At 67.5% G+C, this 57671-nt stretch carries 45 protein-coding genes (1 of these 45 running past the window's edge); 22 read left to right on the top strand and 23 right to left on the bottom strand.

Features of this window, described 5'->3' with window-relative positions; all coding sequences use genetic code 11:
- Positions 1-330: the 3' end of a TolC family outer membrane protein gene (locus ACI2JH_RS16405; RefSeq protein WP_182657558.1), read on the top strand. Its footprint begins 1029 nt before the window's first position; 330 of the gene's 1359 nt are visible here — the last part of the coding sequence; its start codon lies off the left edge, out of view; it ends in the stop codon at positions 328-330.
- 136 nt (positions 331-466) lie between these two features.
- Here ACI2JH_RS16405 and ACI2JH_RS16400 read toward each other — a convergent pair whose 3' ends face one another.
- A complete protein-coding gene (locus ACI2JH_RS16400; RefSeq protein WP_404736725.1) occupies positions 467-1426 on the bottom strand; it encodes a hypothetical protein in 960 nt (319 codons plus the stop codon).
- A gap of 513 nt (positions 1427-1939) precedes the next feature.
- Here ACI2JH_RS16400 and ACI2JH_RS16395 point away from each other — a divergent pair.
- Together ACI2JH_RS16395 and mgtE are read left to right on the top strand one after the other, a co-directional pair.
- Positions 1940-2608: a hypothetical protein gene (locus ACI2JH_RS16395; protein ID WP_404736724.1), complete on the top strand. Its 669-nt coding sequence runs from the start codon at positions 1940-1942 to the stop codon at positions 2606-2608.
- A 69-nt stretch (positions 2609-2677) separates the two neighbouring features.
- Positions 2678-4063, top strand: coding sequence for a magnesium transporter (gene mgtE / locus ACI2JH_RS16390; protein ID WP_182657561.1), 1386 nt, complete (start codon positions 2678-2680; stop codon positions 4061-4063).
- A 63-nt stretch (positions 4064-4126) separates the two neighbouring features.
- Here mgtE and ACI2JH_RS16385 read toward each other — a convergent pair whose 3' ends face one another.
- Complete coding sequence (locus ACI2JH_RS16385) at positions 4127-5092, bottom strand: hypothetical protein (RefSeq protein ID WP_404736723.1); 966 nt, start codon at positions 5090-5092, stop codon at positions 4127-4129.
- Between the two features lie 129 nt (positions 5093-5221).
- The gene (gene waaA, locus ACI2JH_RS16380) at positions 5222-6541 is read right to left on the bottom strand and encodes a lipid IV(A) 3-deoxy-D-manno-octulosonic acid transferase (RefSeq protein ID WP_182657563.1); all 1320 of its coding nucleotides are present in this window, start codon (positions 6539-6541) and stop codon (positions 5222-5224) included.
- Between the two features lie 70 nt (positions 6542-6611).
- Between waaA and ACI2JH_RS16375 the strand changes: the two genes are divergently transcribed.
- Positions 6612-7529 (top strand): LpxL/LpxP family Kdo(2)-lipid IV(A) lauroyl/palmitoleoyl acyltransferase, encoded by a 918-nt coding sequence (locus tag ACI2JH_RS16375; RefSeq protein ID WP_182657564.1) that lies wholly within the window; start codon positions 6612-6614, stop codon positions 7527-7529.
- Between the two features lie 134 nt (positions 7530-7663).
- On the opposite strand, the gene ACI2JH_RS16370 is transcribed toward ACI2JH_RS16375, so the two are convergent.
- Genes ACI2JH_RS16370 through ACI2JH_RS16360 form a run of 3 tightly spaced genes read right to left on the bottom strand, consistent with a single transcriptional unit; the run spans position 7664 to position 10302 of the window.
- Positions 7664-8992, bottom strand: a complete 1329-nt coding sequence (locus ACI2JH_RS16370) for an O-antigen ligase family protein (protein ID WP_404736722.1) — start codon at positions 8990-8992, stop codon at positions 7664-7666.
- A complete protein-coding gene (locus tag ACI2JH_RS16365) occupies positions 8973-10088 on the bottom strand; it encodes a glycosyltransferase (protein WP_404736721.1) in 1116 nt (371 codons plus the stop codon). The genes ACI2JH_RS16370 and ACI2JH_RS16365 overlap by 20 nt, the downstream gene beginning before the upstream one ends.
- A 16-nt stretch (positions 10089-10104) precedes the next feature.
- The gene (locus ACI2JH_RS16360) at positions 10105-10302 is read right to left on the bottom strand and encodes a zinc-finger domain-containing protein (protein WP_042614687.1); all 198 of its coding nucleotides are present in this window, start codon (positions 10300-10302) and stop codon (positions 10105-10107) included.
- A gap of 213 nt (positions 10303-10515) precedes the next feature.
- On the opposite strand from ACI2JH_RS16360, the gene ACI2JH_RS16355 reads away from it, so the two are divergent.
- Complete coding sequence (locus ACI2JH_RS16355) at positions 10516-13860, top strand: GH92 family glycosyl hydrolase (RefSeq protein ID WP_404736720.1); 3345 nt, start codon at positions 10516-10518, stop codon at positions 13858-13860.
- Positions 13857-14555: a basic secretory protein-like protein gene (locus ACI2JH_RS16350; protein WP_404736719.1), complete on the top strand. Its 699-nt coding sequence runs from the start codon at positions 13857-13859 to the stop codon at positions 14553-14555. Before ACI2JH_RS16355 ends, ACI2JH_RS16350 begins: the two co-directional genes overlap by 4 nt.
- Before the next feature lie 115 nt (positions 14556-14670).
- Here ACI2JH_RS16350 and ACI2JH_RS16345 read toward each other — a convergent pair whose 3' ends face one another.
- Positions 14671-16962 (bottom strand): NADP-dependent malic enzyme, encoded by a 2292-nt coding sequence (locus tag ACI2JH_RS16345; protein WP_320504829.1) that lies wholly within the window; start codon positions 16960-16962, stop codon positions 14671-14673.
- Between the two features lie 238 nt (positions 16963-17200).
- Entirely contained in the window at positions 17201-18544 is a 1344-nt protein-coding gene (locus ACI2JH_RS16340) for a dicarboxylate/amino acid:cation symporter (protein WP_101098978.1), read from the bottom strand.
- Positions 18545-18779: 235 nt separating this feature from the next.
- Between ACI2JH_RS16340 and ACI2JH_RS16335 the strand changes: the two genes are divergently transcribed.
- Positions 18780-19940 (top strand): OprO/OprP family phosphate-selective porin, encoded by a 1161-nt coding sequence (locus ACI2JH_RS16335; protein WP_042614682.1) that lies wholly within the window; start codon positions 18780-18782, stop codon positions 19938-19940.
- Positions 19941-19997: 57 nt separating this feature from the next.
- Positions 19998-22646, top strand: coding sequence for a PAS-domain containing protein (locus ACI2JH_RS16330; RefSeq protein WP_404736718.1), 2649 nt, complete (start codon positions 19998-20000; stop codon positions 22644-22646).
- A 64-nt stretch (positions 22647-22710) separates the two neighbouring features.
- Here ACI2JH_RS16330 and ACI2JH_RS16325 read toward each other — a convergent pair whose 3' ends face one another.
- From ACI2JH_RS16325 to ACI2JH_RS16310, 4 genes are read right to left on the bottom strand one after another with little or no spacing between them, the layout of a single operon-like run.
- Complete coding sequence (locus ACI2JH_RS16325; RefSeq protein WP_042614680.1) at positions 22711-23358, bottom strand: response regulator transcription factor; 648 nt, start codon at positions 23356-23358, stop codon at positions 22711-22713.
- Between the two features lie 21 nt (positions 23359-23379).
- Complete coding sequence (locus ACI2JH_RS16320; protein ID WP_404736717.1) at positions 23380-24480, bottom strand: ABC transporter substrate-binding protein; 1101 nt, start codon at positions 24478-24480, stop codon at positions 23380-23382.
- Entirely contained in the window at positions 24477-25871 is a 1395-nt protein-coding gene (locus ACI2JH_RS16315) for a sensor histidine kinase N-terminal domain-containing protein (RefSeq protein ID WP_404736716.1), read from the bottom strand. Before ACI2JH_RS16315 ends, ACI2JH_RS16320 begins: the two co-directional genes overlap by 4 nt.
- On the bottom strand, positions 25858-26556 hold the full coding sequence (locus tag ACI2JH_RS16310; protein WP_182657571.1) for a response regulator transcription factor: 699 nt from the start codon (positions 26554-26556) through the stop codon (positions 25858-25860). Before ACI2JH_RS16310 ends, ACI2JH_RS16315 begins: the two co-directional genes overlap by 14 nt.
- Before the next feature lie 491 nt (positions 26557-27047).
- Here ACI2JH_RS16310 and ACI2JH_RS16305 point away from each other — a divergent pair, with 491 nt between their 5' ends.
- The 4 genes from ACI2JH_RS16305 to ACI2JH_RS16290 all read left to right on the top strand — a co-directional run bounded on the left by ACI2JH_RS16305 (position 27048) and on the right by ACI2JH_RS16290 (position 32953).
- Positions 27048-28205 carry a porin gene (locus ACI2JH_RS16305; protein WP_319278420.1) on the top strand — a complete coding sequence of 386 codons (1158 nt, stop codon included), beginning with the start codon at positions 27048-27050 and terminating at the stop codon, positions 28203-28205.
- A gap of 56 nt (positions 28206-28261) precedes the next feature.
- Positions 28262-29590: a CitMHS family transporter gene (locus tag ACI2JH_RS16300; protein ID WP_101099034.1), complete on the top strand. Its 1329-nt coding sequence runs from the start codon at positions 28262-28264 to the stop codon at positions 29588-29590.
- A gap of 31 nt (positions 29591-29621) precedes the next feature.
- Positions 29622-30362, top strand: coding sequence for an acetoacetyl-CoA reductase (phbB, locus tag ACI2JH_RS16295; protein WP_404736715.1), 741 nt, complete (start codon positions 29622-29624; stop codon positions 30360-30362).
- Between the two features lie 305 nt (positions 30363-30667).
- Entirely contained in the window at positions 30668-32953 is a 2286-nt protein-coding gene (locus tag ACI2JH_RS16290) for a TonB-dependent receptor (RefSeq protein ID WP_404736714.1), read from the top strand.
- 406 nt (positions 32954-33359) lie between these two features.
- Here the strand turns inward: ACI2JH_RS16290 and ACI2JH_RS16285 are convergent, their stop codons facing one another.
- On the bottom strand, positions 33360-34613 hold the full coding sequence (locus ACI2JH_RS16285) for a flavohemoglobin expression-modulating QEGLA motif protein (RefSeq protein WP_101098970.1): 1254 nt from the start codon (positions 34611-34613) through the stop codon (positions 33360-33362).
- A gap of 94 nt (positions 34614-34707) precedes the next feature.
- A complete protein-coding gene (gene rsgA, locus ACI2JH_RS16280; RefSeq protein WP_404736713.1) occupies positions 34708-35808 on the bottom strand; it encodes a ribosome small subunit-dependent GTPase A in 1101 nt (366 codons plus the stop codon).
- Positions 35809-35921: 113 nt separating this feature from the next.
- Here rsgA and ACI2JH_RS16275 point away from each other — a divergent pair, with 113 nt between their 5' ends.
- Genes ACI2JH_RS16275 through ACI2JH_RS16265 form a run of 3 tightly spaced genes read left to right on the top strand, consistent with a single transcriptional unit; the run spans position 35922 to position 38549 of the window.
- Positions 35922-37199: a pyridoxal phosphate-dependent aminotransferase gene (locus ACI2JH_RS16275; RefSeq protein WP_182657690.1), complete on the top strand. Its 1278-nt coding sequence runs from the start codon at positions 35922-35924 to the stop codon at positions 37197-37199.
- A gap of 5 nt (positions 37200-37204) precedes the next feature.
- On the top strand, positions 37205-37816 hold the full coding sequence (locus tag ACI2JH_RS16270; protein WP_404736712.1) for an SGNH/GDSL hydrolase family protein: 612 nt from the start codon (positions 37205-37207) through the stop codon (positions 37814-37816).
- A 4-nt stretch (positions 37817-37820) separates the two neighbouring features.
- Complete coding sequence (locus ACI2JH_RS16265; RefSeq protein WP_404736711.1) at positions 37821-38549, top strand: methyltransferase domain-containing protein; 729 nt, start codon at positions 37821-37823, stop codon at positions 38547-38549.
- Between the two features lie 9 nt (positions 38550-38558).
- On the opposite strand, the gene ACI2JH_RS16260 is transcribed toward ACI2JH_RS16265, so the two are convergent.
- Positions 38559-39341 (bottom strand): polysaccharide deacetylase family protein, encoded by a 783-nt coding sequence (locus tag ACI2JH_RS16260; protein WP_319278348.1) that lies wholly within the window; start codon positions 39339-39341, stop codon positions 38559-38561.
- 59 nt (positions 39342-39400) lie between these two features.
- Here ACI2JH_RS16260 and grxD point away from each other — a divergent pair, with 59 nt between their 5' ends.
- Entirely contained in the window at positions 39401-40327 is a 927-nt protein-coding gene (gene grxD / locus ACI2JH_RS16255; RefSeq protein ID WP_042613684.1) for a Grx4 family monothiol glutaredoxin, read from the top strand.
- Positions 40328-40399: 72 nt separating this feature from the next.
- Here grxD and ACI2JH_RS16250 read toward each other — a convergent pair whose 3' ends face one another.
- The 3 genes from ACI2JH_RS16250 to ACI2JH_RS16240 all read right to left on the bottom strand — a co-directional run bounded on the left by ACI2JH_RS16250 (position 40400) and on the right by ACI2JH_RS16240 (position 45278).
- Positions 40400-40939, bottom strand: coding sequence for a DUF924 family protein (locus tag ACI2JH_RS16250; protein WP_404736710.1), 540 nt, complete (start codon positions 40937-40939; stop codon positions 40400-40402).
- A 44-nt stretch (positions 40940-40983) separates the two neighbouring features.
- Positions 40984-41760: an AMP nucleosidase gene (locus ACI2JH_RS16245; RefSeq protein ID WP_101098963.1), complete on the bottom strand. Its 777-nt coding sequence runs from the start codon at positions 41758-41760 to the stop codon at positions 40984-40986.
- Positions 41761-41888: 128 nt separating this feature from the next.
- Complete coding sequence (locus ACI2JH_RS16240; RefSeq protein ID WP_404736709.1) at positions 41889-45278, bottom strand: autotransporter domain-containing protein; 3390 nt, start codon at positions 45276-45278, stop codon at positions 41889-41891.
- Positions 45279-45519: 241 nt separating this feature from the next.
- Between ACI2JH_RS16240 and ACI2JH_RS16235 the strand changes: the two genes are divergently transcribed.
- The 5 genes from ACI2JH_RS16235 (at position 45520) to ACI2JH_RS16215 (ending at position 50666) form a co-directional block, all read left to right on the top strand.
- Positions 45520-46923: an amidohydrolase gene (locus ACI2JH_RS16235; RefSeq protein WP_404736708.1), complete on the top strand. Its 1404-nt coding sequence runs from the start codon at positions 45520-45522 to the stop codon at positions 46921-46923.
- Positions 46923-48176, top strand: a complete 1254-nt coding sequence (locus tag ACI2JH_RS16230) for an amidohydrolase family protein (protein ID WP_404736707.1) — start codon at positions 46923-46925, stop codon at positions 48174-48176. The genes ACI2JH_RS16235 and ACI2JH_RS16230 overlap by 1 nt, the downstream gene beginning before the upstream one ends.
- Positions 48177-48332: 156 nt before the next feature.
- Positions 48333-49274: a DegV family protein gene (locus ACI2JH_RS16225; protein WP_404736706.1), complete on the top strand. Its 942-nt coding sequence runs from the start codon at positions 48333-48335 to the stop codon at positions 49272-49274.
- Positions 49275-49341: 67 nt separating this feature from the next.
- Complete coding sequence (locus ACI2JH_RS16220; RefSeq protein ID WP_182657706.1) at positions 49342-49686, top strand: hypothetical protein; 345 nt, start codon at positions 49342-49344, stop codon at positions 49684-49686.
- A gap of 119 nt (positions 49687-49805) precedes the next feature.
- Positions 49806-50666: a PA4780 family RIO1-like protein kinase gene (locus ACI2JH_RS16215; RefSeq protein ID WP_101098957.1), complete on the top strand. Its 861-nt coding sequence runs from the start codon at positions 49806-49808 to the stop codon at positions 50664-50666.
- 54 nt (positions 50667-50720) lie between these two features.
- Here the strand turns inward: ACI2JH_RS16215 and fghA are convergent, their stop codons facing one another.
- The 5 genes from fghA to ACI2JH_RS16190 form a co-directional block, all read right to left on the bottom strand.
- On the bottom strand, positions 50721-51545 hold the full coding sequence (fghA, locus tag ACI2JH_RS16210; protein ID WP_404736705.1) for an S-formylglutathione hydrolase: 825 nt from the start codon (positions 51543-51545) through the stop codon (positions 50721-50723).
- Positions 51546-51559: 14 nt separating this feature from the next.
- On the bottom strand, positions 51560-52669 hold the full coding sequence (locus ACI2JH_RS16205) for an S-(hydroxymethyl)glutathione dehydrogenase/class III alcohol dehydrogenase (protein ID WP_101098955.1): 1110 nt from the start codon (positions 52667-52669) through the stop codon (positions 51560-51562).
- Positions 52670-52759: 90 nt separating this feature from the next.
- On the bottom strand, positions 52760-53035 hold the full coding sequence (locus tag ACI2JH_RS16200) for a metal/formaldehyde-sensitive transcriptional repressor (protein WP_042613675.1): 276 nt from the start codon (positions 53033-53035) through the stop codon (positions 52760-52762).
- 79 nt (positions 53036-53114) lie between these two features.
- Positions 53115-55019 carry a pyridoxal phosphate-dependent decarboxylase family protein gene (locus tag ACI2JH_RS16195; protein ID WP_404736704.1) on the bottom strand — a complete coding sequence of 635 codons (1905 nt, stop codon included), beginning with the start codon at positions 55017-55019 and terminating at the stop codon, positions 53115-53117.
- Between the two features lie 379 nt (positions 55020-55398).
- Complete coding sequence (locus ACI2JH_RS16190; RefSeq protein ID WP_404736703.1) at positions 55399-56286, bottom strand: LysR family transcriptional regulator; 888 nt, start codon at positions 56284-56286, stop codon at positions 55399-55401.
- 105 nt (positions 56287-56391) lie between these two features.
- On the opposite strand from ACI2JH_RS16190, the gene ACI2JH_RS16185 reads away from it, so the two are divergent.
- Entirely contained in the window at positions 56392-57444 is a 1053-nt protein-coding gene (locus tag ACI2JH_RS16185) for an NAD(P)-dependent alcohol dehydrogenase (RefSeq protein ID WP_101098951.1), read from the top strand.
- Positions 57445-57671: the final 227 nt, after the last annotated feature.

Raw genomic sequence — 57671 nt, 5'->3', positions numbered from 1 at the left:
GACCGCAACACCCGCAACGCCTACCAGACGCTGGTGGCGGGCATCAGTGAAGTGGAAGCCCGCCGCCTGGCGGTGGTCTCCGCGCAGAGCGCCTACGATGCATCGCAGGTCGGCCTGGAAGTGGGTACCCGCACCGTGCTGGACGTGATCCAGAACCAGCGGATCCTGTTCTCGGCACAGCTGGATTACGCCAATGCGCGTTACACCTTCCTGCAGAACCGCCTGCTGCTGAGCCAGGCCGTCGGCGCGCTGGACATCGCCGAACTGCAGGAAATCAACCGCCTGCTGACCGTCGACGCCGGCAACCCGAGCACCACGGTCAACAACTGACCCCAGGCCGGTGTGAACAATAAAAGCCACCCGCATGCGGGTGGCTTTTTGGGTAGTGACGGCCGCTGGCCGTCAATCGGTTGGGCGGCCTGGTGGGTGAGGACCGCTGGTCGTCACATGCAACCGGCCAACGCGCTCACCATCCCATGTTCACCGCTACCCGCGGCACGAACACCTCGCTGCTGTTGCGGCCGGCCAGCGACACCTGCGCACCGGCGACGAGCGCGACATGGTCGTTCCAGTGGTACTGGATCGCCGGAACGATCGAGAACCGCCAACTGGCCGGATCGCGTCGGTACATCTCCTCGCTCCCCGTCGCCTTCGCCACCCTGCCGTGCACGCTGCCGGCGCTTTCACGCTCATGCAGCAGCTCGCCGGCCAGCACCCAGGTGGGCGACAGGCTGTACTCCGCCGCCAGCAGGCTGGTCACTGCTGCTCCCAGCCTCACCCTGCCATCGAAGCCCACCGGCGTGCCGAACGCGCTCTGGCCCCGCACGCCGGCATTGGCGCCCGGCGTGCGCCACAGCGTACTGGCGCGCATCCGCAGGTGCCCGTCAAGGAAGTAGGCCTGGCCGTGCAGGCCGAAGCTGGTGGCGCCCACGCCGGTTCCGCTGGCGACCGAGATCGGCCGCTCTTCCAGCCGGTCGTGATGCCCGGTGGCGATGCTCTGGCGGACGGCCAGGGTCAGCGTCGGCCGATGCACGCCCTGCCCCTTGTACAGCCCGAACAGCGCGGACAACGTGGTGTCACCGATATCGAAGGCACGCTCGTTGGCGTCGTCCCGGTTGTAGGACGCGTTCAAGCTGGCCGCGATGGTCACGCGCTCATGCAAGCCGTACTGGACAGGCACGGCCAGATACCACCCGTCCGGTCCACCGGCGTCGCGACGGTTGCCTTTTTCGTCATACAGGCCGCGCAGCTGGCTGTTGATCAGGTAGGGCTCGATGTTGAGCATGCCCACCGGCAGTGGCGGTGCGGGGCTGAGCAGCGGGCCGGCAAAGCGCGGCCCCTCGGCGGCGGCGTGGCCGGGCAGCGTGGATGCCAGCAGCATAACGACCACGGTCCCTGCGGAACGGCGGTTGACGCGATCGGACATGATGTTCTCTCTCCTCGACACAGGCATCTGCCTGCCCTGATGACGCTAGGCGGACTTCCGCCACGGGGACATGCGGAAAGTTGGGGAGATGAAAATTTGAAAGCTATCGAATGTTCTCAATAGAAACAGGCGGCCTATTGAAAGCAGCGCGCGCAGCGCTAAACGTCGCCTGATCAATGTCGCATCCACCTCGTCTTGAAGCGAGAACAGCACGCCCCTCCGAGGCAGAAGCGTGCTGGCACGCACGAAACGAAGCGCATGCACCGCATCCTGCTTGACGCACCGGATCGAGGCCCACACCATGCGCCCACTTCATCGCCCCGGGGGCCCCTGCTTGGACAGTCACAGTAGATCCTGCGCTTACTGAGCGGACCGGACACTGCCAGGCAGGTCGCGTCCGCCAGGATGGGGCCCGGTGCCGCCCGCCGTGGGCGGCCTGAACTTCGAACATCGCACTGTTTACCTTCGGCCCAAGTGGGAGCCGCTGGCGTATCCGTCTGCCGGAGAACGACCATGCGCTTCACCTTCCTTCGCCTTGCCCCGCTGTGGGCGACCCTCTCTGCCAGCGGCCCGCTGCATGCCGCCGCGAGCCTGCTGGTGGACGATGCCGGCACCACCCCGGAAGGGACCTGCCAGCTGGAAACGTGGACGCGCCAGCATGCCAGCCATCGGGAACTGACCGCCGTGCCGGCGTGCACGTTGTCCGGCACCGAACTGTCGCTGGGGCTGAGCCATCTGCGTGGCGAAGGGGCCATGCCCTGGGCACTGGGTGCCAAACGCGCAGTGCGTCACTGGCACGACGAACGCCTGCAGATGGCCGCATCCATCGAAACCGCGGGCGATGTCCGGCAGGGCGGCGCACGCAGCTGGTCACTGAATCTTCCACTGAGTGTTGCACTGGACCGGCAGGCCCTGACCGCCGCGCATTTCAACGCCGGATGGAGCCGATCACGCCACGAACGCGGCATCACCTTGGGCGCCGGGGTCGATATCCGGATCGCCCCGACGTGGTCGCTGCTGGCCGAACAGGCACGCGACCCGGCCCGCCATCTCAGCAGCCAGCTGGGCATCCGCCGTGACCTGCCCGGCGGGGCATCGCTGGATCTGCTGGCCGGCCGCCTGCATGGCCGAACCGGCACGTCGTGGATCACCGTCGGCCTGAACCTGCCGCTGTCGCGCTGAGCGTCTCCCCGACGCGCGTCGCCCCCCGCATTCCCCCTTCCTTCAACCAGAAAAAAAGGAATCATCACGATGAACCGTGAAGAGCTGATGTTCGCCGTGCGCCGCTTTGCCCATGCACCCGACCGCGAAGGCTTCGCGACGCTGGTCCGTGCATCGCATCCCTCCGACCTCGCCGAAGCTTTGCTGTGCACCTCCGCGCAGTCACTGTCAGCGCTGTTGCTGCTGCTCGATCCGCAGCAGCGGGCCGACCTGTTCGCCCATCTGGCCTTCTCCCAGCAGGATGAACTGATCGCCCTGCTGCCCCGGCAGACCGTCTTCGATCTGGTCGAGCGGATGCCCGCCGATGATCGGGCGGATCTGTTCAATCGTCTCGACGCGCTGTCCCGACCGGACCTGCTGGCCGGGCTGGATGGCGTGGAGCGCGAGGACATCCTCACGCTTTCCGCCTATCCCGAGCAGTCGATCGGCTCGGTCACCACCTCCGATTTCGTCGCAGTCAACAGCGCCCAGACCGTCACACAGGCGCTTGCGCATATCCGCACCCTCGCCCCCAGCAGCGAGACGATCTACTCCCTTTACGTCCTGGACGACCAGCGTCGACTGCAGGGGACCGTGTCGTTGCGCGACCTGGTGGTCGCCGCCGGTGATGCGACGGTGGCCAGCCTGGTGCGGCCGGACCCGGTCTTCGTCCAGGCCGCGTGGCCGCGCGCGCAGGCCGCCGAGCTGATCCGCCGCTATGACCTGCTGGCTGTGCCGGTGCTGGATGCCAGCCAGGCCATGATCGGCATCGTCACCGTCGACGATGCGATGGACATCGACAAACAGCAGGATGCCAACCAGCTGGCGCGCTTCGGCGGCACGGCGGTGGCGGGCGGCACGGACCTGGACATGATGGCCACCCCGCTGCGGCGGATGTTCAGCGTCCGCGTGTTCTGGCTGGCGGTGCTCACCTTCTTCGGCATCATCACCAGTACCTTCGTCGCCGCGCAGGAAGAACTGCTCAGCCAGGCGATCGTGCTTGCCGCGTTCATCGCACCGATCGTGGACATGGGGGGCAACACCGGCAGCCAGTCAGCCACGCTGGTCATCCGCAGCATGGCGCTGGGCGAACTGGGACTCAGCTGGCGGCATGTCCTGTTCGTCATCAAGCGCGAGCTGCCGGTGGCGGCGATGCTGGGCATCACCATCGCGCTGCTGGAAGCGGTGCTGGCCTGGTTCAGCAAAGGCGTGGGTGTCGACGTGCTGCTGGTGGTCGGCCTGAGCATGCTGGTGTGCACTGCACTGGGCGGCGTCATCGGCGCGCTGCTGCCGTTCCTTGCGCGTCGCATGGGCACTGACCCGGCCACCCTGTCATCGCCCCTGATCACTTCGGTGATGGACCTGGTTGGCGTGTTCGTCTACTTCGGCTTCGCCTGGGCCCTGCTGGGAGACCAGCTGGTCGGCACGGGCGCCTGAGGCAAGCACGATGCGGGCGGGGCGCAGCGCATCCCCACGATGCGCTGCACTCCACCTGACGTTTCAGAATCCCATGTTGATCGCGATCTGTGGCGCAACCAGCGCGGTCGCATTGCGCCCCATCACGCCCACCTGCAGTCCACCGATCAACCCGACCCGGTCACTGAGGTGATACTGCACGGCGGGCAGCACGGACAGCCGCCACATCGAGGGCCGTTGTCGGCGCTCGGCGCTGCCATGCCCTTGGTCGCCGCGCAGCGTCGAGCCGCCGTCCTGTTCGTAAAGCACTTCGCCCACCAGCGTCCAACGTGGGGCCACGCTGAACTCCGCCGATGCCGTGGCCCCGGATCCGTGACCCAGCCGGATGCGCCCATCGAATCCGGTGTCGGTGCCGTACACGCTGCGCCCGCGCAGGCGTGCGCGTGCCCCGGGCAGGGTCCAGTCGACGCTGGCCCGTGCGCGCAGCCGTCCCTCGAGCAGGTAGGCCTGGCCATGCAGCACCATCGTGGTGGAGGCCGCGCCGGTGCCACTACCGGGCACGTCGCGCCGCTCCAGCCGATCGTGGCGGCCGGTGGGAAGCCGCTGCCGCGCGGTCAGCGCAAGGCGCGCCCGGTGCGCCCCGCCGGCATCGATCAGCCCGAACGATGCCGCCACGGTGGTGTCGCCGGTGGCAAGCGCGCGGCTGCCGCCGGCCAGCCTGTTGTACTGCCCGCGCAATGTCCCGCCGACACTGAACCGGTCGGTCACCCCGTACTTGATCGGGATGGAGGTGCTCCACTGCATCGGCGCCGGGCTGCGCAGGCGATGGCCATCGCCATCGAAACGGGCCGCCGAGCGGCTGGAGACGACATAGGGTTCGATGTTGAGAGCACCCTTCGGCAACGGGGGCCCCGGCGTCGCCAGCGGACCGATGAAATGCGGTACATCCTGCACGCCGGCCGCCTGCGCGCAGGCAGCCATCGACGATAGCAGGGCAATGGCCCGGCGCACCCCACGGCGGCGGCGTGGCAGGCAAAGACGAAGCACCATGGCGTTCTCCACGAAAAGCAGGCAGATGCCTGTTCGTGGACGCTAGGACGCCGCTGCAGGGCGCCCTATCGGGCAAATCTGAAAAGAAGCCGTCGCGGCCGATGCGTCGCCGCGACGGCCGCGATCACGTCAGCAGTCGGCGGAAGCAGCGCTGGAGAGCGGCGGCGGCAACTGCGGTTCCACCAGGGCGATCGTGCGCTTCAAGGCACCTCTGCCATTGCTGACCAGCGCGCAGCCTGCGCGTGCCATGTCTTCACGCGCCTGCGCATCGGACAGCAGGTGCTGCAGGTGTTCGCCCACCGACTGCACGTCCTGTCCTATCAGCAGCGCATCGGCTTCGAGCATGCGCCGCGAGATTTCGGCGAAATTATGCAGGTGCGGACCGGTGACGGCCGCGGTCCCCATCGCCGCAGGCTCCAACAGGTTGTGGCCGCCTATGGCCTGCAGGCTGCCGCCCACGAACGCAACCTGGGCACACGCATAGAACGACATCAGCTCACCCAGGGTATCGATCACGAACACATCGCTGTCGGCCTGCGGCCACTGCTGCACGCGACGCGTGGCCACCTGCCAGCCCTGTTCGCGGGCGAGCGCATCGACCCGGGCGAAGCGTTCCGGATGGCGCGGTGCCCACAGCAGCAACAGCTGCGGATGCTGCACGCGCAGGCGCCGGTGCAGGTCGATGATCGCCTGCTCTTCGCCCTCGTGCGTGCTGGCGGCGATCCACACCGGTCGCTTCGGCGGCACGCTGCGATGGAACTGCTCGACGAAAGCCTGCACGTTGGGCGCGGCGATGTCGAACTTCAGGTTGCCCAGGGCCTGCACCTGCGCCGGATCGGCACCCAGCTGGACGAAGCGCGCGGCATCGTCATCGGACTGCGCTGCTACCAAGGTGACGGTGCGCAGTGCACGCCGGATCAGCGCGGCCAGCAAGCGGTAGCCGCGCAGCGAGCGCGCCGACAGCCGGGCATTGAGGATATACACCGGGATCGCGCGGCTGCGGCAACCGAACAGCATGTTCGGCCACAGCTCGGTCTCCAGGATCAAGGCCAGGCTGGGCTGGAAATGGTTGAGGAAACGCCCGACGCTGCCGGGCACGTCGTACGGTAGATAGACGTGGTCCACGGCATCGCCCCAGATCGCGCGCACGCGCTCCGAGCCGGTCGGGGTGATGGTGGTGACCACCCAGCGGATGTCCGGTCGCAGCGCACGCAGTGCATTGACCAGCGGGGCAGCGGCGTTCACCTCTCCGACCGATACCGCGTGCAGCCAGACACGTGGCTGGCAGCTCGAATCCGGGTAGGAAGCGTAGCGCTCGTCCCAGCGCTGGAAGTACTCCCGCACCCGGAAACCGCGCCAGACCAGGTGGTACACCGTGATGGGCAGCAGCAGGTAGAGCACGGCCGAATAGAGGCCGCGCAGGATCCATTCGACGGGGTCTTTGCGCATGCGGGAAGGATACGGGAGGGCCCGGTGAAAGACACGCGGCCCGCCCATGGGGCCTTGGTAGAATGGGGGCATGTCCGATGCCACCACCGCCCCCCGTCCTTCGCTGCGCGATCCGCGCAACTGGCCCATGTTCGCCGTGATGCTCGGCGCCTTCGCCATCGCCCGGCTGCCGTGGATGCTGCAGCGCGCGCTGGGGCGCGGCGTCGGCTGGGTCAGCTGGCGGCTGGCGGGCAGCCGACGCAAGGCGGCGGAGGTCAACCTCAAGCTGTGTTTCCCGGAGAAGGATGATGCATGGCGCCAACGCCTGCTGCGCGACAGCTTCGATGCACTCGGCGTGGGCATTTTCGAGTTCGCCCGCGCCTGGTGGGGAAGCATCGCCACCATCCGCCCGCGCGTGCACGTGGAAGGCGTGGAGCACCTCCACAAACTGAAGGCCGAAGGTCGTGGCGTGCTGCTGGTTTCAGGCCATTTCATGACCCTGGAGATGTGCGGGCGCCTGCTGTGCGACCACGTCGAGCTGGCCGGCATGTACCGCAAGCACCGCAATCCAGTTTACGAATGGGCAGTGAAGTTCGGCCGGCTGCGCTATGCCACGGCGATGTTCGCCAACGAAGACATCCGCGCCAGCGTGCGGCACCTGAAGAAAGGCGGGTTCCTGTGGTATGCGCCGGACCAGGACATGCGCGGCAAGGACACCGTGTTCGTGCCCTTCTTCGGACACACCGCCGCCACCATCACCGCCACCCACCAGCTGGCCCGCATGACCGGCTGCGCGGTCGTGCCGTACTTCCATCGCCGCGAAGGCGGCGACTACTACCTGAAGGTCGGCGCACCGCTGGACAACTTCCCGACCCAGGACGTGGAAGCCGATACCGCGCGGGTCAACCAGGCCATCGAACAGATGGTGCGCGAGGCCCCGGACCAGTACCTCTGGATCCACCGCCGCTTCAAGCGCCAACCCGGCGGCCGCAGTTCCTATTACGAGTAGAAACAATCCGCGTCCTGCTTCGGGTAGCGCCGACCCATGGTCGGCGGATGGCGCAAAAACGCGACCCGAGGCTTTCCGCCGACCATGGGTCGGCGTTACCGACAGCCGACATGCGCTGAGCATGTGGAGCGGGTCTAGCCGCTGGAACCCGGCTCGTCACGCGCCAGCAGGCTGCCCGCGAACAACGCCGCCAGCAGTACCGTGACCCCACCCCAGAACGTGGAATGGAACGCCAGGTGGGTATTCAACGGAAACACCGTGACCGCCAGTGCCAGCATCGCCGGCCGCGCCCGCTCACGTGCCGAGGGCGGCGCAAACCGCCATGCCCGCCACGCCTGCGCGGCCGCCGCCAGCCACAACAGCAGGCCGATCACCCCGGTTTCGGCGAGGATTTCCAGCACGATCTGATGGGCGTGCAGCGCCGGTCCCGCACCCCAGACACCGGTGCTTCCGGCCGCCGGATCGCAGCCTGGATAGGCATCGCGGAAGCCACGCGCGCCCACGCCATTGATCGGATGCGCCTGGATCATGCAGCCCGCCGCAGACCATATCCGGCCACGGCCGGACAGCGCCTGCTCGATGCCGTCGTCATCGCCTTCCCAGGCCTGCGCGGTGCGGTCCACGCGCTCACGCAGCTGCGGAACGGTGTAGGTCAGCCCCGCTGCCACCATCACCGCGAACGCGGCCAGCAGCAGCAGCCGGCGCCCGCCCATCACGCGCCAGCCGCTGTACGCCGCCACCAGCGCGAACGTCACCCAGGACGCACGCGAGCCGGCCAACAGCAGCACCACGCCCACGGCAAGGGTGGCCAGCAGCCAGCCGAAACGGCCGAAACGGGCCGCCACGGGCAGCAGCAGGAAGGCCGACAGGCTGGCCAGCACCTGGCCGAATTTGAGGTTGCACGGTCCCAGCGCGCCGCTCAGGCGGTCGGCAAGGGCGGCCTCTTCCGGGCTGCACAGCGGCCGCTGGCTGGCCAGCTGCTTGAGCTGGTCCAGCGACCAGAACCATGGACTCGTGCCGGTAGTCGCCTGCACCAGGGCATCCAGCGTCCACGCTGCGGTGATCACGGCCAGCCCGCCCAGCGTCAACGCGCGCCGGGCTGGCGTGGCCACCGCAATGGCGACCAGCCACATGAAAGGCAGGTAGCGCAGCCCGGCTGCGGTCTTGGTCCAGGCCGCTGAAGGGTCCACTGCATCCAGCGCGGACAGCGCCTGCGGCAGCCAGTAGCCGAGGAACAGGATGCTGGTCAGCGCCCAGGCGGCCGGGCTGAGCAGGCGCGGCTGGCCCTGCAGGCGGCGGGTGACCATGCGCACCGCCGCATAGATCGCGCCCAGCGCCAGCACCCCTTCGGCGATGCCGGGCAACGGCCACAGCGCGACGAACGCCAGCACCACCCACGGCGCCCAGCGGCCGGCGCGATCATCGATCACGGCGGGCAGCGGGTCAGCCGGCAAGGTCGGCATACAGGCGGAGGGTGTCGCGTTGCATGGCCTGCAGGGTAAACGGGATGCGTGCCGGCAGCGACGGGGGCGCCGCCAGCAGGGCCAGCGCGCGTTCACCCAGTGCCTGCATGTCGCCCAGGGCGACGGCGCCGCCGGGCTGCAGCTGGCGCAGCAGTTCGCCCACGCCGCCGTGGCCCCAGCCCAGCACCGGCCGGCCCACGGAAAGGGCCTCCACCACGGTTCGACCAAAGGCTTCGGGCTTGTCGGACAACTGCAGGACCAGGTCGCTGGCGGCGTAGGCCTGGGCGATCTTCGAGGTCGGAGCGCTGATGTGCACGGCATCGCCGACCGCCAGTGCCTGCGCCTGCCGGCGCAGTTCCTGTACGTAGGCCTCGCGCCCGGGTTCGTCCGTGCCCAGCATCCACAGCTGCGCCATCACCCCGGCCGCATGCAGGCGTGCCAGCAGCTGCAGGGCGTGGATGTGGCCTTTCAACCGGGTCCCGCGGCCGGGCAGCAGCAGCACCGGCGCCGTCACTTCCGCCAGCCAGGGGTGGTCCTTTGCCAGCGCCAGCCTGGGGCGTTTGTCGTGGCTGCCGACACGCGGGAACTGCGCGGTGTCCACGCCGCGCGGAATCACCTGCAGGCGCGCGGACGGCACCGTTGGGTAGTGCTGCTGGACGAAGCCGCGCACGGTTTCGGACACGCAGATCACCCGCTCGCCGGTGGTCATGACCGCGCTGTAGCGTCCCGGTGAGTTCAGTCCGTGCACGGTGGTCACCCAGTGCGGGCGCTGCGCGGCAGGCAGCGCGCGTACGGCATGCAGGCCCAGCCAGGCCGGTAGCCGCGAGCGCGCATGCACGATGTCCGCGCCGACCTCGGCGAACAGGCGGCGCAGGGTGGGCATGTGGCGCAGGGTCAGCAGCGATTTACGGCCGATATCCAGGGTGAGATGCTCGGCACCGCTGGCCAGCAACGGCTCGACCAGCCGCCCGCCGGCAGACACCACCAACGCACGGTGGCCGGCCTGGACCAGCGCGGCGGCGATTTCCAGCGTAGAGCGCTCGACACCGCCGGAGTGCAGCGCCGGCAGCAACTGCACCACGGTCAGTCGGCGCATCAGCCCGGCCGCCCGATCAGTCGGCCAGCACGAAGACTGCACCGCAATAGGCGCACTTCGCTTCGCCGTTGGGTTCGTCTTCGATCGGCAGGTACACGCGCGGGTGCGAGTTCCACAGCGCCATCTCCGGCGTCGGGCAGCTCAGCGGCAGGTCGCCGCGGTGCACGGTGTAACGCTTTTCAGCGTTGGCGGGAGCGGTGGCGGTATGGCTCATGGCGGGCATCGTGAATGGGATTGGCAGGCCTGCGATTCTAGCACCCGGCGCGACGCACGTTCGGCGACGCCGGCGGCCCTGGCCGTGGCCGGATGCGAATATTTGGATCGTTCCATATGGCGCGATGCACCAATTTGGATCGAACCAAATGCACTTGTCAGCGCCAACATGCCTGTTGCAGGATGGTCCGCGTTGCTCTGGGAGGAGACCGCAATGCCCCGTAATGCGTCTGACCGTGCGCGCCGCGCGCCGCTGTGCCTCGCGCTGGCTTTAGCCATGCTTCCCGCCGCCCATGCGGCCGCGCTTTCCACCTCGTTCGAGGCCGGTCAAGCGATGCCTGCGGCGTCGGCCAGCGGCGCGCTGAGCCTGCGCGTGGGGGCCGGCCCGGCAGACCCTTACGCGGCCAAGGCCGGCGTGGGCTACAGCGGCCAGCGCGCACTGCAGTACCGCAGCACCGGTGGCACCGCCCGCCAGGTGCTGCTGGCGACCGACCAGCAGATCGACGCCGACACCACCCTGAGCTGGATGGTGCTGCCCGAAATCGTGGGCGGCGATACCGTCGCTTCCACGTATGTTTCGCTGGACCTGCTGCTTGACGACGGCCAGCGCGTGTCGGCCAGCGCCGTGCGTGACCAGCACGGGTTCGCGCTGGGTGCCACCGCCCAGGGCGATTCAAAGACGTTGTATCCGCAGCAGTGGGCGCACAAGACCGTGCGCCTGGGCGATGTGCCCGCGTTGCGCGGCCGCCGCGTGGTGGCGGTGGAGCTGGAAGTGGCCAGCGCAGCGGGCAAGCCGGTGTCCGGCTGGATCGACGATGTGCAGCTCGGTGCAGCGCCTTCGGCGGCCCCGTTGCGGCCCTCCGACCGGGTGCTCACCACGCGGGGCACGCAATCCAACGGGCGCTTCTCGCGCGGCAACAACTACCCCGCCACGGCGGTGCCGCATGGCTTCAATTTCTGGACACCGGTGACCGACGCCGGCGTGCTGAACTGGCTGTACCGCTGGAACGAGCACAACGACGCCGACAACCGCCCGCGCCTGCAGGCGCTGTCGCTCAGCCACCAGCCCAGCCCCTGGATGGGCGACCGGCAGACCTTCCAGGTGATGCCATCGTCCAGCCGCGGCGTGCCCGAAGCGGACCGTGCCAAGCGCGCGCTGGCGTTCTCGCATGACCAGGAAAACGCGCGTCCGCATCGTTACGACGTGCGCTTCGACAACGGCATCGCCGCCTCGATCGCACCGACCGACCACGCCGCGCTGTTCCGCTTTGAATTCCCGGCCACCGGCGATGCCAACCTGCTGTTCGACAATGTCGATGCACGCGGCGGGCTGACCCTGGACGCTGCCAGCCAGACCCTGTCCGGCTACACCGATACCCGCAGCGGCCTGTCCAACGGCGCCACGCGCATGTACGTGGTGGCGAGTTTCGACCGTCCGTGGCGCAGCAGTGGCACGCTGCAGACCGGGCGCCCGACCGGCTACATCAAGTTCGACACAGGCAGCGATCGCAAGGTCAACATGCGCATCGCCACCTCGCTGATTTCGGTGGAGCAGGCGCGCCACAACCTGGCCCTGGAACTGAGCGCCGACGACGACCTGGAACGTGTCGCCGCCCGCGCGCAGGATGCGTGGGATGCGCGACTGGGTGCCTTCGACATCGGCGATGCCAGCGAGGACCAGAAGACCACGCTGTACTCCAACCTCTACCGGCTCTACCTGTTCCCCAATTCCGGCCATGAGAACGTCGGCACCGCACAGGCGCCGGAGTGGCGCTACGCCAGCCAGGCCAGCGCAGCGGAGGACTCCGATGGCAGCGCGGTGCGCAGTTTCGCACCGATCCGCGATGGCAAGGTCTACGTCAACAACGGCTTCTGGGACACCTTCCGCACCACCTGGCCCGCCTATGCGCTGTTCCGCGCCGAGGATGCCGGCACGCTGGTGCAGGGCTTCCTGGAACAGTACAAGGCCGGCGGCTGGGTCGCGCGCTGGTCATCGCCGGGCTACGCCGACCTGATGGTCGGTACCAGTTCGGACGTTGCCTTCGCAGATGCCTGGCTGAAGGGCGTGCGCGGCTTCGAGATCGATACCGCGTATGCCGCGGCGCTGCGCAATGCCACCGTGGTGCCGCCGGATCGGCATGTCGGCCGCAAGGGCATGGAGCGTTCCCTCTTCACCGGCTTTGCCAGCGCCGACGTGCACGAGGGCATGTCGTGGACGATGGAAGGGGCGCTCAACGATTTCGGCATCGCCAACATGGCGACCCGGCTCGCCGGCGACGCCCGCTCGGCGGCTGAGCGCGAGCGTTACGCCACCGAAGCGGACTACTTCGGCCACCGGGCAGCGGCCTACTCCACCATGTTCGATCCGGCCGCCGGTTTCTTCCAGGGTCGCCGCGAAGATGGCAGCTGGCGCGTGGCTGCCAAGGACTACGACGCACGCGTCTGGGGCCATGACTACACCGAATCCAATGGCTGGACGTTCGCCTTCACCGCCGCCCACGATGGCGAAGGGCTGGCGGCGCTGTACGGTGGGCGCGAGGCGCTGGCGGCCAAGCTGGATACGTTCTTCGCCACGCCGGAAACCGCTGATCCCGCTTTTGCCGGTTCCTACGGCGGGCTGATCCATGAAATGACCGAAGCCCGCGATGTGCGCATGGGCATGTACGCCCACAGCAACCAACCTTCGCACCATATCCCGTGGATGTACCTGTACACCGGCCAGCCGTGGAAGACCCAGAAGCATGTGCGCGAGATCCTGGCGCGCCTGTACGTGGGCAGCGAGATCGGCCAGGGCTACCCGGGTGACGAAGACAACGGCGAGACGTCGGCCTGGTATGTCTTCGCTTCGCTGGGGCTGTATCCGCTACGGATGGGCGCACCGGAGTATGCGATCGGCTCGCCGTTGTTCCGGCACGCCAAGGTCACCCTGCAGGACGGCGCGGTGCTGACCGTCAATGCGGCGGACAACTCCCCGGCCAACGTCTACGTGCAGTCGTTGAAGGTCAACGGCAAACCATGGACGAAGACCTGGCTGCCGCATGACATCGTCGCCGCCGGCGCCACGCTGGACTTCCAGATGGGTCCGCAGCCGTCGCGCTGGGGCACCGGCGAAGGCGATGTACTGCCGTCGCTGACCGCACGCGGCCAGCGCCCTGCCCTGCTGCATGACCTGCTGGCCAAGGGCGCGCAGGCGCGGCTGGAAGACGGTCGTGCACTGGACGCGCTGGTCGATGACAACGCCACGACGGCTGCGCCGCTGGGCGCGAAGGCCACGGTGATGTTCAGCGGCATCGCCGATGGTGCGGCGTCGATGTATACCCTGACCAGTGGCGAGAACAGCATCCGTGGAGGAGCCTGGACGCTGGAAGCACGCACTCCCGGCGGTCGCTGGACCACGCTGGATGCACGCACCGCCGAAGACTTCGCCTGGGCCCGGCAGACCCGTCCGTTCCGCATCGCCAAGCCGGGCCGCTATGCCCAGTACCGCCTGCGCATCGGTGCGCCCGGACGGATGCAACTGGCGGAAGTAGAGCTGCTGGCCGCGGGGACGACACCATGAACCGTGCTTCGCTTTGCCTGCTGCCGGGCGCACTGGCTGCGCTGTGCCTGCTCGCTTCCCCTGCCGCGCGTGCCTTCGAAGCGACGCAGCAGCGCGGCAGCGTGACCCTGCGCTACCAGGACGCACACGATGCGCTGCCTGAGGCCATGCGCCAGCGGATCATCGACACGTTCTTCAAGGCCTACCTGCCGCAGCGCGCCGACTTCCATCCGATGGCACCGACGCAGGCCGCGATCGTGATCGATCCGGCATACGACGGCATTGCCTTTGTCGGCGAGAAGGCCACGGCGGCGACGATCACGATCAATCCGGCGTGGCTGTCCAAGCACCCTGGCGATACCGACCTGGTGACCCATGAAGCCATGCACATCGTGCAGGGCTACCCGGAGTACGCCAACGAGCGGGTACCGGGCTGGCTGGTGGAAGGCATCGCCGACTATGCGCGCGACCGCTACGGCGTGGACAACGCCGCCGCCGGCTGGGCGCTGCCGCTGGCGGTGAAGGACGGGCAGAATTTCGACACCGGCTACCGGGTAACCGGCGCATTCCTGAAATGGAGCGAGGCGGCCCATCCGGGCCTGGTGAAGGCACTGGATGACGCGCTGCGCAGCGGTCGTTACACCCCGGCACTGTGGCGGGAGCAGACCGGCCACGCCCTGCCGGCCCTGTGGGCGGCGTACGTAAAAGCACGATAAGAACCCACACGCCCGCACCCCATCCGAAGCAGAGCCCCCTTGTTGTTCAAGGGGGCGCGCCGAAGGCGCGGGGATAAGGTGGAATGCGTGGGCAGCGGAAGTTGAAAAGAAGGCCTCAGGCCTTCTTTTCAGCCTCCAGCTGCTTGCGGATCTGCGCATCCACCGCAGCGATCGCGGTCATGTTCAGGATCCGGCGCGAGGTCGCGCTGCTGGTCAGGATGTGCGCCGGCTTGGCCACGCCCATCAGGATCGGGCCGATCGCCACGCCGTCGGTGAACACGCGCACCAGGTTGTAGGCGATGTTGGCCGCTTCCAGGTTCGGCAGCACGAACAGATTGGCGCGGCCGCTAAGGGTCGAGCCCGGCAGCAGCTTCTGTCGCAGTGCTTCATCCCACGCGGTATCACCCTGCATCTCGCCGTCCACGTTCAAGCGCGGATTACGCTTGAGCAGCATCTCTCGCACCTGGCGCATCTTCAGCGCGTCCTTCGAATCGTGGCTGCCGAAGTTGGAGTGCGACAGCAGTGCCACGTTCGGCTCGATGCCGAACAGCTTCATGCGGTAAGCCGCCTGCAGCGTGGCTTCGGTCAGCTGTTCGGCAGTGGGATCTTCCTGCACGTGGGTGTCCACGAAGAAGAACACGCCCTGCTGGTTGATCACACCGGTCATCGCCGAGGTCGAGGTGACCTTCGATTCCAGCGGCAGCACGCTGCGCACGTAACCGAGCTTCTTGTGGAAGCGGCCGACCACGCCGGTCAGCAGCGCATCGGCTTCACCGCGCGCCACCATCACCGCGGCGATCAGGGTCGGACGCGAGCGCATCAGGTTCTTCGCAGCGGCCACGGTGACGCCACGGCGGCCGGTCAGCGCGTGGTAGTACTGCCAGTATTCGTTGAAGCGCGGGTCATCGTTGATGTTGGTGACCTGGATGTTCTCGCCGATCTTCAGGCGCAGGCCCAAACGTTCGATGCGCGCCTCGATGACGTCCGGGCGGCCGATCAGGATCGGATGCGCCAGGTCCTCGTCGACCACGTTCTGCACCGCCTGCAGCACCACTTCTTCCTCGCCTTCGGCGTACACCACGCGCTGCTTGTCGGTGCGCGCGCGGTCGTACACCGGCTTCATCATCAAGCTGGTGCGGTAAACGAACTCGGAGAGCTTCTGGCGGTAGGCGGCCATGTCGGCGATCGGCCGGGTGGCCACGCCGGAATCCATCGCCGCCTGTGCCACGGCGGCGGACAACTCGACCAGCAGGCGCCGGTCGAAGGGGCGCGGAATCAGGTATTCGCGGCCGAAGCTGGGGGTGTCACCGCCGTAGGCCGAGCCCATGTCGGTGGCTGCACGCCGTGCCAGCGCGGCGATGGCACGCACGCAGGCGATCTTCATGTCTTCGTTGATCGCGGTGGCGCCCACGTCCAGCGCGCCGCGGAACAGGTACGGGAAGCACAGGACGTTGTTGACCTGGTTCGGGTAGTCCGAACGACCGGTGCCGATGATCGCGTCGGTACGGACCGCGCGCACGTCTTCGGGCATGATTTCCGGCGTGGGGTTGGCCAGCGCGAAGATCACCGGATCCGGCGCCATGGTCTTGACCATGTCGGCAGTCAGGATGCCCGGCGCCGACAGACCCAGGAAGATGTCCGCGCCGTCGACGATCTCGGCCAGGGTGCGCTTGTCGGTATCGCGCGCGTAGCGCGCCTTTTCCGGATCCAGGTCGGTGCGGCCGGTGTGGATCACGCCGTCGCGGTCGAAGGCCAGGATGTTTTCCGGCTTCAGGCCCAGCTGCACCAGCATGTTGACGCAGGAGATGCCGGCCGCGCCCATGCCCGTGGTCGCCAGCTTCACTTCTTCGATCTTTTTGCCGGTAATCGCCATGGCGTTCAGCACTGCCGCACCGACGATGATCGCCGTGCCGTGCTGGTCATCATGGAACACCGGGATCTTCATCCGCTCGCGCAGCTTGCGCTCGACGATGAAGCACTCCGGCGCCTTGATGTCTTCCAGGTTGATGCCACCGAAGGTCGGCTCCAGCGAGGCGATGATGTCGACCAGTTTGTCCGGGTCCAGCTCGTCGATTTCGATGTCGAACACATCGATGCCGGCGAACTTCTGGAACAGCACGCCCTTGCCTTCCATCACCGGCTTGCCGGCCAGCGGGCCGATGTTGCCCAGGCCCAGCACCGCGGTGCCATTGGAAATCACCGCCACCAGGTTGCCGCGGGCGGTGAGCTCGCTGGCCTGCTGCGGGTCGGCCATGATCGCTTCACAGGCGTAGGCAACGCCGGGCGAATAGGCCAACGACAGATCACGCTGGGTCAGCATCGGCTTGGTCGCCGTGACCTTGATCTTGCCCGGCGGCGACATGCGGTGGTAATCGAGGGCGGCCTGTTTGAAATCTTCTTTGGACATCGACGTTGGGCACATGAATGGGCAAGGGGGACAGGGGATCATACCCCCGTTGTGCGAGCTGGACCTGTCGCGGGGCTGTCGCGCGCGTGCTGCAGCGCACCAACCCTGCCGGTTCCAGCGTGCTGCCAAGCATCGCGCTGCGCCCCCTACGTGGGTGTGACAACGACTGCCTGGCAGCGCGGAAAAAGCTGCGGGGCCACGTCATTGCTGACGGGCCCCGCATCCTGACGTGGAAGGGTCAGATCTTGGCAGAGGCGAGCGGCAGGGACGCATCGACCGGCGGCGGCAGCTCGCTTTCGCGGCCATCCAGCGCCAGCTTCAGGCGGTCGCGGTCCAGTGCGCCTTCCCAGCGCGAGACCACCACGGTGGCCACCGCGTTGCCGATGAAGTTGGTCAGCGAGCGGCACTCGCTCATGAAGCGGTCCACGCCGAGGATCAGCGCCATGCCGGCCACCGGTACTTCCGGCACCACGGCCAGGGTCGCGGCCAGGGTGATGAAGCCGGCACCGGTGACGCCGGCGGCGCCCTTGGAGCTCAGCATCGCCACCAGCAGCAGGGCGATCTGGTGTCCCAGGCTCAGCTCGGTATTGGTGGCCTGGGCGATGAACAGCGCCGCCAGGGTCATGTAGATGTTGGTGCCGTCCAGGTTGAACGAATAGCCGGTCGGGACCACCAGGCCGACCACCGACTTGCTGCAGCCGGCGCGCTCCATCTTTTCCATCAGCGAGGGCAGCGCGGACTCGGAAGAGGACGTGCCCAGCACCAGCAGCAGTTCGGCCTTCAGGTAGCGCGCCAGCTTGAACACAGAGAAGCCGCAGAGGCGGGCCACCGCGCCCAGGATCACCACCACGAACAGGAAGGCGGTCAGGTAGAACGAGCCGACCAGCCAGGCAAGGTTGATCAGCGAGCCGACGCCGTATTTGCCGATGGTGAAGGCGATGGCGCCGAAGGCACCGATCGGGGCGGCGCGCATCAGGATATGCACCAGCTTGAACACCGGGGCGACCAGCGCCTCCAGGAAGTTCAGCACCGGCTTGCCCTTCTCGCCCACCAGCGCCAGCGCGATGCCGAACAGCACCGCCACGAACAGCACCTGCAGGATGTTGCCATCCACGAACGCGCTGACCAGCGTCTTGGGGATGATGTCCATCGCGAAGCCGACCAGGGTGAGCTCGTGCGACTTCTGCACGTAGCTGTTGACCGCGGTCTGGTCCAGATCGGCCGGGTTGATGTTCATGCCCGCGCCCGGCTGCACCACGTGCGCCACGATCATGCCCACCACCAGTGCCAGCGTGGAGAAGAACATGAAGTAGGCCATCGCCTTGGCGAAGACCCGGCCCACGGTGCGCAGGTGGGTCATGCCGGCGATGCCGGTGACGATGGTCAGGAAGATGACCGGGGCGATGATCATCTTCACCAGGTTGATGAATGCATCACCCAGCGGCTTCATCTTTTCGCCGACCAGCGGCTCGTAGTGGCCAAGGACGGCACCCAGGATGATGGCGACCACCACCTGGAAATACAGCTGGCGATAGAACGGCAGCGGCTTGGTCGGCACCGGGGAAGCGGCGGGAACGTGCATGGCGGGCTCCGGAAGGGACTGATGACGGCAACGCCACGAAGAACAGGTGACGCGGCGTCGGATGGCGCCCTTTGTACGCCGCGCGGACGCATCAGCAGATAACCTATTGGTACTACCCCCCCGGTTCAGGCTGCCCGGAGGGCGTTTCTGCCCCTACACTGCGCCGGTCGCAACGACCCCGCCCCGCCGGGTGATCGTGTAGTTCCACCTTTCCCGAATAGAGATCCGCCGTCCCATGCGAATGACCCCGACCCTGCTTGCCCTGTCCCTGGCCGCCAGCCCGCTGCTGGCCAACGCCGCCGGTTTTGACAACTGGCCGACCAAGGTGTCGTTCGCTGATGGCACCGAGCTGGCCGCCACCGGCAACATCGCCTACGACTGGAACAACTTCTCCGGCGACATCGAAAACGCCGATGCCGTGCGCCGCAAGGAATTCGGCGCCACGCTGAAGAAGAAGGGCGTGTATGACGCCATGGTGTACTACGACTTCCAGTCCGATACCTGGCTGGACGTGTACCTGCGCCTGGAAAGCAAGGCGTTCGTCGGCCAGGACATCGGCAAGTTCCGCTTCGGTTACATGAAGACCCCGGTCGGCCTGGATGCGGTGACCAGCTCGCGCGCCGGCAGCTTCATGGAATTCGCGATGCCGGTGCAGGCCTTCTACGCCGGTCGTCGTACCGGCGTGGACTGGATGCTGGAGCGCCCGGCCTACCTGCTGCAGGCCGGCCTGTACGGTGGCAAGGACCTGCAGGGCGACAACCCCGGCACCATGCAGGCGGTGCGTGCGGTGTGGACCCCGGTCAAGGCCGAAGCCAACGTGCTGCACCTGGGCCTGGCGCTGTCGCAGGAAAACCCGCGTGGCTGGCGTGATGGCCGCGACGTGCACCACGAAGCGACCGCGCGTTTCCGCGCGCGTCCGGAGGCCGGCCTGACCGACCTTCGGCTGGTCGATTCCGGTGCGCTGGTCACCGCCGACAAGGTCAACCGCGCCGGTCTGGAAGGCATTTTCATCCGCGGCCCGTTCTCGGTCCAGGCCGAAGCGTTGCAGGCCACCATCACCCGCGAAGGCAAGCCGGATTACACCGGCAACGGCCAGTACGTGATGGGCAGCTGGGTGCTGACCGGCGAATCGCGCGGCTACAGCAGCGGCAGCGTGTCCAACGTCAAGCCGGCGCGTGACTACGGCGCGGTGGAAGTGCTGGCGCGCTACAGCCGGCTGGACCTGGACGACGCCGACGTGCTCGGTGGCCGTGAACACAACTGGACCCTGGGTGCCAACTGGTACCTGACCAGCCACTTCAAGTTCCAGGCCAACTACATCAAGGCCGATGCCAGCCGTCGCGGCGTGCATACCAAGCCGGAAATCTTCGAAGTCCGCGCCCAGATGCATTTCTGAGCCGGGCCGGGTGAGTGAGCGGGTCACCGACCCGCTCTGCCCTTAGACTCTGTCCGCATGTACCGGCTCGGCCGCTACCGCAAGCTGGCCATGACCCTGCTGGTGATGATCGGCGGGACCGCACTGTGCGCGGTATCGGCCGGGCATTTCGCCGGCCAGCGCGCGTTGGCCGGTGAGAGCGCGCAGGTGCGGCGCCAGTTGCAGCTCTACGGACAGGGGCTGCAGCAGCGGATCGACCGCTTCGGCACCCTGCCGCAGGTGATGGCACTGGATCCGGACCTGCTGGCCGCGCTGCGCAGCGCGCCCGATCCCGCCGACCGCCAGCGATTGAACCTGAAGCTGTCCCAGGCCAACCAGGTGACCCGTGCGTCCACCCTGACCCTGGTCGGGCGCGATGGCGTGGCGGTGGCGGCCAGCAACTGGGACCAGCCCTCCACCAACGTCGGCGAAGACTACAGCTACCGGCCGTATTACCTGCAGGCGATGGCGGCCGGCCACGGCCGTTTCTACGGCATCGGCATGACCACCGGCGTGCCCGGTTATTTCCTGTCCCACGCCATCGACGCTGCCGACGGCACCCGCCTGGGCGTGGTGGTGATCAAGATCGAACTGTCCGCGCTGGAACAGGAATGGGTGGCCAGCCCGGACATCGTGCTGGCCAGCGACAACCACGACGTGGTGTTCCTGTCCAACCAGGATCCCTGGCGTTACCGCCTGTTGCGGACGCTGGGCAGGGAAGAGCGCAGCGAGATGCTGGCCAGCCGCCAGTACGCAGACCGCGCGCTGCAGCCGCTGCGCGCGCGCACCGAGCGGGTGCTGGATGACGGTGGCCGGATCGTGCGCATGGCCGATCCGGCAATGCCCCGCGCGCTGCTGTGGCAGACCATCGACCTGCCCGAAGAAAACTGGCACCTGCACCTGCTGCACGATGCCAGCGCGGCCGGCGCGGTGGCCCGCAGTGCAGCCATTGGCGGCGGTGCGGCATGGTTGGCGCTGGGTTTCCTGGTGCTGTTCGTGCAGCAGCGGCGACGCCTTTCGGCGCATCGCCAGCGCAGCCGGCGCGAACTGGAAATTCTGCTCAAGCAGCATGCCCAGGAACTGCGCAGCGCGCAGGATGGCCTGCTGCAGGCCGCCCAGGATGCCGACCGCGGGCTGAGCCGCAGCCTGGAACACCTGCCGCAGGGCGTGGTGATCATCGACAGCCAGCAGCAGCTGGTCGCCTGGAATTCGCGCTACCTGGAGCTGTTCCGCTTCCCGCCGGGACTGGTGCAGGTGGGACGGCCGATCGAGGAGATTTTCCGCTTCAACGCGCGTCGCGGCCTGCTCGGGCCAGGGCCCGTCGACGAAGCCATCGAACGCCGCCTCAACCACCTGCGCAGCGGCCGCCCGCACATGCGCGAAAGCGAGAAAGACGACGGCACCGTGCTGGAGATCCGCGGCAACCCGCTGCCCGACGGCGGCTTCGTCACCAGCTATGCCGATATCACCAGCTACAAGAACGCCGCGCGCGAGCTGCGTTCGCTGGCCGATGCGCTGGAACACCGCGTGGCCGAGCGCACCCACGACCTGGACGAGGCGCGGCGCGAGGCCGAGCAGGCCAACCGCTACAAGACCCGCTTCGTCGCCTCGGCCGTGCATGACCTGCTGCAGCCGCTGAATGCCGCGCGCATGTTCGTTTCGGTACTGCGCGGCAAGCTGGCCGATGGCGAACAGCAACAGACCGCCGACCACATCGAAGCGGCGCTGTCGGCGCAGGATGCGATCCTGGTCAGCCTGCTGGACATCTCCCGGCTGGAATCGGGCAGCCTGCAGACGCGGGTGCGGGCTTTCGCGCTGAACCCGCTGCTGGAGACGCTGGCCCGCGAGTTCGGCATCGCCGCCGAAGGCCGTGGACTGCAGTTGCACTGGGTCGCCACCGGCGCCGTAGTGGTCAGCGACGAGGCCCTGCTGCGGCGCATCCTGCAGAATTTCCTGTCCAATGCGCTGCGCTATACCCAGCGTGGCCGCGTGCTGCTGGGCTGCCGCCGCGAAGGCAGCCGCCTGTGGATCCAGGTCCACGACCAGGGCCCGGGCATCCCGGAAAGCCTGCACAAGGAAATCTTCGAAGAATTCCGCCGCCTGCATGATGGCCAGGAACGCGGCACCGGACTGGGCCTGGCGATCGTCGAACGCATCGGGCGCCTGCTGGGGCATCCGATCCGGCTGCGCTCGGTGCTGGGCAGCGGCACGATGTTTGAAGTGGCCGTGCCACTGGGCCGGGCAGATGAGGTGGTGGCCTCGGTGATGGTGCACGCGCCGGTGGTGGTGGAGACCACGGCAGACAGTCCACTGCGTGGACGCCGGGTATGGGCCATCGATGACGATGCGCATGTCAGCGCTGCCACGCGTGCCCTGCTGGAAAAATGGGGTTGCGATGTCGAGCAGTCCGAAGGCCCCCAGGCCGCGCTGGATGCTGCCCACGCCGGGCACGCACCGGAGCTGTTGCTGCTGGACGTACGCATGGGCGAGTTCCATGGGCCGACGCTGTATGAGGCGCTGTGCGAACGCTGGCAGGCGCGGCCGCCGGTGGTGCTGGTCACCGCCGAAGGCGATGACGCGCTCAGGGCGCTGGCCGCTGACAACGGCTGGGGCTTCCTGGCCAAACCGGTGCGCCCGCCCGCGCTGCGTGCGCTGATGACCCAGTTGCTGCTGCGCCACCGCGGGTAGCACCCGTCAAAGGGGTAGCGCCGACCCAGGGTCGGCGAGCGCAGCGGCGCAGCCCTGTCCTGCCTTACACCAGTCCGGCGTCCCCTTCCGGCTCAAGCGCCTTCACCAGCACCGCGGCCTGCGTGCGGCTGTGGCATTCCAGCTTTTTCAGGATGGCGGTGACATGCACCTTCACCGTGTTCTCGGCAAGCCCCAGCGTGTAGGCAATCTGTTTGTTCAGCAGCCCATCGGCCAGGCACAGCAGCACGCGGAACTGCTGCGGCGTGAGCTGCGCAAGGCGGCTGGCCAGCAGTGCATCGGCGTCGGATCGCTCGGCCGCCATCGCAGGGAACCACAGCCCCCCATCGAGCACGGCCGCCACCGCCTCGCCGATGGTCTCCGGCGGCACCGATTTGGGGATGAAACCGGCGGCGCCGAACTGCTGCGCGCGGCGGATGACGCGCGGGTGGTCATTGGAAGAAAGGATCACCACCGGGATGTCCGGATGCGCGCCACGCACGTGCAGCAGCGCTGAAAACCCGTGCGCGCCGGGCATGGTCAGGTCCAGCAGCACCAGGTCCACGTCGGGGTGCTGGTCCAGCGCCTGCTCCAGCGCTTCGGCGCTGGCGACTTCGCGCACGTTGACCTGCGGCAGGCCCTGCCGCAGCGAATGGACCACGGCAGCGCGCAGCAGGGGATGGTCGTCGGCAACCAGCAGGTTCAGCTCGCTCATGCGCGCATTGTAGAGCCGACTTCAGTCGGCTGCGGCTGCCGGGCCACGCTGCCCTTGCATCGATGCCGGCTGGCGCGCCGGACGCATGCTGCTGTTCCATGCGTCCAGGAATTGCCGCCGCTTCAATGCATCGAGGTAGACCAGCAATCCAGGCCCGAGCTGGATCGGCCGCAGGTTGCGCTCCGGGCTGCCGTTGCGGCCCGCGCCCCCCCGCACGATGGGCATCAGCCGGGCTTCGCGGGACAGCACCTGCTGGCCGCGCGGGGACAGCAGATAGTCCAGGAAGCGCCGTGCCTCGGCACTGTTGCGCGCGTTGCGCGGAATCAGCGCGGTACGCAGCATCACCAGGGTGTAATCCTGCGGTTCGACGATGCCCAGCGGCTCGCCGTCATCGATGCGCGCCTGCGCGTAGGAGCCGAGCACGTTGTAGACCAGCGACAGCTCGCCGCTGCTGACCTTGTCCAGCAGCACGCCGGTACGCTCTTCCAGCAGCACCTGGTTGTCGCCGAGCGCGCCCAGCAGCGCGCCGGCCATGCTGCCGCGCTGCGCATCCTGCGTGGCCAGCACGTAGCCCACGCTGCTGCGGTTGATGTCATAGGTGCCGACCCGCCCACGCAGCGGCGCATCCGGCGCGCGCAACAGGTCCAGCAGTTGTCGCCGCGTCCGCGGCACGCGCGCGGCAGGCAGCGTGCGGGTGTTGTAGACCATCGCCACCGGCTCGTAGCTGATGCCGAAGGCCTCGCTGCGCCATTGCGCCCACGCCGGCAGCGCCTCGGTCTGTGGCGAGCGGTGCGCCAATGCATGCCCGTCGTTGACCAGCTTGGCCTGCAGGTCCATGCCACTGGAAATCAGCAGGTCGGCCGAGGCGGCCCCCTTCCGTTGGCGAAGGAAGCGCGCATGCAGGTCCTGGGTGATGATGTCTTCGTACACCACTTCCGTTCCTGGATGCAGGCGCTGGTAGTCGGCGATCACCACGGCGAATACTTCGATGTCGGTCGAGCCATGGATGCGCAGGTGCGCGTTGGCCGGGCCGGTGGCGGCGAAACGCTGCACGTCGCCGGGTGCGGCAGCGGCGTCCTGCATGGACAGCAGCAGGGCGAAAAGGGCAGACAGTCGGATCATGCAGGACTCCGGGGCAGCACGATGGTGGCCACCAGGCCCCCTTCGCGACGGTTGGAAAGATCGATCCGCCCACCGTGCGCATCCACCACGCGCTTGACGATGGCAAGCCCCAGCCCGGCCCCGCCGGCAGCGGCACCTTCGCCACGCGCGAAGCGCTCGAATACCCGTTCGGCATCGCCCGGGGCGATGCCCGGACCGTGGTCGGCGACGGTCAGCACGGCATTGTCGCCATCAATGGTCAACGCCACCTGCAACGGGGCCGCCGCGCTGTACTTGATGGCGTTGTCGATCAGGTTCTTGATCGCTTCGCGCAGCAGCAGCGCGTCGCCCTGCACCCACACCGGCCCGGCGCTCATTGCAAGGTGCACGCGTGGGATCGGCTCGACCTGCGGCACGGCCTCGTGCAGCGCCTGGTGGACCGCTTCGGCAAGGTCGACCGGTGCATAGCGCTGCAGGTTGGCGCGATGGATCACGCTGGCGTCGCTGAGCAGCTGGTTGAGCAGCCGGCTCATGTGGCTGGCGTTGCGTTCGATCGCCAGCAGGCTGCGCCGCATGTCCTCGGGCTCTTCGTCATCCAGCGCCAGCTGCGCCTGCGCGCGCAGCGCCGCCAGCGGCGTGCGCATCTGGTGCGCGGCCTCGGCCATGAACGAACGCAGGGTTTCGTTGCTGGTCGACAGCCGGCCCATGAAGCGGTTGAGCGCGGCGACCATCTGGTCCATCTCACGAGGCACGTGCGCGTCCAGCGGACGCAGGTCCGATGGTTCTCGCCGCGACAGCTCGCGTTCCACCCGCACCAGCGGACGGAAGGCACGGTGTACGCCGACACCGACCAGCGCCAGCGACAACAAAGACAGCACGGTGATGGCCAGCAGCGCGCGGTTCACCATCTCCTGCGCGAGCGCTTCGCGCGCAAGCCGGGTCTGCCCGACCTGCACCTGTACCTCGCCCTGCGCCGAGGGCGATGACAGGTTGCGCGCCACGACCACGAAACGCACGGTTTCCCCGCTGTAGGATGCATCGAACAAAGCCGGGGCGTCGCCGGATGGCTTCGCACTGCGCGGCGCGGACGGCAGGTCCCCATAGCCGGTGATCAGCATGCCGCGGCTGTCGGCCACGCGGTAGAACACCCGGTCCTGCGGTGCCATCGCCAGCAGGTCCAGCGCGGCATAGGGCAGGTCGACCTGCCACTGTCCGTCGACCAGCGCCACCGAATCGGCGATGGACAGCGCCGAAGACACCAGGAGGTGGTCGTAGGAACGGTTCGCCGCGCGTTGGCCGTAATCCCGTGCGGCGAACAACAGCGCCACGGCGAACACCGCCAGCAGCGCGCCCAGGTACAGGGTCAGGGTCCGCCGCAGCGACGCCGGCCGCTGCCGCTCACGCGGGCGCATCGCTACCCCCGTCGGTCGCGTCCACCGCTTCCAGCATGTACCCCACGCCGCGTACGGTGACGATGCGCAGCGGCGCGGAAGCCAGCTTGCGGCGCAGCCGACCGACATACAGTTCGATGGCATTCGGCCCGGCTTCGTCGTCGAAACCGAACAGCCCATTGCCGATTTCGTCCTTGCCGACCACCTGTCCCAGCCGGCCGACCAATATCTCCAGCAGGCGGAATTCGCGGTTGGGCAGTTCGATCAGTTCGCCGTCCACGCTGACGCGGTGTGCGGCGTTGTCGAACTGGAACCCGCCGATCTGCACCAGTTCGCTGGCCTGGCCGCGCGCGCGTCGCAGCAGCACGCGGCAGCGCGCTTCGAATTCGCGGAAATCAAACGGCTTGCCGAGGTAGTCATCGGCGCCCACGTCCAGCGCCTGCACGCGGTCTTCGATGCCGTCGCGAGCGGTGAGCATCAGTACCGGGGTGCTGTCACCGCGTTCGCGCATGCCAGCCAGCACGCGCAGGCCGTCCAGCTTGGGCAGGCCGATGTCCAGCACCACCAGGTCGAACCTCTGGTAGCGCAGGACGCTGGCGGCGGCCAGCCCATCGGACTGCCAGTCCACGGCGTGGCCGTTGCGGCGCATGCGGCGGATGATGGCATCGGCGAGGTCCGGGTTGTCTTCGACCAGCAGCAGGCGCATGCGGTTGTCGGGTACGGGGGAATGGAGATGCTAACGCACGGGGGGTGGGTCGAACGGGTGATACCCCCTCGCGGCTGGCTTTGGAGCTGAGGCCATGGGTGTGCGACGGGTGGGTGGGGTTGGCAGGACACGCCGTGAACCCGTCCTTGGGGGCTCGCTGTTGCCCTCCATGGCAACAGACGGTCCTGCCAACCCCACCCACCCGTCGCCCTGACAGGTTCCGGTGGCCGGCAGCCGCGTTGAAAAAAGAAGAGCGGTAGCGACGGCCCGCAGGGTGCCGGGCAGGATGCCCGGCATCGCCATGCTCGGCGGGCGGATCGGCTGGCGGAATCGCGGGGGTTTCGCTGCGCTGCACAAACCGCTGACAGGTGAATGACAGCTTGCTGGGTCGAGACTGCGGCCTCGCATCCGTTCCGGGTGCCCACGTTGGCCGCGCGCCGGGCGCGCACCTGGGAGGGTTTGTGGAAGTATTTTCTGTTCGTTGGTCGAACATGGGGTCGTGCGCGGTGGCTGCCTGTGCCGTGTTTGCTGCTGCGCCGGTCTTTGCCGCCGACGATGACCGGCCGGTCACCGCCGAGATCGGTGGCCGCCTGCACCTGGATTTCGCCAGCTTCGACAACGACGGACGCGGCACGCCGAACAAGGATGACACCGAGGTGCGGCGTGCGTGGCTTGACGTATCCGGCAAGCTTTTCGTGGTCGACTACAAGATGGAAGCCGACTTCTCCGGCGACCGCGTTGAAGCCAAGGATGTGTACCTGAGCCGCAGCTTCGGCGATGCCGGCCGGCTCACCGTCGGTCAATTCAAGCAGTACTTCTCATTGGATGACCGCACCGGTTCCAACTACGGCAGCTTCCTGGAACGCGGCAACGCGGGCACCTCGCTGGCGCCGCTGTACCGGCTGGGCGCTTCCTGGCAGGCCAATCCGGGCGACTTCACCTGGGCGGCCAGCCTGTACAGCCTGGAAAGCATCGATGCCTGGCAGGTCAAGGGTCGCGCCGCCGGTGGCCGTGCCACGTGGGCGCCGAGTCCCGCTGCCGGCGACGTGCTGCACCTTGGCATCTCGGCGGCACGCGAGCTGTATGACAACCCCGGCGCCAGCGGTGCCCCGGGGTTGCGCATCCGTCCGCGCCCCGCCGGCCACCTGTCCGATGAGAGCCGCCTGACCCTGGTCGATTTCTCCGCAGGCCGCGATACCGACGTGGACAAGTGGTCGCTGGAGTACGCGCAGGTGCGTGGGCCGTGGTCCTGGCAGGGCGAGTTCAGCGGCGCCACGTTCGACGATGGCCTGCAGCGCGGCAAGGTGCTGGCCGGCTACGGCATGCTGAGCTGGTTCGTGACCGGTGAATCGCGCGGCTACGATCGCAGGACCGGTCGCTTCGCCCGCATCAAGGACATCCACCACAGGGCCGGCGCCGTCGAACTGGCGCTGCGCTACGACCAGATGCGCGGTGACCAGCACCTGGTCGGCCTGCCGGACCTGCGCGAGGGCAGCACCGAGGCCTGGACACTTGCTGGCAACTGGTACCTGCGCGACAACCTGCGCTTCATGCTCAACCTGATCGAAAGCCGCAACCGCGACCGCCTGGCCGACGTCACCGTCGACCGCACGCGCGCGGTCACCGGCCGTCTCCAGTTCGATTTCTGACGCTCCCCCGCTCTCCCCTCCCCCTTCCGCACTAACCCGCAAGGAGTCCGCAGATGATGCTCAGCATCCTCGGCTTTGGCATGGTCATTACGTTCATGTACTTGATCATGAGCAAGCGACTGTCGCCGCTGGTCGCCCTGATCACCATCCCGATCATCTTCGCGCTGCTGGGCGGCTTCGGCGCCGGCATCGATGAAATGATGCTCGACGGCATCAAGAAGATCGCGCCCACCGGCGTCATGCTGATGTTCGCCATCCTGTACTTCGGGGTGATGATCGATGCCGGCCTCTTCGATCCGCTGGTGCGGATCATCCTCAACGTGGTCAAGGGCGATCCGCTGAAGATCGTCATGGGCACCGCCGTGCTGGCGATGCTGATCTCGCTGGATGGCGATGGCTCCACGACGTACATGATCACGGTCTCAGCGATGCTGCCGCTCTACCGGCGGCTGGGCATGAATGCCTTGAACATGACCTGCGTGACCATCCTGGCGGGCGGTGTCATGAACCTCACCCCGTGGGGCGGACCGACCGCGCGTGCGGCCACCGCGTTGCACGTCGACCCGGCCGACGTGTTCGTGCCACTGATTCCCTCCATGGTGATCGCCTGCGCCGGCATCCTGCTGCTGGCGTGGTACCTGGGCATGAAGGAGCGCCGTCGCCTGGGCGTGGTCACCCTGCCGCAGGGCGGCTCGTGGATGGACTCCAGCGTGTCCGACGACGGCGATGCGCTGCCGACCGTCGAAGATGCCGAAGACATCAAGCGTCCCAAGCTGCTGTGGGTCAACTTCGGCCTGACCGCTGCGTTGATGGCCGCGCTGATCATGGGCCTGCTGCCGATGCCGATCCTGTTCATGGTGGGCTTCGCCATTGCGCTGGTGATCAACTACCCGAACCTTGCCGAGCAGCGCCGTCGCGTGGTCAACCATGCCGGCAACGTGCTGTCGGTGGTCTCGCTGATCTTCGCCGCTGGCATCTTCACCGGCATCCTCAACAACACCGGCATGGTCGAAGCGATGTCGCACAGCTTCCTGGCGATCATCCCGGAAAGCTGGGGCCCGTACCTGGCGGTGATCACCGCGCTGGCCTCGATGCCGTTCACCTTCTTCATGTCCAACGATGCCTTCTACTTCGGCGTGCTGCCGATCCTGTCCGAGGCCGCCGGCAACTACGGCATCACGCCGGTGGAAATGGCCCGCGCTTCGCTGGCAGGCCAGCCGGTGCACCTGCTCAGCCCGCTGGTGCCCTCGACCTACCTGCTGGTCGGACTGGCCAAGGTGGAGTTCGCCGACCACCAGAAGTTCACCCTGAAATGGGCGGTGATGATCTCCCTGCTGCTGATGGCCGGCAGCCTGCTGTTCGCGCTGTACCCGCTGGCCGCCTGATGCGGCCCTGCTACATCACCAGGAGAACCCGATGACCCTTCGCATCGCATACGTAACCAGTGGCATGGGCAGTGTCGGCACTGCGATCTGCCAGACCCTGGCGCGCTCGGGCCACACGGTGGTGGCCGGCTGTGCGCCGAACTCACCGCGCAAGGCCGGCTGGCTGCGCGAGCAGCGTGACCTCGGCTTCGACTTCATCGCCTCCGAAGGCAACGCAACCGATTGGAGCTCCACCGCGTCCGCCTTCACCAAGGTGCGCGCCGAAGTCGGCGAGGTCGATGTACTGGTCAACAATTCCGGCGGCAGCCGCGATGTGCTGTTCCGCCAGATGAGCGCCGATGACTGGAATGCGGTGATGGCGTCCAACCTCAACTCGCTGTTCAACATCACCAAGCAAGTGGTCGACGGCATGGCCACGCGCGGCTGGGGACGCATCATCAACATCGGTTCGGTCAGCGCGCACAAGGGCCAGATCGGCCAGGTCAACTTCGCCACGGCGAAGGCGGCGATGCACGGTTTCAGCCGCGCGCTGGCCGCGGAGGTCGCCGCCCGTGGGGTCACGGTCAACACCATCTCACCGGGCTACATCGCCAGCCAGGCGATCAGCAGCTTCCCGCCGGACGTGCTGGACCGGCTGGCCGCCTCGGTGCCTATCCGTCGTCTCGGCAAGCCGGAAGAAGTGGCCGCGCTGTGCGGCTGGCTGGCATCGGATGAAGCGGCGTACGTGACCGGTGCGGACCATGCGGTCAACGGCGGTCTGTACATGGGGTGATGCAGCCGGGCGGATCCGATGGCTGGCGCTGGGCTCGCCGTCCCTCGGTGGTGACGGCCGCTGGCTGTCTGCTCCTGCTGTCGGTGGGTGACGACCGTTGGTCGTCACGACCTTGCCCTGCCGCTGCGCTCGCCGAGCATGGCTCGGCGCTACTCTTGCGTGCGGCGGGGTCCTTCAGCATAAAGCGAACGCCGTCGCAGTTGCACGCATTCTACGCTTCACCGTCAAAAAGCCGTCATTTCCGCTTCGCATAGTGGTTGGTGACCTGCAGCCCGCAGGCCTTTCCCCTCATGCAACGGAACGACATGCAGACCCGACACCTGACGATTGCCGTGGCGATCGCGCTTTGCGCCGCCAACGCCCACGCCGCCGGCGAATCCAACGCCGATACCGCTGTCACCGCGCAGACGCTGGATGCCGTGTCGGTGATCGGCCAGGGTGAAACCCGCCAAGTGCAGCGCATCACCACCGTGGACAAGCAGGTCCTGCCGCCCGGCACCAGCGGGCAGAAGATCCTCGATCGCCTGCCCGGCGTTTCCGTGCAATCCAATGATGCCTTCGGTGCCAACGAGGAATCGCAGACCATCAGCCTGCGCGGCTTCGACAAGAGTCGCCTCGGCTATACGCTCGACGGCATCCCGCTGGGTGACAACAGCTACGGCAACTACAACGGACTGAGCATTGCGCGCGCCTTGATCGCCGAGAACCTGGCCGGTGCCGAGCTGTCGCAGGGCATCGGGTCGCTGGGCGTGGCGTCCACCAGCAACCTTGGTGGTGCGATCCAGTACTTCTCGATGGACCCGTCCACTGAATTCGGCGGGCGTGCCAGCATTACCGCAGGCGATGACAACCAGCGCCGTGGCTACCTGCGCGTAGACACCGGGGACATCAACGGGTTTTCCGCCTATGTGTCCGGCGTGCACCAGGACGCGGACATGTGGGCGGCGCCGTATCAGAACCAGACGACGCGACAGTTCAACGCCAAGGCCGTCTGGCATGTGGGGGACAACCGTTTCGGTGCGTTCGCCGCGACCTCGCGCGCCAGCCAGGCGAACTATGCCTACCTGTCCAAGAGCATGCTCGAACGCGGCCTGGGCTACGACTGGAACATCTATGCACCCGACTGGGAGCGTGCCGTCGCTGCGGCCTACTGCGCGCCGGCTACGCGTGATCCGGCACGCTGTGCGTTCAGCGGTGGCGTCAACAGCATCGACGATGCGTACTACCAGAGCCGCGCGCTTCGCGATGACAACCTGTATTCGCTGGACGCCGATCTGAAGCTCGGCGAACGCGCAGGGCTGAAACTGCTGGCCTACCATCACGACAACCGCGGCCAGGGCCACTGGTGGGCACCGGGTCAGCCCTCTCATCCGGGCACCGACCGCGAGATTCCGATCTCCATCCGCAGCACCAACTACACCATCAACCGCCAGGGCCTGACCGCGGCGCTGACCTGGAACCTGGGTATCCACGAACTGGAAGCCGGGCTCTGGTACGAGAAGAACGACCATAACGTAGAGCGCAATTTCTATTACATCGACGGCCCGTTCCTGGACGACACCTACCTCAACCATCCGGACCGCCGCCTGTTCGACCAGGACTTCGATATCCGTACCCGTCAGTTCTATGTGCAGGACCGCGTGCGCTTCATGGACGACCGGATGACAGTGGACGTGGGCATCAAGAGCCCCAACACCCGGATGACCGCCAACGCCAGGCCGGGCACCGAATCGAGCTATGCCTCCGGCACGTTGACCGCCAAGGAATCGGTGCTGCCGCAGGCCGGCATCAGCTTCAAGCTGAGTTCCCGCCAGGAAGTGTTCGCCTCGTATGCCGAAAACATCGCCGCCTTCGTCGGCGGCGGCAGTGGCGGCCCCCTGCAGGTATCGCCGGAGTCCTTCGCTGCCAGCGTGGATGACCTGGAGCCGGAAAAGTCGCGCACGTTCGAAGCCGGTTTCCGTCGCTTCGGCGACAAGTACCAGGCCTCGCTGGCGGCCTACCACGTGATGTTCGACAACCGCCTGCTGTCGCTCAACCCCTGCACCAGCATCGAAGTGGGCACGCGGCCGGAATGCATCACCCGCTTCATCAATGTGGGCTCGGTGAAGAGCCAGGGCGCCGAACTGACCTTCATCCTCAAGCCGGTCGACGGCCTGCAGTGGTACAACGCGCTGTCGTGGAACAAGACCACCTACGAGGACGACTACACCTCCGGTGGTGCGATCGTACCGGTGGCGGGAAAGATCACCGTCGATACGCCGCAGCGCATGGCGTCCAGCGAACTGAGCTGGAACCGCGACGGCTTCTTCGCCAGCGTGCGCGCCAAGTACACCGGCAAGCGCTATTACACCTATACCAATGACCAATCGGTACCGGGCGTGACCACTTTCGATGCAGGCCTCGGCTATTCCTTCGGCCCGGGCATGGGCCTGCGCGACATCAAGGTATCGCTCAACGCCACCAACCTGACCAACAAGCGCTACGCAGGGCAGTTGAGTTCGTTCGCGCCGACCGATCCGACCGGGACCCGTTATGCGATCCACGCCAGCGCACCGCGGCAGGTGTTCATGACGGTGGGGGTTGATTTCTAGTCTTCGGCGGGGCGCATTGGGTCATGGGTTGAGGCGAGGGAGGGTAATGCGCGGGACACACCGCAAGTACATCCGTGTAGGCTGCGTCGCCGCATCCATGCGGCTCAGCGTCCCACGCATCACCCTCCCCCGCCTCCGGACAGTGCGCTGCCGCCGCCGGGTTTGGGGAGGAGAAGAGCAGAAGCAGAAGCAGAAGCCGCCGAGCATGGCGTGGCGGGCGGCCACCGGAATCTGTCCGGGCGCCGGGCGGTGGGGCTGGGCGGGGGCGTTGAGCGCCATGGATGGCGCGAAACGAGGCCCGCAGGATGCGGCTTCTGCCGTCCCCCGACCAGCCCCACCGCCCGTCGCCAACACGCAGCCTGCTGTCAAACGCCCGCCACGAGAGGGTCCCACCCGTTCGACCCGGTCACTCCGGTGACAACTGATCCATCCGTATCCGATTGGCGAACAACGAAAACGCCAGCATCCCCGCCAGCCCATTGGCCCGGCTCACCCAGTGCGGCAGCCAGCGCGGCGGCTGCAGTATCCCCGCCTCGAACAACGGCGCGAAGGTGATCGCATCGGTCAGCGTCATCTTGCCGGCGAACAACCAACGGCATACCTGCAGGCGGTCTTCGGCCAACATGTGGCGGAAGAACGTATGCACCGATACCAGTCCACGCAGGTAAACCGTGTCCTTGGTGAAAGCCATGCCGCCGCTGGGCGGAACGCCGCGAAACACGCGCTGGGCTGAAGCGAAGCTCTCCTCGAGGTTCTGCCCGGCATCGCAGAAATAGCGGAACACCTCGATGAAGTCCGCCCCCTCGCGGGCCATCGCAATGGCTTCGGTGCGCAGGCTGATGCGTTTCAGCCGCTCGATGTCGATGCTGCCGGTGATCTGCTCGGCGAAGGTGGCCAAGCCTTCCTGGGTGGCGGTGACGCGCGGGGATGACAATGCCAGGCTCGGCAGGACATGCTGCTCCCGGCCGTTCAACGCCGTCAGCGAGTGCACCAGCGCTTCGTGGTGGAACAGCTGTGCGCGATCGTACGCACTGAAGCGGGCGCTGGTGCGCAGGCGGATGCGGGTCGGCCCGGCGGCGGCCTTGGACACCAGCCCGGGGTCCAGTTGCACCTGGATGATGCGGGATTCGAAGAACGCGTCCAGGTCACTCTGCAACTGCAGCTGCAGCGCGGTAGCCGAGACCGGGACCTGCTCTTCCGGGGCCAGCAGCTCGTGGTCCAGTTCGGCGGCGATCTGGATGAAATGACGCGCGGCGTCACGCGTGCTGGGCCCGTTGCCGGGCAGCGGCTGCTCGGGCGAACCGAACAACTGCACTGAACACGCATCCACTGCGGCGGTGCCCAACCCTTCCAGCAACTGCGCGGCCAGGTCCCAGCTCTGCGCGGACTGCTGCACGTAACGGCCCAGCGGATGGTCGGCATCGCATTCGGCGGTCAGCGCCGCCAACGCGCGCCGCGCATCGCTGAAATCCAGCTTGGGGTAATCCACCTGGGGCAGCCGCGGCTGGCCACTGGCCACGCTGGCCAGGAACGGGGACTGCAGGGCCGCCGGCCAACTGGTCAGTCCCAGCAGCCGGATGCCGCCTACGGCCTCGACCAGCCGCGCATCCAGCGCGGCATGGTGGGCCACTTCATGGTCTAGCGTCGCGCCTGGATCCATGGGTGAACTATAGCCTGAGGCGGTAACGGCGTGACGACCAACGGTCGTCACCCACAAGATGGTCGTCACCCACAACGACGGCCAGCGGCCGTCACTACCGGCGGCGCGGCGCCTTGCCTGCGCCACGACGGGCCGCGGTGCGGCGTTCCTGCGCCGTCTCAGCCTGGCGTACCGCCAGCTTTGCCGCTGCGGCAGCGACTTCTTCCTTCAGCTTGAAGTAGTTCAACACGCGGGTTTCTTCGATGTCGCCCTCTTCGATCGCCGCACGGACCGCACACCCCGGTTCCTGCTGGTGCAGGCAATTGCGGAACCGGCACTGTGCCGCCAGCGCTTCGATATCGGCGAAGCCGCCTTCGGCCAGCGTCTCTTCGCCGGTCGGCTTCAGCTCGCGCATGCCGGGCGTGTCGATCAGGCAGGCGCCCATCGGCAACGGCATCAGCGCGCGATGCGTGGTGGTGTGGCGGCCGCGCGAATCGTTGGAGCGCACCGTGTTGGTCTTCATCCGCTGCTCGCCGAGCAGGGTATTGGTCAGGGTCGACTTGCCCGCACCCGAAGAGCCCACCAGCACCACCGTATGCCCCGCGCCCAGCCACGGATGCAGGGTCGCCACGCTGGCCGGATCCAGCCCGTTGACCGCCCGCAGCGCGATGCCCTGCGCCTTCAATTCTTCCAGCACCGCCAGCGCGTCTTCGGTGTACTCGGTCTGGTCGGCCTTGGTCAGCACCACCACCGGCTCGGCGCCGCCCACCAGCAGCAGGTAACGCTCGATCCGCCGCGGATTGAAATCGGCATCCAGGCCGCAGACGATGAACACCGTATCGACGTTGGCCGCGATCACCTGCTGGTGGTAATGCTCCCCCGCCGCGCCACGCTTGATCGCGGTGCGCCGCGGCAGCAGCGCGACGATGCGCACGCCCTCCAGCAGCACCCAATCGCCCACCGCGGGGCGCTCATGGCTGGGAAAGCGCGGACGCTGCCATTCCGGCAGGGATTCGGCCTTGATCGACGCGTCCGGGCCATCGGCGACCACGTAATGGGTGCGATGCTGCTCGATCACCCGCGCAGGCCGCGCCTGTGGATGGGTCGCCATCGCGGCCTGCCAGTCCGCCTGGTCGGCGTTGGCGGGCGGGCCGGGCCAAGGCCAGCCAATGGTCTGCAGTGCGGGGTAATCAGGGGTATCGGTCATCGTCCGCATTCTACCGGCAGCGCGCCTTGCGGGCGTGGGCGCTGGCCGGCGGAGACCCTTGCCATGCATCGCAGCAATTCAGCTAGTATGGGTCTTCCACGCCCATCGACGGCCCGTCTGCCATGTCCACCCCCACGCCCAAGCCCCTGGCCATCCGTGAGCGCCTTTCCGAAGTGCGCTACGAGATCCGAGGAGAGCTGGCGCGGCGAGCGCGGGAACTGGAAGCGCAGGGCCGCACGCTGATCAAGCTGAACATCGGCAACCCCGGCAACTTCGGCTTCCGCGCGCCGGAGCACCTGCAGCGCGCCATCGCCGATGACATGGGCCGCACCGATCCCTACACCCACCAGCAGGGCCTGCCGGAAGCACGCGAGGCCATCGCGGCCGCCTACGCGCGTCGCGGCGCCCCCGACGCGCACCCGGACCGGGTATTCATCGGCAACGGCGTCAGCGAACTGATCGACCTGTCGTTGCGGGCGCTGCTCAATCCCGGTGACGAAGTGCTGGTGCCCTCGCCCGATTACCCGCTGTGGTCGGCCGCGACCATCCTCAACGACGGCCGCCCGGTGTATTACCGCTGCGCCCCGGAAAACGGCTTCCAGCCGGACCCGAGCGAGATCGAAGCACTGGTGTCCTCGCGTACCCGCGCCATCGTGCTGATCAACCCGAACAATCCCAGTGGTGCCAGTTACTCGCGCGAACTGCTCGAACGCATCGTCGCCATCGCGCGCAAGCACAACCTGCTGCTGATGGTCGATGAAATCTACGACCAGATCCTGTACGACGACGCCGTCTTCCAGCCCGTGGCACCGCTGGCGGGTGACCAGCCGTGCATCACCTTCAGCGGCCTGAGCAAGGTGCACCGTGCCTGCGGCTGGCGCGTGGGCTGGGCGATGCTGTCCGGCGAAGCCGAGCGGCTGGGCGAGTTCCGCGCCGCGATGGACCTGCTCAGCGCGCTGCGCCTGTGCGCCAACGTGCCTGGCCAGTACGCCATCGATGCGGCGGTCAACGGTCCCGATACGATCACCCCGCTGTGCAGCCCCGGTGGCCGCCTGTATGAGACCCGCCGCGCGGTGATCGAAGCCTGCGCGGCCAGCGAACACCTTTCGCTGGTGGCGCCAGCCGGGGCGCTGTATGCCTTCCCGGCCGTGGTCGGCGATGCGGCCCGTGGCCTGGACGACCACGATTTCGCGTTGGAACTGATGAACGACGAGGGCGTGCTGGTGGTACCCGGCTCCAGTTTCAACGTGCCCTACCGACATCATTTCCGCGTCACCCTGTTGCCCGAAGCGGCGGTGATGCGCGAGGTGTTCTCGCGGATCGACCGCGCACTGGCACGCCGCGCCGAAGCCAACCGCAAAGTGGTAACGCTGAAGCCGCGCCGCTCGGCCGTCGCCTGACTCCGATGGCACTCACCTGGCTGGCCTTGGGCGATTCCTACACGATTGGCGAAGGCGTTCCGGCAGACGGCCGCTGGCCGCATCAGCTGGCGGCGTTGCTGCGCGCACGCGGCATCGCGCTGCAGGAACCACGGACCATCGCCACCACCGGCTGGACCACCGATGAGCTGGACGCTGGCATCGATGCCGTTGCACCGGACGGTCCGTTCGATTTCGTCAGCCTGCTGATCGGGGTCAACAACCAATACCGCAGTCGGTCACTGCAGGAGTACCAGCAGCAGTTCAGCGCCCTGCTGCAGCGCGCGCTGGCGTTTGCCGGCGGCAGGCCGTCGCGGGTGCTGGTGCTGTCCATCCCGGACTGGGGCGTCACCCCGTTCGCGCACGATCGCGACCGCGCCGCCATTGCCGACGCGCTGGATGGCTACAACCATGCCGCGCAGGCGATCTGCAACGCGCTCGGAATCGCCTACGTGGACATCACCGATCTCTCGCGCCAGCACGGCGCGGAAGCGGCGATGCTCGCAGACGACGGCCTGCATCCTTCGGCGCGGATGTATGCGTTGTGGGCGCAGCGGGCCCTGCCGCTGGCCGAGCGCCTGCTCGCCTCCGCCGGCTGAACCGGTGACCGGCGCGCTGCCCACGGCGCATCCGCCGGCCTCTTCGCTGGACACCGCCGAGGCAACGGCCATCGCCCGCGCTTTCCTGCCGGAACGCAGCTGGGGCAACCGCAGCACCTACTACTACGTGCGCGCCAAGCTCGGCAGCGACCCGCTCTACAACGGCGTGCTGCAGGCCCTGCCGGACGATCACCTGCCGCTGCTCGACCTGGGCTGCGGGCTGGGCCTGCTGGGCCACGTCGCGCGCCTGCGCGGCCGAATGCAGCCCTACCTGGGCGTGGACCTGGACGCCGGCAAGATCGATCGCGGTGCGCGTGCGGTCCGCCGCGCGGCACTTCACGCACTGGACCTGCGCCACCTGGACATCCAGCAGCCGCTGCCACGCCACAGCGGCCATGTAGCTGTGCTGGACGTGCTGCACTACCTGGATGCACACGCCCAGGCCAGCCTGCTGCAGGCGGCGGCCGCGCGCGTGGCGCCCGGCGGGACACTGGTACTGCGCAGTCCGCTGGATACCGGCGATGGCCGCGACCGCGCCACGCGCCTGACCGACCGGCTGGGCTGGCTGTCCGGCTGGATGCGTACCCGCCCACGCCACTATCCAACCGCCGGTGCGCTGCAACGCCTGCTCGACAAGGCCGGCCTGGTCGCCGAAGCGCCGCGCGCACTGCACGGGCGCACTCCCTTCAACAGTTGGCTGCTGGTGGCCAGGCGCCCACCCGTGGCGCGCTGACCTGCCGCGTCAGGGGCCTGCCGGCAACCGCGCCTGCAGCCTGCGCTCGTGCAGTGCCTGCAGCACCCCTTCGATGATCTGCAGGTTGTGGCCGTGTCCACTGCCTTCGTGCAGCAGCACGATCGCGCCGGGCTTCAGGTCCGGCAGCAGCCGCGCCAGCACCTGCGCGGGTGTGCAGTCCACCCCATCGAAACCGCGCGCACTCCAGCCCACCCGGGTCAGCCCCAGATGCTGCACCACCGGCCCCACGAACGGATTGGTCATGCCCACCACCGAGCGGTACCAGCGCGTGGGCCGCCCGGTGATCGCCTGCAGCGCCTGCTGGCAGTGGCCGATCTCGCGGGCCATGGCCACCGGTCCCAGCCGCCAGAAGCGGGCCTGCGGGTGGCTGTGGCTGTGATTGCCCACGTCATGGCCGCGGCGGATCAGCTCGCGCACCAGCTCCGGATGGGCCAGCGCGCGCTCGCCCACCAGGAAGAAGGTCGCCTTGGCCTGGTAGCGGTCAAGCAGGTCAAGCACGGCGGGCGTATCCCTTCCGGGGCCGTCATCGATGGTCAGCCAGACCGCCTCGCCGGCCTCGGCCAGGCGGCTGGTGACCGGGGTGTAGAAGCGGCAGTTGGGCAGGAATACCGGCAGCAGGAACAGCGCATGGCTGGCCAGCAGCAGGGCCAGTCCCCAGCCCCAGCCGGCAAGGATCCACACCGCCAGGGCAAGCAGCTGGGACAGCGCGAAGCCCAGCAGCGCGCGCCAGGGCCAGCGGGGGGGGCAATGCAGCGTTTCTACCGTGGTCATGCCCCATGATGCCACGGGGGGTAGAATCAGCGGTTCGATATCACCGGATTTCCACCGCCATGTCCCTCGATCCCGCCCTGCGTTCGCGCATCGAAACCCTCCTCGCCAACGACCGCGTCGTGCTGTTCATGAAGGGCCAGCCGTCCATGCCGCAGTGTGGCTTCTCGGCCAAGGCCGTCGGCGCACTACAGGACCTGGGCGTGGAGTTCGGCCACGTCAACGTGCTGGCCGATCAGGAGATCCGCGAAGGCATCAAGCAGTACGGCGACTGGCCGACCATCCCGCAGCTGTACATCGACGGCGAGCTGGTCGGTGGCAGCGACATCATCCTGCAGATGGCCTCCAGCGGTGAGCTGAGCAGCGTGCTCGGCCTGGCCGCCCCGGACCGCACGCCGCCGTCCATCACCGTGACCCCGGCCGCCGTGGAAATGCTCAAGGGTGCCCTGGCTGACTCGCCCGGTGCGGCCCTGCAGCTGGGCATCGATGCCCGCTTCCAGCCGAACTTCCAGCTGGCCCCGTTCGACGAGGGCGCGATCGCGGCCGAATCCAATGGCCTGCGCGTGCAGTTCGACCTGGCCAGCGCGCGGCGCGCCGACGGCATCACCATCGACTGGGTGGATGACATCCGCGGCAAGGGCCTGGCGATCGACAACCCGAACGCCCCCAAGGCCATCACCGAACTGTCGGTGCGCGACGCCGACGACCTGGTGCGTGCCGGCACCGTGCTGCTGGTGGACGTACGTCCGTCCGAAGAGCGTTCGATCGCCGCCGTCGGCGTGCCGTTCAAGGTCTTCGATGGCAATGGCCGTGCCGAGCTGGAAGCCCTGCCCAAGGACACTGCGCTGGCCTTCCTGTGCCACCACGGCGGTCGCAGCGCGCAGGCGGCCGAACAGTTCCGTGCACTGGGGTTCACCAAGGTGCACAACGTGACCGGCGGCATCGATGCCTGGTCCGACGAGGTCGACAACGGCGTGCCGAAGTACTGATCCGGCGTTTCACGCAGTCCCGTAACGATCTGGAAAACGCCGGCATCCGCCGGCGTTTTCCGTTGCAGCGCCTCAACCCGCGAAGCCGCCCTCGGCCAGGAAATCCATTTCTTCCATCGTGGTCATCCGCCCCAGCACCGCATTGCGGTGCGGGAAGCGCCCGAAGCGCCGGATGATGTCGCGGTGCAGCTCGGCGAACTGCAGGTATTGCTTGTCGCCGAGCACGTCGAACATCGCCACCGAACGGTCCTGGTCCTGCAGCTCTTCGGAGTGTTCGAACGGCAGGTAGACGAACGCCCGCAGCTTGGGCAGCAGCTCCAGGTCCAGGCCCTCTTCCACCGCGCGCATCGCGTAATGCCGGGCCAGCCCATCGGTGGCATACGAATGGGCGGTGCCGCGGAAGCAGTTGCGCGGGAACTGGTCCAGCAGCAGCATCAGCGCCAGCGCCCCTTCGGCGCTGGACAGCCAGTGCTCGCGGGCCCGCGAGGCGGCCGCATGGTGTTCCTCCAGGAACAGCGCACGGAAGCGCGCGTCGAAGGCGTCGTCGCGCGCGAACCATTTCGCCGGCCCTGCCTCGTTCCAGAACGCCACTACCTGCGCTGCGGTCTGCATATCCTGCTCCACGGGCTGCATCGGGGCGCCCTGCCCATTGCCGATCATTCGTCGAACCGCAGGTGGCGGACCGATTTGCCATTGCGCCGGATCAGCCTCAAGGCCTCGATGCCGATCTGGATATGGTTGTCCACGAACTGCGAACTCACCTTGGCATCGGAGGCTTCGGTCTTCACCCCATCGGGGATCATCGGCTGGTCGGAGACCAGCAGCAAGGCCCCCGTCGGGATGTGGTTGGCGAAGCCCGCCGCGAACACGGTGGCGGTCTCCATGTCGATGGCCATGCAGCGCATGCTGCGCAGACGCTCCTTGAAGGCTTCATCGTGCTCCCATACGCGCCGGTTGGTGGTGAACACGGTGCCGGTCCAGTAGTCGTGGCCGAGGTCACGGATCATCGTGCTGACCGCCCGCTGCAGCGCGAACGCCGGCAATGCCGGCACTTCCGGCGGCAGGTAATCACTGGAGGTGCCTTCACCGCGGATCGCCGCGATGGGCAGCACCAGGTCGCCCAGCTGGTTCTTGCGCTTGAGCCCACCGCACTTGCCCAGGAACAACACCGCCTTGGGCATCACCGCGGAAAGAAGATCCATGATGATGGCCGCGTTCGGGCTGCCCATGCCGAAGTTGATCATGCTGATGCCATCGGCGGTGACGCTGGCCATCGGCCGGTCCAGGCCCACCACTGGTGCGCCGGTCAGCTGCGCGAAGGCATGCAGGTAGCCGCTGAAGTTGGTCAGCAGGATGTGCTGGCCGAACTGGTCCAATGGCACGCCGGTGTAGCGCGGCAGCCAGTTGTCGACGATGTCCTGCTTGGTCTTCATGTGGCGGTCTTGGCGAACGTCAGGGCACGATTCTGCGAGAGGCGCGCCACAGAGTCGAGCATCGCCGGTGCGGAAACAGAAAGGGCGGCCCGTGGGCCGCCCTCGATCACGCATGGATCAGGCGTAGATCAGAACCGCACCGACCAGCGTGCATTGACCCCATGGTCGCGGCTTTCATCGCCGAACTGGCCGTTGTAGCCCAGTTCCAGCTGCTGGCGCGGGCTCAACCACGCCGACAGGCCCAGCTCCGCCACCACCGCGCTGTCGGCGATCGGCGCGCCGCTGACGGCAAAGCTGCTGCCGCCCTCGAAGGCCAGCTGCGCCAGTCCATCGCGGTCACCAGAGGCGCGGCGATAGCCCACCCCGCCCACCAGATGCAGCCACGCGTCCTGCTGGAACGCTGCCTTGAGCCCCTTGTCGAAACGCACGCCGGCGGTGGCCACGGTGGTCGCGGTGTCGGCCACCCGGCCGGTCAATGCGGCTGCACCGCCCTGCTCGCGCACATCGTCCACGTCTACTTCGACACGGGCGAGCTGCAGGTACGGCTCCAGTCCGCCCTGGGTGCCGCCGAAACGGTAACCGGCTTCGATGAAGGCCTGCTTCGTCTTCGCCTCGTAGCTGGCAACCAGCGCGTCGCCGTAGCCGGCGAAGGCCACCTGGCGGCTGCTGTCGATGTCATGCCGGCTGTAACCGAGGCCACCACGCAGACCGAACGCGCCCCAGCTGTGGCCGGCGTACAGGCCCACGTGGGTGTTGTCGATGCGCGCCTTGGCCGAGCGCCCCTGCGCCTGCTTGGTGTCGGTGCGGCCGTTGCCCAGCAGCAGGCCGAGCTGCCAGCCGCCGATGTCACGATCGATGCCGACCAGCAAGCCGCTGGTGTTGGACCGGGTACGTGCCGTGTTGGCATCGCCATCCAGATTGCCGCTGCCGCCGATGGCCTGCACCCACGCACCGGTGGCCTGGCTGCCGTCGTCCTGCGGCGAACGTGCGCCTACCGCACGGCTCAGTGCCGCATCGCGTATGTAACGGCTGCTTTCCACCAGCGCCAGCGGCGTGGCGGCATGCAGTTCACCGCTCAGGCCATCCAACGCCGCACCGACCTGCTGTGGGAACAGCAGGGTCAACGGCTTCGGCAGGCCTTGGTCCACGCCAAGCGCATCAGCCGAACCGGCCACCGCGCGCTGGTTGGCGGTGGTCGCCGCACTGGCCAGCAATTGGCCACGGGTGACCTCGATGTTGATGCCATTGCTGCCGTAGCCCACGCCGAACTGCAGGAACGGCGAGAACGCGCTGAAGTCGGTGGTGGCGAACCGGCCCTGCACCCCGCCATCGGCCTGGATGACGTTGAACTGCTCGCCCAGGTAGTAGATGCCCGCTTCCGGCAGCGCCTTCAGCGTGCCATCCAGCGAGGCGGTACCGCTGACGCGCAGCAGGTCGCTGCTGCCATCCGGCGACAGTTCGGCCAGGTAGACGCCGCTGGCGGTCTGCACGTAATCGCCATCGATGGTCAGCGTGCCGATCGAGTTGCCCGGCGCGATGATGCCGGCCACGCGCGTATCGCCCAGCGTACCGATGCCCTGCAGCAGGCCATTGGCCCCCACCACGGTGGAACCGCCGGTCTGCGTGCCGTTGAATGACAGCATGCCGCCGTTGATCGACAGCGATGCCCCCTCCAGCAGCGCGCCTGCGGCGACCAGCCCGCTGCCGCCGCGAACATCCAGGTCGGTATCCACCAGGCTGCCGTTCAAACGCAGCTGGCCACCCTGCACCACCACCGCATCGGTCAGCGTGTTGACGCCGTCCAGCTCCAGGATGCCTTCGCGCAGCACCACGCCATTGAAGCTGTTGTCACCGCTCAGGCGCAGCCAGCCGCTGCCGGACTTGGTCAGCGCACCGGGGCCGCCGATGTCGTTGGTCCAGTCGTCCCACGCATCGCCTTCCCACACCTTCAGGCCGCCGGCCGCGGTGTTCATGACCACGTGGGTGTCCACCCGCAGCTGGCCATAGCCCTCGATGGCCTTTTCCAGGTTCACCAGGCCCCAGCCGTAGACATCGTCCACGCCTTCGGTGCCCAGGTCGGTGGCGGTGGTCAGCAGCACGTCGCGCACCTGCGCGTTGTCCAGGTACGGGAAACGTTCGAACAGCAGGCCCAGCGCGCCGGTGACGTGCGGGGCCGCCATCGAGGTGCCGCTCATCTGTTCGTAGGTGTAGCTGGGCACGCGCTGCAGTACGTCCAGCAGCACGTTCTGGTTGTCATCGGTGGCCAGCTGGCCTTCCAGTCCTTCCGAACCGTACGAGGTGGAAATGATGTCGCTGCCCGGCGCGGCCAGGCACCAGTTCGCCGCCAGCCCGCAGCGGTGCGACAGGTCGCTCAGCTGCAGGTTCTGGTCGAGGTTCACCACGGCAAGCCAGTACGGTTCGATGTCCGCGAAGGCGCGCGGCAGCGTGGCATACACGCCGGCCAGCGGAGCCTCTTCCGGGCTGGGGTTGTAGGCGGCGGAGTTGCCGGCTGCCCACACCTGGATCATGCCGGCCTGGCGCGAGCCTTCGGCGAAGATATCCAGATAGGCGCGGTCGCCTTCGTGGTTGTAGATCTCATCGAACTGCTCGACGGTCTCCGGCTCGCTGCCCAGGCCCCAGCTGTGGTTGATCGCGCGCACGCCCTGGGCGTTCATCTGCGAATACATGCTGGCGAAGGCATGTTCGCTCGGTCCGACCTGCGGGAACACAGCGCCTTGGCGGTAGTAATTGTCCGATCCCAGGTACCACTCGACATAGCTGTCGAAGAACAGCTTGGCCGCGGCCAGGTCCGCGCCGAAGGCGACGCCATGCATGCCGCTGCCATCGCGGTTGGCGGCGATGGTGCCCGATACATGCGTGCCATGGGTGTTGAAGGTCAGGCCGTACGGCGCACCGGCACCGATCAGGAAGGCGATGTCTTCCTCGGTCAGGCCGTAATCGAAGCCGATGGCCTCCAGCGCCACCACATCACCGTCACTGGCGAAGCAGGCATCCGGCCCCCACAACGCGTTGACGTTGGTGCACGAGGTGCCATCGGGCAGCAGGTCGGCGATGCGGATGCTGCTGTGGTTCTTGCCGGCGAACTCATCGTGCGCCAGGCCACTGCCACTGTCGAACACGCCCAGCCGGATCCCCTGGCCGGTCAAGCCGCGCGCATAGGCGGCATCGGCGTTCATCGCAGCCAGGCCCCAATCCACCTGGAACTCGTCGGTCTGCCAGCTTTCGCGGTTGCCAGCGGTGCCCATTACCGGAGCGGTTTCGGTGGCCGCTGCCAGTGCGGTCGCAGCCGAACGCGCAACGCTGGCCGAAGGCACCGATGCGGCAGCTGCCTGCACGCTGCGCAGCTGCTGGTACCGGTCAAGCTGCGCATCCTGCGGCTGCGCCAGTGCAGGCATCGCGGCAGCCACCAGCAAGGATCCGGCGATGGCCGACGCAAGCAACGAAGGAAGGGGGCGTCGCGACGAAGAAGAAGTACGGAACAACGTGGTACGGATCATGGTTGGATCTATTCCTTGATTACGTGGTTCATCCTGGGTGCGCGCGGCCATTGCAGCTCGCGGCGACCCACACGGCGGACAGCGCTTGGGGCCATCGCTGCCCGAGATTACCGCAAATATGCAGGCGCGCTTTCACCGTCCCGCCGCATACGTTGGCAACGCCAGGCCGAAGGTCACTTGGCAAGCAGGGCGATAGTCCGTTAGCGTCAGCGGCCTGCACCACCATGCTCACGGGGACTCCATGTACAACCTGCGGCGCGCCGGCATCGGCCTGGCGCTGCTGTCGCTGGCCGCTGCGCCGGCCACCGGCGCTTCGCGCTTCATCCAGGATCCGTATCCCAGCACCTACCAGCCGCGCAGCAGCGAGGCCGTGCTGATCCACAACGCCACCGTGCTGACCGGCACCGGGCAGCGCCTGGACGATGCGGACGTGCTGCTGCGCGACGGAAAAGTGGTGGAGGTCGGCCGTGCCCTGCAGGCGGGCAGCGAGGTGCGCCGCATCGACGCGCACGGGCGCTGGGTGACCCCCGGCCTGATCGACGTGCACTCGCACCTGGGCGTGTATCCCAGCCCCGGCGTCAGCGCGCACAGCGATGGCAACGAGATGACCGCGCCGGTGACCGCCAACGTCTGGGCCGAACATTCGGTGTGGCCACAGGATCCCGGTTTCGCCGAGGCGTTGGCCGGCGGGGTGACCAGCATGCAGGTGCTGCCCGGTTCGGCCAACCTGGTCGGCGGCCGCGGCGTGGTGCTCAAGAACGTACCCACCACCACCTACCAGGCGATGAAATTCCCCGGTGCGCCGTGGGGGCTGAAGATGGCCTGCGGCGAGAATCCCAAGCGCGTGTACGGCGGCAAGGGCACCGCACCGGGCACCCGGATGGGCAACGTGGCCGGCTACCGCGCCGCCTTCATCGATGCCAGCGACTACATCGCCAAGAACACCGCCAAGCCGGCCAAGCGCAAGCGCTGGTTCGGCGGCGACAAGGAAGACAGCAGCGGCGACAGCGGCGGCAAGCGCGACCTGAAACTGGACACGCTGGCCGGCGCGATCCAGGGCGACATCCGCGTGCACATCCACTGCTACCGCGCCGACGAGATGGCCACCATGCTCGACCTGGCCGATGAGTTCGGGTTCAGGATCGCCGCGTTCCACCACGGCGTGGAAGCCTACAAGCTGGCCGACCGACTGGCCCAGGAAGGCGTCTGCGGCGCGCTGTGGGCTGACTGGTGGGGCTTCAAGATGGAAGCTTTCGACGGCATCCAGGAGAACATCGCGCTCGTCGATCGCCCTGCCAACAGCTGCGCCATCGTGCATTCGGACTCCCCTGAAGGCATCCAGCGCCTGAACCAGGAAGCGGCCAAGGTGATCGCCGCCGCGCGCCGCGCCGACATGCCGGCGATCGCGCCAGAACGCGCCATCACCTGGATGACCGCCAATGCGGCCAAGGCGCTCGGCATCGAAGGCAAGACCGGCACCCTGGAAGCGGGCAAGAACGCCGACGTGGTGGTGTGGAACGGCAACCCCTTCAGTTCCTATGCGCTGGCCGACCAGGTCTTCATCGACGGTCATCAGTACTACGATCGGGCCGATCCGCGCAGCAAACCGGTGTCTGATTTCCGTCTCGGCCAGGAGGTGCGCTGATGATCGGTGCACGCATCAAGACCGCGCACGCCCTCGCCCTGCTGCTGGGCCTGGCCGCGCTGCCCGCCACCGCGCAGGACCTGTTGATCCGCAACGCGACCGTGCATACCGCCAGCGCGCGCGGCAGCCTGTCCAATGCCGATGTGCTGGTGCGCGGCGGTGTCATCCAGGCGGTAGGCAGCGGCCTTGCCGCACCGGCCGGCGTGGCGGTGGTGGAGGCCCAGGGCCGTCCGCTGACGCCCGCGCTGTTCGGTGGCATCACCGAAATCGGCATCGAGGAAGTATCCGGCGAAGAGAGCACGGTGGACAGCACCCTGACCCTCGGCGAGCAGCCGTTGCGGCCGGAGTTCGACGTCACCCTGGCCTACAACCCGGCCTCGATCCTGGTTCCGGTGGCACGCGTGGAAGGCATCGGCTTCACCGCGCTGGGCGCGCACACCGGCGGCGGCTTCATCGCCGGCCAGGGCGGCGTGATCCGGCTGGATGGCAGTGCCGATCCGATCGGTCCGCGCGCCCTGTACCTGCGGCTGGGATCGGCCGCGGCAGAGCTGACCGGCAAGTCCCGCGCAGCCCAGTGGATGCTGCTGCAGCAGGCCGTCGACGAGGCCCGTGGCCGCCTCGGCAGTGATTCCCCGCATGCCCTGCTGACCCCCGCCGGCCGGCGCACGCTGGCCGATTACCTGGGCGGCAAGGGCCGCATCATCATCGAAGTGGACCGTGCCTCGGACATCCGCCAGCTGCTGCGCTGGTCGGCACGCGAGAAGGTCAAGATCGCCATCGCCGGCGGCGCCGAGGCCTGGCAATTGGCACCCGAACTGGCCCAGGCCCGCGTGCCGGTCTTCGTCGATGCGCTGGGCAACCTGCCGACCACCTTCGACCAGATCGGCGCGACCCTGGAAAATGCCGCCCGCCTGCGCAAGGCCGGAGTGGAGGTCAGCTTCACCCAGGGCGGCGATGCCTCGCACAACGCGCGCAAGGTGCGCCAGCTGGCGGGCAACGCGGTGGCGCATGGCTTGCCGTGGGCCGACGGACTGGCCGGCCTGACCCGGGTACCGGCGCAGGCGCTGGGTGTGGGCGACCGCATCGGCAGCATCGAGCCGGGCAAGCTGGCCGACCTGGTGCTGTGGGGAGGCGATCCACTGGACGTGGCGCATTATGCCGAGCAGGTGTGGCTGGGCGGACGCGCGATGCCGATGCGTTCGCGCCAGACCGAACTGCGCGACCGTTACCTGCCGCGCACGGCGCAGCCCTGACCTGCCCCGGGCCCGGGCCCCAAGGACACCACCCGGCCGGCTGCGGTGCACCGCAGCCGCTGGACACCCGGACGCCGATGGCACGCGCGGAATGGCCAAAAGTGCGATACGTTTCACGCTTATGAAGCGGTAAACGCGCCTGGAGGGGGCCTGCGAATGCGCATCGGAATCGTCGTTGACTCGGCCTGCGACCTGCCGCAGGACTTCATCACCCAGCACAACATCGTCCTGCTGCCGATCACGGTGCGGATCGGCGAAGCCATTCTCGCCGACCATCGCGACGAACAGGCCACGCTCAGCTTCCTGCATGCCCACGTGGCCGAGAACGGCGCGGAGGCGGAGACCATCCCCTTCAGCGTCCAGCAGATCCGCGACCTGTTCCTGCAGCGCCTGGTGATCGATTACGACCATGTGTTCTGCATGACCATCACCAAGACCCGCAGCCCGATCCACGACAACGCGCTGCAGGCCAGCTTCGCCATCCTCAACGACTACAAACCGGTGCGCCAGGCGGCAGGTTTCAATTCGCCGTTCGCGCTGCGGGTGATCGACACCCAGAACCTGTTCGCCGCCCAGGCCGTGACCGCCGTCGAAGCGGTGCGGCTGCGCGACAGCGGCGCCAGCGTGCAGCAGATCCGCGAGCGGCTGGAAGAACTGGCCGGCAACGTGCATGGCTACATGATCACCCGCGACCTGTACTACATGCGCGCCCGCGCCCGCCACAAAGGGGATCGCAGCGTCGGCCTGATCAGCGCCGCGCTGGGCAGTGCACTGGACATCAAGCCGGTGCTGCACGGCTACCGCGGCGAGACCGGCCCGGTGGCCAAGATCAAGGGCTTCGACAACGCGGTGACCAAGCTGTTCGAGGTGGTCGGCCAGCGCGTACGCGCCGGGTTGATGACCCCGGCGGTATGCCTGAGCTACGGCGGCGAACTGGACGAACTGCGCGACCTGCCCGGCTACGATGCGCTGCGCCAGGTCTGCAGCGACCACGGCGTGGCGGTGCTGGAAACGGTGATGAGCCTGACCGGCATGGTCAACGTGGGCAAGGGGGCATTGACGGTCGGTTTCGCCGATGGACCGCACCGCTTCGAATGAGTAGCCTGCGGCGGTCCTGCACGCACCGTGCACCGGCCGCCTGCAACGCTTGCACCCTTGAACGGAGATGCCAATGACCACGTACTACATCAGCCTGCCGGACCCGGCCAAGGCCCGCGGCAGCGATGCCGAACTTGCTTTCACCGCCCATGGTGCCGAGGGCTTCGCCGAGCAACTCCAGGCTGCCCTGGCCAACCCGACGCTGTTCGAGAAGTGGAAGGCCAAGCAGTCCGATCCGGACGCGGTGCCCGAACAGTGGGGCGTCACCGACCCTGCCGCCAGCGTGACCGGCAGCCAGGACGACCTGCAGATCAAGCTTGAAGCCCGCACCACGATCAAGGGCGAGATCCTGAAGGAACGCCTGCGCCTGCTCGCCGGCCCGCACTGGACCCTGCACGACGTCCGCTCGTAACGCCGCGCCAGGCCCGGCGTCTTCCGCAGGAAGGGGCAGGTGGCCGCCGGGTCAGGAAGGTGCGAAAATCACCCCCCTTTCAGGCCCGCCGTTGGCGCCGGCCGTCCCACCGAGGTTATGTGAAGACCCCCCAAGGCCTGCAGGCGCTGATCGACGACGGCGTGATCGATGAAGTGCTGCGCCCACTGAAGAGTGGCAAGGAAGCGGCTGTGTACGTGGTACGCAGCGGTGACGATGTGCGTTGCGCGAAGGTTTACAAGGACATGGCACAGCGCAGCTTCCAGCAGCGCGTGCAGTACCAGGAAGGCCGCAAGGTGCGTGGCAGCCGCGAAGCCCGTGCCGTGGGCAAGGCCAGCAAGTACGGCCGCAAGCAGCAGGAAACCGCCTGGAAGAACACCGAAGTGGACGCGCTGTACCAGCTGCGCGACGCCGGTGTCCGCGTCCCCGAGCCGCATGGCTACTATCACGGCGTGCTGGTGATGGAACTGGTCACCGATGCCGAGGGCTTCTCCGCCCCGCGCTTGGGCGAAGTGGAACTGGCGCCGGACCAGGCACGCGATTACCACCAGGTGCTGGTACGCCAGGTCGTGCGCATGCTGTGCTGCGGCCTGATCCACGGCGATCTGTCACCGTACAACGTGCTGGTGGACCCGCAGGGCCCGGTGGTGATCGATTTCCCGCAGGTGGTCAGTGCCGCAGGCAACAATGCCGCGCGCAGCATGCTGCTGCGCGACGTCAACAATCTCACCGCCTACCTGGGGCGCTTTGCCCCGGAGCTGCTCGACACCTGGTACGGCGAAGAGATGTGGGCGCTGTTCGAAGCCGGTGACCTGCTGCCCGATTCGCCGCTGACCGGCACCTTCGTCCACGATGAAACCACCATCGACCTGGACAGTGTCCGCCACGCCATCAACGATGCACGCGAAGAAGCGCTGATCCGCCAGCAGGGTCGTGAAGCCGCCGAAGAAAACGACGACTGACCAGGAAGCTCATACTCTGTCCCGTAGCGCCGAGCCATGCCCGGCGCTACCCGATCACAGCGCCTTGGCGTGGTGCGCGATGTGATCACCGATGAAGCTGGCGATGAAGTAATAACTGTGGTCGTAACCGGGTTGCAGGCGCAGCTGCAGCGGATGGTCGGCCGCTTCGCAGGCCGCCTGCAGGCGCTGCGGCTGCAATTGCCCGCCGAGGAACTCATCGGCGTCGCCCTGGTCCACCAGCAGCGGCAGACGCTCGGTCGCGGTGGCCACCAGTTCGGTGGCATCCCACTGCGCCCACGCGCTGCGATCGGTGCCCAGGTAGGCGCTGAACGCCTTCTCGCCCCATGGCACCTGGCTGGGCGCCACGATCGGTGAGAACGCCGATACGCTGCGGTAGCGGCCAGGATTGCGCAGTGCCAGCACCAGCGCGCCGTGACCGCCCATCGAATGGCCGCTGATGCCGCGCACATCGCTTGCCGGGAAATGCGCTTCGATCAGCGCCGGCAGCTCCTCCACGATGTAGTCGTGCATGCGGTAGTGGCGCGCCCACGGTTCCTGCGTGGCATTGAGGTAGAACCCCGCGCCCTTGCCCAGGTCGTAGCCTTCCGCATCGGCCACCTCATCGCCGCGCGGACTGGTGTCCGGCGCGACCAGGATGATGCCGTGCTCGGCGGCGTAGCGCTGTGCACCGGCCTTGGTGATGAAGTTCTGCTCGTTGCAGGTCAGCCCACTCAGCCAGTACAGCACCGGCAGCTTCTGCGTGGCGGCCTGCGGTGGCAGGTAGACCGCGAATTTCATCTCGCAGTCCAGCACCTCCGAACGGTGCTGGTAGACGTCCTGCCAGCCGCCGGAACAGGCGCGGTGTTCAATGCGTTGCATGCTGTGGCCCCCGATCAGAAGTGCACGACCGAACGGATCGACTTGCCTTCATGCATCAGGTCGAAGGCTTCGTTGATCTTTTCCAGTTCCATGGTGTGGGTGACGAACGGCGCCAGTTCGATATCGCCCTTCATCGCATCTTCGACCATGCCCGGCAGCTGGCTGCGTCCCTTCACCCCGCCGAACGCGCTGCCCTTCCAGGTACGGCCGGTGACCAGCTGGAACGGACGGGTCGAGATCTCCTTGCCGGCGCCGGCCACGCCGATCACCACCGACTGGCCCCAGCCACGGTGCGCGCATTCCAGTGCAGCGCGCATCACGTTGACGTTGCCGATGCACTCGAAGCTGTGGTCCACGCCCCAGCCGGTCATTTCCACGACCACCTGCTGGATCGGCGCCTCGTGCTCGCTCGGGTTGACGCAGTCGGTGGCACCGAACTCACGCGCCAGTTCGAACTTGGACGGGTTGGTGTCGATGGCGATGATGCGCCCGGCCTTGGCCTGGCGTGCGCCCTGGATCACCGCCAGGCCGATGCCGCCCAGCCCGAATACCGCCACGCTGTCGCCTTCCTGCACTTTGGCGGTGTTGTGTACCGCGCCGATGCCGGTGGTGACGCCGCAGCCGAGCAGGCAGACGTGTTCCGGATTGGCATCCGGGTTGATCCTGGCCAGCGATACTTCGGCCACTACGGTGTATTCGCTGAAGGTCGAGCAGCCCATGTAGTGGTAGATCGGCTCGCCGTTGTAGCTGAAGCGGGTGGTGCCATCGGGCATCACGCCCTTGCCCTGCGTGGCCCGCACGGCCACGCACAGGTTGGTCTTGCCACTCTTGCAGAACAGGCATTCACCGCACTCGGCGGTGTACAGCGGGATCACGTGGTCGCCCGGCTGCACGCTGGTCACGCCCTCGCCCACTTCCACCACGATGCCGGCGCCTTCATGGCCCAGCACGGCCGGGAACAAGCCTTCCGGGTCATCACCGGACAGGGTGAACGCATCGGTGTGGCAGACGCCGGTGTGGGTGATCTTGACCAGCACCTCGCCCTTCTTCGGCGGGGCGACGTCGATCTCGACGATCTTCAGTGGCTGGCCAGGACCAAAGGCTACGGCGGCGCGGGACTTCATGGTGGGTTCTCCAGGGGACGGGCAAGGACAAGGGTAGGCAGGCGCGTGTTGCGCGCGTGTTGACGAGCGCCCGCACGCGGCGGGCACGGTTCATTTCAGGTAGGAACGGATCAGCGCGCCCATGTCGCGCACGCGCTCGGCACGCTGCGCGTCGGACGCTGCAGGCTGGCCGAATTCCTCGCGCAGGTGCGCTTCCATGACCTCGGACATCAGCCCGTTCACCGCACCGCGGATGGCCGCGATCTGCTGCAGCACCGGGCCGCAGTCCGCGCCGGATTCCAGCGCGCGGTCCAGTGCATCGCACTGGCCGCGAATGCGCCGCACGCGGGCCAGGACCTTCTTCTTTTCTTCAGCGGAATGCGGCATCGGGCAGCGGCCATGGAACTATACTGGGGGACAGTATACGGGTGACCGCCGTGGCGGTCCAGCCCACGTCATGGCGGGATCACCGCAGACCCGCCGCCAGTTCCCGCACCAGCACCTCCAGGTGCACGAAATACTGCGTGATGGGGTTGTTCGCCTCCCCTGCAGCCTCGGCACGCAGCAGGAAGGGATTCATCAGCGAGTGGCGCAGGATGGACAGGCTGCCAAAGCTGCCGGCCTCGCCCCCGTCCAGGCCGAGCTGGCGCAGGATGCGCCGCATGTCCCGCCTGCCCACTGCCTGCTCGCGCAGACTGGTGCTGGAAGCGAGGAAGGCCGGACAGCGGCCATTTCCCAACGGATCAGGCCTGAGCCGATCATGCAGCTGCTGCACGAATCGGCTGGCCGCATCGATGCAGCGATTGCCCTGCGGGTTCAACGCAAGGCACACCAGGTTGCTGTCCGGCTCGCACGGCACCAGCACTTCGGCCACGTCGCGAACGCGTTCGGCGAAGTCCGTCACCTGGTCCGTGAAAAATTCGGGGGCCAGCAGGGTGCGACGGGCCAGCACGCCGAAATGGGCATGGTCCAGCGGCAGTACGCGCTGGCTGACGTAGGCCGCCGCAGCCATCGCGCCCGGTCGCGAGCCCTCCGGGGTGAACTGCCCCACGCGCGCGTACTGACCGATGTAGCCGGCCGCGGGATCGCCGGCGAACACGTAGTCGGCCTGTTCGGCCAGCAAGGGCATCGCGCGGTTGTCACGGCAGACGAAGGCGCCTGCGCCGCATGCCAGGTACCCCAGTTTGTGCGGATCCACGGTGGCCGAATCTGCCCGGGCCAGGCCCTCGAACGCGCGGTAGACATAGGGCTGCGGGAAGTCGCGATACTCTGCGCGCATTTCCTGCAACGACCGCAACGCCCCGCTTTCATGGCGGAATACGCTGGCAAGATAGCCGCCCCATGCCGCATCCACGTGCACGCTGAGGCCCAGCCCTGCCCGGGTCGAGCGATCACGGGCATCGCATATCGCCTCCACCGGGTCGATGCTGCCGTACTCGGTGCTGCCCAGCACGGCCACGACCATCAACACCGGCTGGCGCGTACGCGCGCAGTCGCGCAGCGCTTCGTCCAGGGCCTCGATGTCCAGTCGCATGCCCTGGGTGCGCAGCAGCCGCAGTTGTGCCTTGCCCAGGCCGACCAGCTTCATGCCCTTGTTCCAGGAATAATGCACGGTCGACGATGCCAGCACCTGCGGAACGCGAAGCGTGGGATGGCGGGCGAAGAATTCGTTCAGGCCCAGTGTTTCGACCTGCTGCCCAGTGACCCGGGCACGCCACCGCTGGCGGTCAGCGGGCGGAAGCGCGGCAATCCACGCCTGCCATTGCTGGAACAGCGCGATGCCGGCGTCGGGACCGCAGTTGAACGCCGCGTCGTCATCCTCCGGCAGGGGAATGTCCGGCACCTTGGCAGCACGCAGCGCCACCGGCCAGGCCTTCAGTGACATGGCCAGGCGCAGCGCCTGGTAGTTGGCGGTGGTGCCGCCGGAGGTCAGGTGGCCGAAGGCACAATCCGGCTGCCTGACATCGTCGGGCCAGCCGAGCATGCGGGCCAGTTGCAGGCCAACCTCCATTTCCATGCGCATGGTGACCGCGCCGGAGTCGGTGTTGATGTTGTTGGGGTCGTAGGGCAGCGTCAGCATCTGCGCCAACAGGCCGGGCAGCAGCAGGTCCGATGACATGTGGCCGATGTAGCGTGGGCTGTGGAAAGGCACTGAATCCTTCAGTGCATGGGACAGTGCGCTGAGTTCTTCCAACATGCGCTGCTGCAGCTGACGGTATTTCGGCGAGGCCGCGCGCGGGGCCGGCACGGGCCCGTCGCCCTGCGGGTGCAGGCTTCGACGCCACTCGACATGATCGCGGAAGAAGTCGTAGAGCAGCTCCTGGATGAACCCGTCGTTGTCGGCGAAGGGCCCGAGAAAGCACGCAGCCATGGGATCCTGCAACGACTGCAGCGCTGAGCAGGTGGGAAGATCAGGGGCGGGAGCGGGCCACGCCTGGGTAAGGACGGCGGGATTGGAAGCGCGTGATTGCATGCGGGTATACACCTTGGCCATGGCAGGAAAGTGCTGCCGCGGCAACGTCGGCGGTTGGCGCCTGCTTCATGGCGGGTGCGCGTGCAGCAGCCCGATCCTGCGTTGCCCGGTCCATGGCGATTGCAGGGAATCTGCCCGATAGGGCATCGGGTTTTCCGACAATGGGCCGTTTGCGGTTGTACCCGTCATCGGGTGCGCGGCAGTGCCCCGCGCGTGCCCGTCATGCAGATGACCGGCGCAGGCTCGGATCCGGATGCAGACGGCGCGCAGGCGCCATTCACGCCACGCGCAGCAGGTCCACGAACGCGCGCAGCGCCGAGGTCATCTGCCGCTGCCGCGGGTAATACAGCACGAACCCCGGGAACGGCGGACTCCAGTCTTCCAGCATGCTGACCAGCTGCCCGGACGCCAGCCACGGACGCGCGGCGTCTTCCAGCACGTAGGCAATGCCCAACCCGTCCAGCACGGCGCGCACGATGGTGGTCTGCTCGCTCAAGGTGATCCGGCCCTGGACGTCGATCTCCAGCGTTTCATCGCCGCGTTCGAACTGCCATTTGTACAGATGACCGCTGGCGAAGCGGAAGCGGACGCACTGGTGGCGCAGCAGGTCCCGCGGGTGCTGCGGGGTTTCGTGGCGGGCCAGGTAGGCGGGCGAGGCCACGATCATGCCGCGCAGGGCCGGCCCCAGCGGAACGGCCACCATGTCTTCGGGCACGAACTCGTGCAGGCGCACGCCCGCATCGAAACCCTCGGCGACGATGTCCACCAGCCCGTCGTTTTCGGTCACCTCGATGCGCACGTCCGGGTGCGCGCGCAGGAAATCGACCAGCCGCGGACTGAGCTGGGTCGGCACGGCGGCGCGGGCCGCGTTGATGCGCAGCAACCCTGCCGGCGTGGCGCGGAACTGGTTCATTTCCTCCAGTGCGTCGCTTACCTGCCCCAGTGCCGGCTGCAGCCGCTCCATCAGCCGCTGGCCGGCCTCGGTCAGCGAGACGCTGCGCGTGGTGCGGTGGAACAGGCCTACCCCCAGCCGTTCTTCCAGCGCACGGATGGCATAGCTGACCGCCGACGTGGACAGCGCCAGTTCGGCAGCGGCGCGGCGGAAGCTGCGATGACGCGCCACGGCGGCAAACGCCGCGAGATGGGTGAGGTTATCGGTCGCCATTATCCTGTCCGCCTTGATGAATCATCCCGATCAACGGCCTATGTGGGGCGTCGCCGCGGGCGTATTGTAAAGCGCCTTTCCATAAACCCTGCCAAGGATTCCCCCATGTCCCTCGCCAAAGCCTATGCCGCGCATTCCAACACGGCGCCGCTGGTTCCGTTCACCTTCGAGCGTCGCGCCGTCGGCGCCGGCGATGTCCGCATCGAGATCCTGTACAGCGGCATCTGCCATTCGGACCTGCACCAGGCCCGCGATGACTGGGGCGGCGCAAAGTACCCGATGGTTCCCGGCCACGAGATCATCGGCAAGGTGGTCGAAGTCGGCGCCGAGGTCACCACGCTGAAGGTCGGCGACTTCGCCGGCGTCGGCTGCATGGTCGATTCCTGCCGCCATTGCGAAGCCTGCAGCCACGACCTCGAGCAGTACTGCGCCGAAGGCGCGACGTTCACCTACAACGGCACTGACCGGCATACCGGCGAAACAACGCAGGGCGGCTACTCCGACCACATCGTGGTGGAGCAGCGCTTCGTGGTGAAAGTCTCCGGGACGCTGGACCTGAAGGCCGCCGCGCCACTGCTGTGCGCCGGCATCACCACCTATTCGCCGCTGAAGCACTTCAAGGTCGGCCCGGGCCAGAAGGTTGGCGTGATCGGGCTGGGCGGGCTGGGCCACATGGGCGTGAAGTTCGCCAAGGCCCTCGGTGCGCACGTGGTGATGATCACCACCACCCCGGAAAAGGGCGCCGATGCCACCCGCCTGGGCGCCGATGAGGTGCTGGTGTCGCGCGATCCGGAGCAGATGAAGGCCCACGCGGGCAGCTTCGACTTCCTGCTCAACACCATCCCGGTCGGCCATGACACCAATCCATACATGGGCCTGCTCAAGCGCGATGCCACGATGTGCCTGGTGGGCGTGCTGACCGAACTCGACCCGCCGCTGACCGGCGTGAGCGTGATCTTCGGCCGCAAGCACCTGACTGGATCGGCGATCGGCGGAATGGCCGAAACCCAGGAAATGATGGATTTCTGTGCCGAGCACGGCATCGTCAGCGACGTGGAAGTGATCAACATCCAGGACGTCAACGAAGCGTGGGAGCGCATGGCGAAGAATGACGTGCGCTACCGCTTCGTGATCGACATGGCCTCGATCAAGGGCTGATCAGGCAGGCGAACGGCGCGGCCCCTCGTGGTGGGTCGCGTCAAGCCTGATCTCTGGTGTGGGCCGGGCGATGGGCTTGGTCGGGGGACGGCAAAAGCCGCATCCTGCGGGCCTCGTTTCGCGGGTTCACGACATCGCATTCGCGCTGCCGCTCCCACGCTTTGCTGCGCAAACCGCGGGCCCCGTCTCACCAACACCCACACCCCGCCGCTTCGCGGCCGCCCCTG

It is taken from the genome of Stenotrophomonas sp. NPDC078853, from assembly GCF_044901215.1.
Classification (GTDB): domain Bacteria; phylum Pseudomonadota; class Gammaproteobacteria; order Xanthomonadales; family Xanthomonadaceae; genus Stenotrophomonas; species Stenotrophomonas lacuserhaii.
The sequence above is the reverse complement of the archived record's forward strand: the minus strand, read 5'-3'. Positions and strand labels throughout refer to the sequence as shown.

Bases quoted from the DNA above. Each gene is read 5' to 3' on its own strand.
- waaA (WP_182657563.1), bottom strand. From the start codon at position 6,541: ATGCGCAAAGACCCCGTCGAATGGATCCTGCGCGGCCTCTATTCGGCC.
- ACI2JH_RS16365 (WP_404736721.1), bottom strand. From the start codon at position 10,088: ATGCGCCGACTGACCGTGGTGCAGTTGCTGCCGGCGCTGCACTCCGGC.
- ACI2JH_RS16230 (WP_404736707.1), top strand. From the start codon at position 46,923: ATGATCGGTGCACGCATCAAGACCGCGCACGCCCTCGCCCTGCTGCTG.
- ACI2JH_RS16275 (WP_182657690.1), top strand. From the start codon at position 35,922: ATGTCCACCCCCACGCCCAAGCCCCTGGCCATCCGTGAGCGCCTTTCC.
- ACI2JH_RS16225 (WP_404736706.1), top strand. From the start codon at position 48,333: ATGCGCATCGGAATCGTCGTTGACTCGGCCTGCGACCTGCCGCAGGAC.
- ACI2JH_RS16360 (WP_042614687.1), bottom strand. From the start codon at position 10,302: ATGAGCCATACCGCCACCGCTCCCGCCAACGCTGAAAAGCGTTACACC.
- ACI2JH_RS16395 (WP_404736724.1), top strand. From the start codon at position 1,940: ATGCGCTTCACCTTCCTTCGCCTTGCCCCGCTGTGGGCGACCCTCTCT.
- ACI2JH_RS16205 (WP_101098955.1), bottom strand. From the start codon at position 52,669: ATGAAGTCCCGCGCCGCCGTAGCCTTTGGTCCTGGCCAGCCACTGAAG.
- ACI2JH_RS16350 (WP_404736719.1), top strand. From the start codon at position 13,857: ATGAACCGTGCTTCGCTTTGCCTGCTGCCGGGCGCACTGGCTGCGCTG.
- ACI2JH_RS16325 (WP_042614680.1), bottom strand. From the start codon at position 23,358: ATGAGCGAGCTGAACCTGCTGGTTGCCGACGACCATCCCCTGCTGCGC.
- ACI2JH_RS16310 (WP_182657571.1), bottom strand. From the start codon at position 26,556: ATGCGCCTGCTGCTGGTCGAAGACAACCCGGACCTCGCCGATGCCATC.
- ACI2JH_RS16200 (WP_042613675.1), bottom strand. From the start codon at position 53,035: ATGCCGCATTCCGCTGAAGAAAAGAAGAAGGTCCTGGCCCGCGTGCGG.
- ACI2JH_RS16195 (WP_404736704.1), bottom strand. From the start codon at position 55,019: ATGGCTGCGTGCTTTCTCGGGCCCTTCGCCGACAACGACGGGTTCATC.
- grxD (WP_042613684.1), top strand. From the start codon at position 39,401: ATGTCCCTCGATCCCGCCCTGCGTTCGCGCATCGAAACCCTCCTCGCC.
- ACI2JH_RS16340 (WP_101098978.1), bottom strand. From the start codon at position 18,544: ATGCACGTTCCCGCCGCTTCCCCGGTGCCGACCAAGCCGCTGCCGTTC.
- ACI2JH_RS16290 (WP_404736714.1), top strand. From the start codon at position 30,668: ATGCAGACCCGACACCTGACGATTGCCGTGGCGATCGCGCTTTGCGCC.
- ACI2JH_RS16250 (WP_404736710.1), bottom strand. From the start codon at position 40,939: ATGCAGACCGCAGCGCAGGTAGTGGCGTTCTGGAACGAGGCAGGGCCG.
- ACI2JH_RS16355 (WP_404736720.1), top strand. From the start codon at position 10,516: ATGCCCCGTAATGCGTCTGACCGTGCGCGCCGCGCGCCGCTGTGCCTC.
- ACI2JH_RS16375 (WP_182657564.1), top strand. From the start codon at position 6,612: ATGTCCGATGCCACCACCGCCCCCCGTCCTTCGCTGCGCGATCCGCGC.
- ACI2JH_RS16300 (WP_101099034.1), top strand. From the start codon at position 28,262: ATGCTCAGCATCCTCGGCTTTGGCATGGTCATTACGTTCATGTACTTG.
- ACI2JH_RS16370 (WP_404736722.1), bottom strand. From the start codon at position 8,992: ATGCCGACCTTGCCGGCTGACCCGCTGCCCGCCGTGATCGATGATCGC.
- ACI2JH_RS16385 (WP_404736723.1), bottom strand. From the start codon at position 5,092: ATGGTGCTTCGTCTTTGCCTGCCACGCCGCCGCCGTGGGGTGCGCCGG.
- phbB (WP_404736715.1), top strand. From the start codon at position 29,622: ATGACCCTTCGCATCGCATACGTAACCAGTGGCATGGGCAGTGTCGGC.
- ACI2JH_RS16320 (WP_404736717.1), bottom strand. From the start codon at position 24,480: ATGATCCGACTGTCTGCCCTTTTCGCCCTGCTGCTGTCCATGCAGGAC.
- ACI2JH_RS16400 (WP_404736725.1), bottom strand. From the start codon at position 1,426: ATGTCCGATCGCGTCAACCGCCGTTCCGCAGGGACCGTGGTCGTTATG.
- ACI2JH_RS16190 (WP_404736703.1), bottom strand. From the start codon at position 56,286: ATGGCGACCGATAACCTCACCCATCTCGCGGCGTTTGCCGCCGTGGCG.
- ACI2JH_RS16185 (WP_101098951.1), top strand. From the start codon at position 56,392: ATGTCCCTCGCCAAAGCCTATGCCGCGCATTCCAACACGGCGCCGCTG.
- ACI2JH_RS16270 (WP_404736712.1), top strand. From the start codon at position 37,205: ATGGCACTCACCTGGCTGGCCTTGGGCGATTCCTACACGATTGGCGAA.
- ACI2JH_RS16220 (WP_182657706.1), top strand. From the start codon at position 49,342: ATGCCAATGACCACGTACTACATCAGCCTGCCGGACCCGGCCAAGGCC.
- ACI2JH_RS16330 (WP_404736718.1), top strand. From the start codon at position 19,998: ATGTACCGGCTCGGCCGCTACCGCAAGCTGGCCATGACCCTGCTGGTG.
- ACI2JH_RS16315 (WP_404736716.1), bottom strand. From the start codon at position 25,871: ATGCGCCCGCGTGAGCGGCAGCGGCCGGCGTCGCTGCGGCGGACCCTG.
- ACI2JH_RS16235 (WP_404736708.1), top strand. From the start codon at position 45,520: ATGTACAACCTGCGGCGCGCCGGCATCGGCCTGGCGCTGCTGTCGCTG.
- mgtE (WP_182657561.1), top strand. From the start codon at position 2,678: ATGAACCGTGAAGAGCTGATGTTCGCCGTGCGCCGCTTTGCCCATGCA.
- ACI2JH_RS16335 (WP_042614682.1), top strand. From the start codon at position 18,780: ATGCGAATGACCCCGACCCTGCTTGCCCTGTCCCTGGCCGCCAGCCCG.
- ACI2JH_RS16285 (WP_101098970.1), bottom strand. From the start codon at position 34,613: ATGGATCCAGGCGCGACGCTAGACCATGAAGTGGCCCACCATGCCGCG.
- fghA (WP_404736705.1), bottom strand. From the start codon at position 51,545: ATGCAACGCATTGAACACCGCGCCTGTTCCGGCGGCTGGCAGGACGTC.
- ACI2JH_RS16305 (WP_319278420.1), top strand. From the start codon at position 27,048: ATGGGGTCGTGCGCGGTGGCTGCCTGTGCCGTGTTTGCTGCTGCGCCG.
- rsgA (WP_404736713.1), bottom strand. From the start codon at position 35,808: ATGCGGACGATGACCGATACCCCTGATTACCCCGCACTGCAGACCATT.
- ACI2JH_RS16245 (WP_101098963.1), bottom strand. From the start codon at position 41,760: ATGAAGACCAAGCAGGACATCGTCGACAACTGGCTGCCGCGCTACACC.
- ACI2JH_RS16260 (WP_319278348.1), bottom strand. From the start codon at position 39,341: ATGACCACGGTAGAAACGCTGCATTGCCCCCCCCGCTGGCCCTGGCGC.
- ACI2JH_RS16345 (WP_320504829.1), bottom strand. From the start codon at position 16,962: ATGTCCAAAGAAGATTTCAAACAGGCCGCCCTCGATTACCACCGCATG.
- ACI2JH_RS16240 (WP_404736709.1), bottom strand. From the start codon at position 45,278: ATGATCCGTACCACGTTGTTCCGTACTTCTTCTTCGTCGCGACGCCCC.